Below are 53486 nucleotides of genomic sequence, written 5' to 3'. Positions count from 1 at the left end.
CTGGCCGGCCAGGAACTCACGAACCTGGTCGGAGGAGATCCCGGAAGCATCGGCTTGCGACTCGACGAAGATCGTCTCGAACGCCTGGAAGTTCGCCTCGGCGGCCTTACGGAAGAAGTCGGCGGCCTGCTCCGGGTCAACTTCCTTCTTCAACCGCGCGCCGCCCGGAGCCAGGTCGAGCAGCTGCTCCGCCGCGTCGACCTGCGTTCCGACGATCGAATAGAAGAGCGCGCCGGTGAGCGCGGGCTCGAGCGCCTCGTCGATCGTGGGGGCTGCATCAGCTTGCGCAAAGAGGTCCTGTGCGAACAACGTGACGGCGAGCGCGTCGAACGCATTCCCGTAGCCGTCGATGAGCGCGCTCACCTGACCGAGCGTCTTCGGCTTCTGCGCCTTGAGCTGCTCGACCAGCGCGTCGACCTTGTCCTCCACCGCGGCCGTCGACACGATCTCGCTCTTGAACGCCTCCACGCCTGCGGTCAGCAGCGTCTGCACCGCATTTCCGGCCGTCACGGCCGCGCGGGCGAGGCCGGCGGCTTCGAGCGCGTCGACGTACGCGCCGGCCTGAAGCCCTTGCTGAGAGAGCGAGACGGCGCGCTGCTGCGCCGCGTTCGCATCGGCGACGATGGTGTCGAGGAACAGCTCCTGGATCGACGGGTCGAGGCTGTTGAACAGGCCCGCCTGCCCGTCAAACTCGGTAAGCCAGTCATTCACGAAGCCTTCGAGCGCGTCGTACGCGCGCGGGCTCAGCTCCACGTCACCACCCTGGGGCCGCGGGAGCTCGTTGCCGGTGAACTCCTCGTACGCCTCGTAGATGTCGGCGACCTCACTGACCTGGACGCCCTTCTCCAGGCCGAGGTCGACGACGTCAACCGGCGCGCCCGTGTCGTCGGGGCTGTTGCGCTGCCCGATCGGGATCAGCATGCGGGTCTTCTTCGCCTCGACGACGCCATCCACCTTGTAGGGAATCCCGCCGACAGGCCCGACCGTTCCATCCGGGTTGATCGTCCCGGTCATGGTGATGTTCTTCTTGATCTTGTCGCCGCGCAGCAGCGAGAGAACCCCGATGGTCATGAGCGCGCCGGCACTCGGGCCGTCGATGCGCCCGTTGAGGTCGAACGTGATCTCGTTCCCACCGAGTGGGGAGCCCGTCAGCAGCGTTGCGACCGTTGCCGCGTTCCATCCAGCGGCGCGCCACTGGTCGCCGGTGCCTGCGACCTCGTCCTCGGTGAAGCCGACGCGGAACGTGTCGCCACCACCCTCGCGCAGGTGGATCGTGACGGGATGCGCGCCACCGACGGATCCCTCACTCGTCTCGCGCACGGACACCGGGAACAGCGTCACGGACTTCTCGCCACCCCCCGCGCGCGCCGTCGCACCAGCTGGCGCCACGAGGCCGCTGATGACGAGCGCACACGACAGGGAGAAAGCGAGCAGCGAGACTCGTCGGCGTGACATCAAGGAATGTGCTCTCCTGAGAGGTGTTGGGAATAACTGACCCGTAGGGTAGGATTTCTGTCCGAAGATCCTACGATCCCCTCGTCTGGACGAACGAAAGGCCCGGTCGATGGCCGGCTTCCGAGAGCTTCTCGCAGCCACGAAGCAGCGAATTCGCGAGGTCGACCCCGTCGACGCGGAGTCGACGCTCGGCGACGCGACCTTCATCGACATCCGAGAGCTCGACGAGTACGAGCAAGGCACGATCCCGGGCTCGGTCTTCCTCCCGCGCGGCCACCTCGAGAGCAAGATCGAGAACACGGTCACCGACAAGGACGAGCCGATCGTGCTGTTCTGCGCGAGCGGCATCCGCACGGCCTTCGGTGCCGACACGCTCCAGGAGCTCGGGTACACCAACGTGGTCTCCATGGCCGGTGGCTTCGGTCGCTGGAAGAACGAGGGTCGCCCGTGGATCACGCCTGCGGTCCTGAACCCCGAGCAGCGCAACCGCTACGCCCGTCACCTCCTCCTTCCTGAGGTCGGCGAGGCCGGTCAGCAGAAGCTGCTCGAATCGCGCGTGCTGCTCCTCGGCGCAGGGGGGCTCGGCTCTCCCGCCGCGCTGTACCTCGCGGCTGCGGGTGTCGGCACGCTCGGCATCGTCGACATGGACGTCGTCGACGAATCGAACCTCCAGCGCCAGATCCTCCACAACATGGATCGCATCGGTGAGCGCAAGGTCGACTCCGCGAAAAAGACGCTCACGCAGCTCAACCCCGACGTCGACGTCGTCACGTACGACGTGCGGTTCGGCGCCGACAACGTGCTCGAGATCATCAGCGGCTACGACGTGATCGTCGACGGCACCGACAACTTCCCGACGCGCTACTTGCTCAACGACGCGTCGCTCATCGAGCGGATCCCGGTCGTGCACGGCTCGATCTTCCGCTTCGAGGGTCAGGTCACGGTGTTCAAGCCGTACGAGGGACCGTGCTACCGCTGCATGCTCCCCGAGCCACCGCCGGCCGAGCTCGCGCCGAGCTGCGCCGAAGCCGGTGTGCTCGGCGTGCTGCCCGGCATCGTCGGGTCACTCCAGGCGCTCGAGGCGATCAAGCTGCTCCTCGATCTCGGCGACCCGCTCATCGGCCGGCTGCTCGCGTACGACGCGCTCGAGACGAGCTTCCGCACGTTCAAGGTGCGCCGCGACCCGGCCTGCCCCACCTGCGGCGAGAACGCCGACCCCATCACCATCGCCGAGTACGACGACCTCTGCCAGCCGCACACCTAGTGGTTGTTTGCATGCGCCGCCGGAGGCGGCGCTCAAACAACCTGTTCGAGAGGGTCAAGACCTAGCGGCTCGTCCTTGACTTCGCGGTTTTCTTTGGGCGCGTTCGTTTCGATGCTGTCTTTTTCTTCGTCGCTGCCTTCTTCGTCGCCTTTTTCTTGGGCTTTGGGGTAGGAAGCTCGAAGGTGCGAGCTACCTCTACGAGGGTTCTGACTGCGAAGCCGGTGCCACCCTTGGTGAGCTCGCCGTCGTCACTGGCTGCTCGGGCGGGGCCGGCGATGTCGAGGTGGACCCAGGGCACGTCATCGACGAACGCTTCGAGGAAGAGACCTGCGGTGAGCGCGCCGCCCATGCCGCTCGTACCGATGTTGCGCAGGTCGGCAACCTCGGATTCGAGCAGCTTGCGATATTCGTCGGGGAGCGGCAATGGCCACATCGCCTCACCGGCGCGCTCGGACGCGGCGCGCACCTGGTCCGCCCACTCGTCGTGGTTCCCCATCAACCCGGCAACCTTCTCCCCGAGCGCCACGACGCACGCGCCGGTGAGGGTGGCCACGTCGACCATCGCGTCGACCTTGTCGGACGCGGCGAGTGCGAGCGCGTCGGCCAGGATGAGCCGGCCCTCGGCGTCGGTGTTGAGCACCTCGACGGTCTTGCCGTTGCGGATCTTGAGCACGTCGCCCGGTCGGATGGCATTGCCACTCGGCATGTTCTCGACCATCGGCGCATAGGCGATGACCCGGTTGCGCACGCCGAGCGCTCGCAGGGTCGACATCGCGGCGAGCACGGCAGCTGCCCCGGACATGTCGGTCTTCATGGTTTCCATGCCGCCTGACGTCTTGATCGAGAGGCCCCCGGAGTCGAAGGTGACGCCCTTGCCGACCAGCGCCAACGTGCCTCGCGCCTTCGCGCCCGTGGGTTCGTAGACGACCTTCACGAAGCGAGGCGGTCGTTCCGAGCCCTGTCCGACGCCGAGTACGCCGCCCATCCGCTGCGCACGCATCTGCGCCTCGGTGAGCACGGTGACGCGCACGCCCTTCCCGGTGAGCAGCCGGCGCGCCGCCGCAGCGAAGTCGGTGGGTGACTTCGCGCCGGCAGGCTCGTTGATCATGTCGCGAGCCCAGCTCACTGCGTCGGTGATCACCCGCGCTTGCTTCAACGCGGTGTCCACCTTCGCTCCCCCCACACCCACGAGCACCACGCGGCGCAGCCGCGACGCTTCGCCGTCGGACTTGTACTCGAGGAAGCGGTACGAGCCCAACGACACGCCTTCGGCAACGGCACCCGCGGCGACCTCGGGCTCGAGGTCGCCGGCCGCGGCAGCGAGCGTGGTCGCGACCGAGGTGGCCTTGGAGGCGCGGCGAGCGAGCGCAGCGCCGGCCCGGCGCAGCACCGCCGGGGTGATCTCGGTGCGCGGCCCGAGGCCGACGAGCACCGCGGCCTTCGCGCTCGAGCGAGCCGACAGCGGGACGGTCAGGGTTTCGCCGACCTTGCCGCTGTAGCCGGCGTCTTCGAGGAACGCATCCAACGCGCCTCCGAGGGCCGCGTCGACGACGTCGGCTCCAGGACCGGCCTCGCGCTCAGCGAAGAACGGGACAACGAGGAGATCGGCTCGTACCCGCGCCGCGGTCTGATTCGTCGTGCTGAAGGTGATCATCGCTGCGGAGTCTACGAACAATCGACCACAGAGAACGCGTCCACCCTCCAGTACCATTGCTCCGATATGCCCGACTTCCTTGAGCACCTGCGTGAGCGCGTGCTCGTGTTCGACGGTGCATTCGGCACCTGGATGCAGGGTCACGAGCTCGACGCAGCCGACTTCGGCGGACCGTCGCTCGAAGGATGCAACGAGCACCTCGTGCTCACTCGGCCCGATCTGGTCCGTGAGATGCACGCCTCGTTCTTCGAGGTCGGTGTGGACGCCGTGGAGACCGCGACCTTCGGCGCGTTCCCCGTCGTCCTCGACGAGTACCAGATCTCCGACAAGACCCACGAGATCAACGTCGTGGCGGCACAGCTCGCCAAGGAAGTCGCCGCCGACTTCGCGACCCCCGACCGGCCGCGGTGGGTGGTGGGATCGGTCGGGCCAGGCACAAAGCTCCCGTCACTCGGGCACGTCACGTTCCCCGAGCTGCGCGACGCGTACCTGCCGCAGATGGCCGCGCTCATCGAAGGCGGCGTCGACGTTCTCATCATCGAGACGGTGCAGGACCTGCTGCAGGGCAAGGCGGCGATCGTCGCGGCCCGGCGAGCGATGGCCGCGGCCGGACGCCAGGTGCCGGTCATCGTGCAGGTCACGGTCGAGACGACCGGCCGGCTCCTCATCGGCTCCGAGATCGGTGCCGCGCTCACGGCGCTCGACGCACTGCGGCCCGACGTGATCGGTCTCAACTGCGCCACCGGTCCCGGCGAGATGGTCGAGCACATGCGCTATCTCTCGCAGCACGCGCGCCCATTCCTCTCGTGCCTGCCCAACGCCGGACTCCCGTCGATCGTCGACGGTCGCACGCACTACGACCTCACGCCGGAAGAGCTCGCTGACGCGCACGACCGCTTCACGAGCGAGCTCGGCGTGAACATCGTCGGCGGATGTTGCGGCACGACGCCCGAGCACCTACGTCAGGTGGTCGACCGCGTCGGGGGACGAACTCCGACCGAGCGACACCCCGACCACGAGCCGGGCGCGTCGTCGGTGTACACGCATGTCCCGTTCGCACAGGACACCTCGATCCTGATCGTGGGTGAGCGAACGAACGCCAACGGCTCGAAGAAGTTCCGCGACGCGATGCTCGAGGCCGACTGGGACACCTGTGTGCAGATGGCGCGTGATCAGGTCAAGGAGGGGGCGCACATCCTCGACGTATGCGTCGACTACGTCGCGCGCGACGGCGTGGCCGACATGCACGAGCTCGCGTCCCGCTTTGCCACACAGGCTTCGCTGCCACTCGTGTTCGACTCGACCGAGGCACCCGTCATGGAGGCGGGCCTCCAGCACTCCGGCGGCAAGGCTCTGCTCAACTCCGCGAACCTCGAAGACGGCGAGGGCCCCGGCTCGCGCCTCGACAAGGTGTTCAACCTCGCGCGCGAGTACGGCGCGGCCGTGATCTGCCTCGCGATCGACGAGGAGGGCCAAGCGCGGACGGTGGACTGGAAGCTGCGGGTCTGCAAGCGCATCCACGACCTTGCCGTCGACGAGTACGGACTCGACGCAACGGACCTCATCTTCGACTGCCTGACGTTCCCGCTCGGTTCCGGTCAAGAGGACCTTCGGCGCGACGCCATGGAGACCATCGAAGCGATCCGCCGCATCAAGACCGAGCTCCCCGGCGTCTCCACGATCCTCGGGGTGTCGAACGTGAGCTTCGGTCTGAAGCCCGCGCTTCGTCACGTGATCAACAGCGTGTTCCTCCACGAATGCGTCGAAGCCGGGCTCGACTCCGCGATCGTCCACGCGGCGCGCATCATGCCGATGCACAAGATCCCCGATGGCGTGCGTGAGATGACACTCGACCTCGTGTACGACCGCCGACGACCCGACTACGACCCGCTCCACCAGCTCATGGCCGCGTTCGCCGACGTGACGGCCGACGCCGTCGAACGCGAGGACCGGTCGGGATGGCCGGTGGGTGAGCGCCTCAAGCACCGCATCATCGACGGCGAGCGCGATGGGCTCGAGATCGACCTCGACGAGCAGCTCACTTCCCTCCCCGCGCTCGCGATCGTGAACGACGTGCTGCTCGACGGCATGAAGGTCGTCGGCGAGCTCTTCGCGTCCGGCGAGATGCAGCTTCCGTTCGTGCTCCAGAGCGCGGAGACCATGAAGGCCGCGGTCGCACATCTCGAGCCGCACATGGAGAAGGCGGACGCGGGCGGCAAAGGCACGCTGGTGATCGGCACCGTGAAGGGCGACGTGCACGACATCGGCAAGAACCTCGTCGACATCATCCTCACCAACAACGGCTACGACGTGCACAACATCGGCATCAAGGCGCCGCTCCAGGCGTTCGTCGACAAGGCCAAGGAGGTCGAGGCCGACGCGGTCGGGATGAGCGGGCTCCTCGTGAAGAGCACGCTGATCATGCGCGAGAGCCTCGAGGAGATGAACTCACTCGGTCTGAGCGAGACACCCGTGATGCTCGGCGGAGCGGCGCTCACGCGCAGCTATGTCGAGCGCGACCTGCGAGAGATCTACGAGGGCCGGCTGTTCTACGGCAAGGACGCGTTCGAAGGGCTGCGGACCATGGACGCGCTGATGGAGGGCAAGCGCAGCGGCGGGCTCGACCCCGCGTTCGGACGCGAGCCGATCGGACGAGACACTCCCTCTCGACGCCAACTCGGCGAGGAGGACGACACCGACGTTGTCGTCGGCCGCTCCGACGTGGCCACCGACGTGCCGGTGTTCGCGCCTCCGTTCATCGGCGCTCGGATCGCCAAGGGGATCGCGCTCGAGGAGATCGCCGCGTACATCAACGAGACCGCGCTCTTCCGCAACCAGTGGCAGTTCCGCCCAGACAAGAAGCTCTCCGAGAACGACGACGATTTCAAGGCGCGCCTCCGGCCACGCTTGCGCGAAGAGCTGGCCAAGGCACAGGCAGAGGGCACCCTCGTGCCCGCGGTCGTCTGGGGCTACTTCCCGGTGAACTCCGACGGCAACGACCTCGTGGTGTGGACCGACACCGACCGGCGCACGGAGCGGCTCCGTTTCGCGTTCCCGCGCCAGCGCAAGGACCGGCACCTGTGCATCGCCGACTTCTTCCGTCCGGTCGAATCGGGGGACCCCGACTTCGCCGCGTTCCACGTGGTCACGATGGGATCGGCTGCCACCGAGCGCGAGCGCGAGCTCTTCGCCGCCGATCGCTACCAGGAATACCTGTTCATGCACGGCCTGTCGGTCGAGATGACCGAGGCGCTCGCCGAGTACTGGCACTGGCGCATCCGTGACGAGTGGGGCTTCGCCGACGAGGACGGACCCACGATTGCCGGGCTGTTCCGCCAGCAGTATCGGGGCTCGCGGTACTCCTGGGGCTACCCGGCGTGCCCGGACCTGGAGGACCAGACCAAGCTCGACGAGTTGCTCGACCTGTCACGCATCGGCGTGGAGCTCACCGAAGAGTTCCAGCTCGAACCCGAGCAGACGACCTCGGCCATCATCGTCCCCCACCCAGAAGCGAAATACTTCTTGCCGTGAAGGGACTGATCCTCTGCGGGGGCGCCGGGACACGGCTGCGCCCGATCACGCACACCAGCGCGAAGCAGCTCGTGCCGGTGGCGAACAAGCCGATCCTCTTCTACGGCATCGAGGACATGACCGCGGCCGGCATCACGGACCTCGGCATCATCGTGGGCGACACCGCCGACGAGATCGTCGAGGCTGTCGGCGACGGATCCCGGTGGGGAGCCAAGGTCACGTACATCCCCCAGGACGAGCCGCGTGGTCTCGCCGACTGCGTGCTCATCGCCCGAGACTTCCTCGGTGACGACGACTTCGTGATGTACCTCGGCGACAACCTGCTTCAGCAAGGGCTCAGTCAGTTCGTCGAGCGCTTCGAGACTGCGCGCACCGAGGCGTCGAGCGCCGTGCCCGTCGCGCAGATCTTGCTGGCGCACGTGGACGACCCGCGGCAGTTCGGCGTCGCCGAGGTGAACGGCTCCGGCGAAGTCGTCCGGCTCGTGGAGAAGCCCGCCGATCCACCGTCGGACCTCGCGCTCGTCGGCGTGTACCTCTTCGACACGCACGTGCACGAGGCTGTGCGCGCGATCAAGCCGTCGGGGCGCGGCGAGCTGGAGATCACCGACGCGATCCAGTGGCTCCTCGACGCCGGCCATCGCGTCGTGCACGAGGTACTCGAAGGGTGGTGGATCGACACCGGTAAGAAGGACCCGCTGCTCGAGAGCAACCGCTACCTGCTCGAACGCCTCGAGCCGGCGAACCACGGAACGGTGGACGCCGAGTCGAGCATCGAAGGCCGGGTCGTGATCAGCACCGGCGCGCGAGTCACTGGCTCGCGCATCCAAGGTCCGGCGATCATCGGGGAGCGGACACAGATCGTGAACAGCTATGTCGGACCGTTCACCTCGATCGGAGCCGACTGCGAGATCCGCGACTCTGAGGTCGACCACTCCGTCGTGCTCGAAGGGAGCCAGATCCTCGGCGTTCCCGGCATCGCCGACTCACTCGTCGGCCGCCACGTCGAGGTCACGCGCTCGGGCCAGGTGCCGCACGCACTGCGACTCATGCTCGGCGACCACTCCAAGGTCGACCTCGAGTAGCGACCTCTACACGCGGCGACGGAGTCGGCGCCGCACGCGACCAGCAGCGCTGCGAAGGCGACGGTAGGCGCGCCGCGTGGGCGACCGGCGTGATGTCAGCTCCGCCTCGGCGCGAGCGCGCGCCGTCGCCGCCATCTCTACATCGCCGGCGCCGCGCGTGACACCCTCGTCGAGGTCTTCGAGCACCGCCGCGACGTGTTCGGGCGCGATCCGTGCGAGCGCAAGTGCGAAGTGACCCCGGGCCAACGCTTCGAATGCAGGTGTCTCTGGATCTTGGTACTGCCCGTAGAGATCCCATTGCGCGCGACCGGCCCAGGCCGCGGCCTCGAAGGAGTCGGCCGCTCTCCGAGGTGAGTGCTCGTGCCACAGCTGAATCAGTCCGAGGTTGTAGAAGATAACGGTCAACACCGCCGGGAGCGCGGCTCGACCTACGAGCACCTTCGGATCGTCGAGATCGATCGCGTACCGGTCGAACAGCGCCCGCCGGAGCTCGGGAAGATGCGCGCTCGCCCGTTCGAAGTCGTGGGCGCTCACCATCCACTTGAGCTGGCGCGTCGCCATTCCCAATGCGAGCGCCGAACCCGGCTCGGCGGCTGCACAGCGCATCTCGCAGTAGCTGGCGAGGTCGCCGAGCGCCACGCGGGTCTCCTGCCTGACCGCGGCGAGCTCCTTGGACGCGATCGACGCGACTGCTCGCAGGCTGAATCCGACGTGCCAGACCCTCGCGTGGAAGCCGGCGTCACGCAGCATGCGCTCGAGCCCGGGTGCGTCGACGAGGAACTCGTGCAGACCGACCGACAAGACCGGGTACAGCGTGGTCCACGGCGTCTCGGGCGTGACCGCGGTTGCGTCGGGCGTCGTGAGCACGAGGATGCCGTTCGGTGCAAGCCGACGGCGTACCGCAGCGAGGAAGTCGCGGGGATCGGCGATGTGCTCGATGACCTCCGACGAGAAGATCACATCGAAGCGCTCGTCGGGTTCGAAGGCATCGTCGAGCGTCCCGGGCCGGATGTCGAGATCGAGGTCGCGGCGTCCACGCGCTGCGGCGATCGACGGGTCGAGCCCCACGCCCTCCCATTCGAACAGGAAGCGGCCGAGGTCGAGCGCGAAGCCGTATCCGCATCCCACATCGAGCATCCGCACACCGCGGCGCATCCCGGTCTGCCCGAGCGTGTCGGCGATTGCCTCGATACCCGCGATCTGCTCGACGTACCAGTCCCAGTCGGCGTCGGTGTACATCGACGGGGGCAACATCGCCCCCAACACCACCGCGCCACACTCGCTGCACCTTGCGATGTCAACCGGTTCGTCACGCCACGGAACGTCGACACGCGCGAGCAGATCCTGATCTTCGGTATGGGCACACACCGGACATCGGAGATCGACGGACCCGCCGACCCATTCGAGCTCCATGCGCGCATCTTGGCACGACCGTATGTGCGGCGAATGCACGGGTCGGTCGCGGTTCGACGACCGATTTCGGCTAGACAAGAGACGGTGATGGCCACCGTCGTTGAGTCCGAGAGCGTTGCGGGTGTGTACGTCGTCGACCCGAAGCTTCATGGTGACGAGCGCGGCGTGTTCGTCGAGACCTACCGACGCGAGTGGTTTCCGCAAGGCCGCGAGATGGTGCAAGCGAACCGGGCCGACCGCCAGCTCGGCTCGGTCGTCGGCCTGCACTACCACCTCCACCAAGCCGACTACTGGTATGTGCCATTCGGTCGCGCTCGGGTCGTGCTCCACGACCTGCGAGTCGGCTCCCCGACCGACGGTGCCACGCTCGTCATCGACCTCGGCGCCCGCGATGACGGATCCCACGATCACCGCGGCGTGTTCATCCCACCGGGTGTCGCACACGGGTTCGCCGCGCTGAGCGACATGACGATCACCTATCTGGTCGACGGCTACTACAACCCCGACGACGAGCTTGGTGTCGCCTGGGACGACCCGGCCGTCGATGCCGACTGGGGGGTGAAAGACCCGGTGCTGTCCGACCGCGACCAGCAGAATCCTCGGCGCGCCGACCTCGAAGCGCGGCTCCGGCCTCACTGGGGTCTACGCCCATGAGGCGAACGCCCGCGCCGCAGGTACCCTGCGGCCCCAAGCCGTTCGCCGAGTTGGAGTGGAGCGGCCCGGCGCGAAGCGCCAGGAGCGGGCAATGAAGCTCTTCGTGACGGGCGGCGCCGGTTTCATCGGCTCGAACTACGTCCGATTCGTGTTGGGGTCGTCCGACGATTCGGTGACCGTCTTCGACGCGCTCACGTACGCCGGGAACCTCGACAACCTGCGTGGCCTCGACGACGATCCGCGATTCGCTTTCGTGAAAGGCGACATCACCGATCGCGATGCCGTCCGCAGCGCGATAGACGGGCACGACGCGGTCCTGCACTTCGCTGCAGAGAGCCACGTCGACCGCTCGATCGTGTCGCCCGACGAGTTCGTGCACACGAACTGCGATGGTACGAACGTGATGTGCGATATCGCCCGCCGCGTCGGCGTCGGTCGTTTCCTGCACGTGTCGACCGACGAGGTCTACGGCTCCATCGAGGAAGGATCGTTCTCCGAGACCGACACCCTGGGCCCACGTTCTCCGTATTCGGCATCGAAGGCAGCCTCTGACGTCATCGCGCTCTCGTACCACTCGACCTACGGCCTGCCCGTTGTGGTCACGCGATCGTCGAACAACTTCGGTCCGTACCAATTCCCGGAGAAGGTGATCCCGCTGTTCGTCACGAACCTCCTCGAAGGTGAGCGGGTGCCGTTGTACGGAGACGGATTGAACGTTCGCGACTGGTGCTACGTCGAGGACAACTGCGCGGGTATCGACCGGGTGCTCCGCGCCGGATCCGAGGGCGAGATCTACAACATCGGTGCGGGCAACGAGGTGACCAACCGCGAGGTCACCGATGCAATCCTCGGAATCCTGGGCCATGACGACTCGATGATCGAGTACGTCGATGACCGCCTCGGGCACGATCGCCGCTACTCGATCGCGACCGACAAGGTCCGAGCGCTGGGATGGGATACCAAGCGGGAGTTCCGGGAGGCGCTCGAGGGAACGGTCACCTGGTACCGCGACAACCGGTGGTGGTGGGAGCCGCTGAAGCAACGGGACGCGTGACGGCATGCGCGTCCTGGTGACCGGCGCCGCCGGGCAGATCGGCTACGAGCTGGAGCAGGCGTTCGCGGATCACGAGGTGATCGCGGCTTCCCACGACCAGCTCGACGTGGCCGACCGCGAAGCCGTGCATGCAGCGATCGCAACCGCGCGACCCGAGGCTGTCCTGCACACCGCCGGGTGGACGGCCGTCGATGCGTGCGAGGGTGATCCCGACCGCGCGTTCGCCGTGAACGCGATGGGTACCCGCCACGTCGCCGAGGCATCGCAACGGGTCGGCGCGCACCTCTGCTACTTGTCCACGGACTACGTGTTCGACGGCACCAAGACAGAGCCGTACGCGGAATGGGACCAGACCAACCCGCTGTCCGTGTACGGGCAGTCGAAGCTCGCAGGCGAGCACGAGCTGAGCGCCCATGAGCACGCGCTCGTGGTCAGGCTGTCATGGGTCTGCGGACGCCGCGGGCAGAACATGGTGAAGACGATCCTGCGCCTCGCCGGCGAGCACGATCGCCTTCAGTTCGTCGACGACCAGCGCGGTCATCCGACGTTCGCCGGCGATGCGGCCACCATGGTGCGCAGACTCGTCGCGGAACGTCGCACCGGCGTGTTCCACGTGACGAACCAGGGCGCCGTGAGCTGGTTCGAATTCGCGCGTTCGGTGCTCGAATCGGCAGGCGAGGATCCCGGGCGAGTCGAACCGATCGCGACGGCCGACCTTCACCCGCCGCGCCCGGCGAAGCGCCCGGCGAACTCGGTCTTGGACAACGCCGCACTCCGCCTCGCCAACGTGCCCCTGCTGCCGCACTACCGCGAGTCTCTCGACCGTCTCGTCGCCGAGCTCACCTAGGCGCAGGAGACCTGGAGATGCCACCGGCGCCCCTCGTGCGCGCGGTCGTCGTCAACTACGAGGGGGGCGATCTCACGCTCGCGTGCCTCCGCGGCCTGCGCGCCACCGAGTGGCCGACCGATCGCCTCGATGTCGTGCTCGTCGACAACGCGTCACGTGACGGCGTGGCCGACGCGGTCGAACGCGAGCTCCCAGAGGTGCGGGTGATCCGCGGCACGAAGAATCTCGGCTTCGCCGGTGGGTGCAACCTCGGTCTCGCCGACCTCGGCGGGACCGCGTACGTGGCATTTGTGAACAACGACGCGACGGTGGATCCTGGTTGGCTTCGGCCACTCGTCGACGCGCTCGAGGCGGACCCATCGCTCGGTGCCGCGTGTCCGAAGATCCTGCTCGCGGGTCGCTTCCGCGACCTCTCCCTCCGGAGCCCGACGGTCCGGCACGACGGGCGCGACGTCGGCGTCATGGTCAGCGGGGTTCGAGTCGACGGAGTCGAAGTGTGGTCGCGGACCCAGCTCGTCGAGGGCTTCTGGGGTCTCGAGCCCGACGGATCCGGTCAGTGGACAACGGCGAGCGCGCGGCTCTGGCTCCCCGAAGGGAACGAGGCCGCTCTCCAGCTCAGTGCGGTGCGCCCCGTCAATGCGACCGCGTCCTGCGGTCCAGACCTCATCGAGCTCTCCATCGGGCGCACACCCATGTGGCACACGATCCCGCTCGCGGGTCCGGTCGTCGACGTGATCAACAACGTCGGATCGGTGCTCACCGACGACAAGCATGGTGCCGATCGCGGTTACCTCGAGCCCGACGACGGGCGCTTCGACACGCCCGAAGATGTGTTCGCGTGGTGCGGCGCCGCCGTGGTGTTGCGCCGCGACTACGTGGACGACGTCGGTCCAATGGACCAACGCCTGTTCGTGTATTACGAGGACCTCGAACACTCATGGCGCGGGCGCGCGCGCGGCTGGCGGTACCGATACGTGCCGGCATCGATCGTGCACCACGTGCACGCCGCGACGACGGTGGAAGGCTCACCGCTCAAGCTCCACTACGAAGAGCGCAACCGCTTGCTCGTGCTCACTCGTCACGCCGCGTCGCGCGACGCCTGGCGCGCGGTGCTTCGCCACCCTCTCATCACGGGCTCGTATGCGCGCCGTGACATCGTGCGCAGGATCATGCGCGCCCGGCGTCCGCGGGGTGCGCTCGTGGGGCGCCGCCTCCGCGCGTTCGGCGCCTTCCTCGTGCGCGCCCCCGCGATGCTCCGGAGTCGTCGCCGCGACCGCAAGCAACCGACGAGGTCGTAGCCCTCAGAAGGTGTCGGTGCGGCCGCCGGGACCGGAGCTGGTCGGGTGTCTCCACGTGCGGATCCGCATGCGGATCTTTCGCGTGAGATCGGAGAGCTCCAGCCGCCGCAGATGCTCGATGGCTACCCGGGCCGTGTGCCTCCATCCGCGGCGACCCCACATCGCCTGCGCCAGCGGATCCCCCACCATCACCCGTTGACGCGGGTCACTCAGGTCGGCGGCGCGGGCCGGATGGCGGCAGAACTCGAGCAACGGTTCGAGCGCCTTGCTCCAATACAGCTCGGGGACGAACTCCCGGATCGCTGACTGGCACGCGCTGCGTTGGGTGTCGTCGGCGAGGAGCGCATACAACGCTTCCTCGAGCGCATCGACGTCGTCGGGCGGGACCACGAGTCCGAGCCCGTGGAGGCGAATCACGTCACCGAAGCTGTCGCCGTCACTCGCGACCACCGGTAGGGCGGCCCAGAAGTAGTCGAGGAGGCGGGTCCGGAAGGAGAACGCCGTCTCGACATGGTCGAGGTGTGTGCTCACACCCACGTCGGCCTCGAGCAGGTAGTTGTGCCGATCGTCGTAGTCGACCCACCCGGCGTTGAAGAACACGTGCGTGCCGACGAGGTCGAGCTCATCGGCGAGCTCGCGCGCCCGAGAGGCCATCCGCATGGCCGGCACGTGCGGGTTCGGGTGGGCCATCCCCATGAAATAGAGGCGAACGTTCGGAAGGCGGTGCTTGAGCTTGTCGACGGCGCGCAGCAGCGTGAGCGGATCGAACCAGTTGTAGACGCCGCCGCCCCAGAGGATGACCTTGTCGTCCGCACCGATCCCCGGCACCACGTCGCGCAGCACCGGCTTGGTGTGGGTGGGCGGTTCCTCGTCAACACCGAACGGCGCGATCGCGATCAGCGATTCGAGGCCCTCATCCTGGTCATAGGTCGCGGGGTTGATGCGACCCACTGCCGCGAGCTGACCGAGCCAGAAGTCGCGTTGCTTCTCGCTCGCGCAGAGGAAGAAGTCGCCCCGGGTGAGCTGCTCGTTCAGCGTCTCGACCGTGAGACGCGTCGTGACCCGGCGATCGTTCGGCGCCAGGTCGCGAGCCTGCTCGAGCACTTCGAGGTGGAACGGGTCGTAGATGTCGGCGACCAGCACCTTGTCGGTCCGGCGGAGCCACGGACTGTGTTCGATGAGATGGCCCTGGATCACGACGACCTCGGCCCGGTTGACCGCGTCGCGCAGCTGGCGATCCGTCACGTGCGACGCGCGGAAAGACGGGTGCGAGAAGTCACAGCCGACCGTGCTCACGAGCTCCACGTCGTGTTCGGCCGAGAGCGCGAGCGCCATTCGATAGGCGCGGATGGCGGGCCCGGCCATCTTGGGCTGGAGCACGTCGGGCGTGGCCACGAGGATGCGGCGACGAGACGAGCTGGGCAACCGTGACAGCGGCAGCACCTCGAGATCGGGCACCCGTCGCGTGGCCTGCACCCTGGCGCGTTCGGCGACGAGCGACGGCGGCGGCTCGATCTCCTCGGCTCCGAGGGCGACGAGGTTGGCCTCGTCGAGGTTCTTGTAGAGCATCTCCGCCCCGCCCCGAGCCATGTCATCACTCTGTGCCGTTCGATTGCAACGGGTGAGGCGCACGACGGAGCGTCCGCAGTACCGCACGCCGAGGCCGGCCAACCACAGCCGCCAACCCAGATCGGCGTGCTCGACGCCGCGGCAGTGCTCGGGGTCGAAGCCGCGCACCCAGCGGAACGCCTTGGTCTCCAGCACCAGGGCCCACGGTGACGAGAACAGCACCGGCGCGGCCTCGTCGTAGACGCCGGTATCGGCCTCACCGGCATGCACGAGCACCGGCTCACCGGTCGGGCTCAGCGCCGCGTCGACGAAGGCGAGCGTGCCGTCGGCGTCGAGCACCTTGCTCGCAACCGCGGCCACGTTGGCGTCGGCCCGCATCGATCGCAACGCCGCGCGGAGCCACAACGGGTCGGGTGTCGCGTCGCGATCGAGGAATGCCAGCCATTCACCACGGGCGGTGCGCGCGCCGAGGTTCCGCGCCGCAGCGAGTGATACGTCGGTCGACACGTCGACGGCTCGAACGTCGAGCCCGCGTCTCTTTGCTTCGGATGCGATGTCGCGACTCGGACCGGTGATCACGACGTCGAGCAGATCGCGTGGCCAATCCAGCGTCGTCACGCGACCAACTGCATCGAGCGCGGCGTCGACATCGTTACCGCCGACGATCACGACCGAGACGACACCCCCCCGTATCGGGCGAGTGTCGACCTTGCTCGCACTGCTCACGAAGGTTGCTCGTTGTCGGCGATCTCCCATGAGCCGCGGAACGAGATCAATCCGAGTCGTTCACCCGGCGTGCCTCCCGGCTCGACATCGAAGCGCAGCGCACCAACGCGACCGTCGTACTGGCTCGTGAGGTCGATGGTATTGATGGACGCGTTCACGTCATACGTCCCCGGCAACAGCGGGAGGCTCGGGACGTGGTAGTCGACGTGCCCATGCCCCTCGACCTTGTCGGGGATCATGTCGTAGTCCTGAGTGTTGGGACCCGTGACACCTACCCCGTCGATCCGCGCGATGCCGAACCCGAAGACGGGACGCTCGATCGGCTGACTCGCGGAGAACATGAGGCGGAGGGTCACTGCTTCCCCTGTGCGGGTCCGGGTGGTCCGTCTCTCATCGGCGTCGAGGAGCACCACGCGCTCGATCTGGATCTCACCGGTCCCCCGCCGTGCATCCTCGGCGCTGCGGCTCTTGAGGTGCACGCCCTTCAGGTAGTCGTTGATGACTCCACTCGACGGACCGATCGATCGGATCTTCCCGTGGTCGAGCAGCGCCGCGTGGTCGCAGAACTCGCGGATCGACTCGATCGCGTGCGACACGATCACGATCGTCTTCCCCGAGGCACGCAACTCGGCGAACTTCTTCGAACACTTGGCTTGGAACTCGGCGTCGCCAACCGCAAGGATCTCGTCGATGAGAAGGATGTCAGGGTCGACATTGATTGCGACTGAGAAGCCGAGGCGAACGTACATCCCCGACGAGTAGTTCTTCACCGGGCTGTCGACGAATTGCTCGAGCCCGGCAAAGTCGACGATCTCGTCGAAGCGAGCAGTGATCTGCTTCTTCGACAGCCCGAGGATCGCGCCGTTCAGGAAGATGTTCTCGCGACCGCTGAGCTCGGGATGGAAGCCTGCACCGAGCTCGAGCAGCGCCGACAGCTTGCCTTCCACCGCGATGGATCCGCCGTCGGGACGCAGGATGTTAGCGATGCACTTCAGCAGCGTGCTCTTGCCCGAACCGTTCTCACCGATGAGACCGAACGTGCTCCCCTTTTCGATCTCGAACGACACTTCGCGCAACGCCCAGAACTCTTCGTAACGAGCGCGACGGCGCCGGAGGATCGCCGCCTTCAGCGCCTGGTTGCGTTCGTGATACAGGCGGTACTTCTTCGAGACATCGTCGATGACGATCGCCGCGCTCACACTTCCTCCGCCAACCTTCGATCGAGGCGACCGAACACCCAATGACCGAAGATGATCAACCCGACTGCCCATCCGGTGAGGTAGAGGAGGTCACCCGTCTCGGGGAACTTCAGGTCGTAGAGCACGGCACGGAAGCAGTCGATCATCGCCACCAGCGGGTTCAACTCATAGACATCACGCAAGGCAATGTCGACTCCGAGGATGTCGGCGTGCTTTGGCACGAGCGTGATCGGATACACGATCGGTGCCGAGTAGAACAGCAGCTGGAGTGCGATGCCGATGAAGTGCTTCACATCGCGGAGATACACGTTGAGCGGCGCGAGGACCAAGGCGATGCCGAGTGCCAGGCATGTCTCGATGACCACGAGCACCAACAGCATCGGGATCCATGGAAGCACCATGTTCCCGAACGCGACCAGCACGATGCAGAACACACCGAGCTCGATCAGGAAGGTGACGACGAGCGAACCGATCGTGGCCACGACAAGGAGCTCGCGCGGGAAGTACACCTTCTTGACGAGGTTCGCATTGGCGATGAGCGACTCGACCGAGCTACCCATCGAGTCGGCAAGGAAGCGGTACGGCAGCAGCCCGCACACCAGGAACAGCACGAAGCTCTTCAATCCGCTGGGATCACCGGTCGGGGGCTGCACCTTCAGGAACGACGAGAACACCACCCAGAAGATGAGGATGGTCGCCAGCGGGTTGATGAGGGACCACGACCAACCCAGCAAGGATCGCTTGAAGCGCCCGCGCAGCTCCCGCAGCACGAGATTGATCAGGAGCTCGTGCGTGCCCCGATACTCAGCGAGCCGCGTCATGTTGTGAGCGCGCGGTCAATTCCCTCGGCGGAGCCGGCGCGGGCTGCGAGTGGGCGCGCCGCGGCCCGCACGCCGTTCTCCTGCATTCCGAGAGCGTACCCCGGACCCCTTTCGGGCCCCTGAACTCGCCCGCGGCGACTCGTCGTACACAGGAACCCGGCCGAGGCCGACCGCCACGATCGCGGCGATGCCCACCACGAGACCGGCAAGGACGTACGCGGACGTGCGATCGATCCTGCTCACGACCAGGGCGACGATCCCGACGCTCGCCGCCGCGACATAGATGGTTCCAACCGCGCCGCGCACCGGTAGGCCGAGCTTCACGAGCCGGTGACTGAGGTGGTCCTTCCCGCCGCGCAGCGGGCTTCGGCGGTGCAACAGGCGCGAGACCGTGACCAGCGTGGTGTCGAGGATCGGAACGCCCAGCACGAGGATCGGCACAAGGAACGTGATGTCTTCCGGCGCGTCGAAGCGGAGCTTGATCGCGAGGTACGCGAGCAAGAAACCGAGGTAGAGGCTGCCGGCGTCGCCCATGTAGATGCGAGCGGGCGGAAAGTTGTGGCGCAGGAAGCCGAGCGCACACCCGGCGGTTGCCGCGCTGAGGCCGCCGATCAGGAACTGCCCGTTAGCAACGGCGATGATGAAGCACGAGCCTGCGCCGAGCGCGGCGACGCCAGCCGACAAGCCATCCATGTTGTCGAGGAGGTTGAAGGCATTCGTGATGCCGACGACCCAGACCACCGTGAGGATCAGGTCGCCCGCGTCGCTTCTGGTGAGCTCGACGCCGGCGTTGACCGCCCACACGGCGACACCGGCCGCGACTTCGATGACGATGCGCGGCGCGAAGCCCAGGCCGCGCAGGTCATCAGCGAGACCGACCAGGCTGAGCAGGAGCGCGATGCCGACGATCGCCGCCAGCTCGCCGGCCCCACTCTCCGGCGGTCGCAAGACCGCGGCCACGACGACCGCGATCGAGAGACCGGTCACCATCGCGACGCCGCCGAGGTAGGGCACGGCGGAGTCGTGACTCTTGTGCTCGCCAGGCTGATCGAGCACGCCCCAGCGCATTGCGAGACGCAGCATCAGCGGCGTGAGGACCAGCGAGATGGCAAGCGCGGCGACGAAGACAGCCGCGTACTCCCAAGCTTCGCCGCTCATCGTCCTCCACCCGCTGCGGGGATCGATCGTAGACCGACACCTCGGCTATGGCTGATACGCCGGCAGAACCTCCTCGAGCTTGTCGAGGAACGCATCCGTCCACAGCACGCCGCGGCGGAGGTCACGTTCGATGGAGATCAGGATCACGACCTTCGCCTCGGAGATCTTCTCCACGGTCGTCAACGGCGCATCGGAGACCGTGACGCTGTGGATCCACCGCAGCGTCGGGAAGAACGGATCGAGCTGGAGCAATGATGATCCTGCGAACGAGTCGCCGATCACCACGGCGCTCCCGTCGTACAGCGGCGCGCTCGTCGTGGTCGCGGTGTGGAGCTCGAGCGTTGCGCCATCGGCGAGCGCATTGTCGCGGTTGGCGGTCACGGTGACGCCGGGGCGAACAACCTCGGTGATCAGGCCCTTGTCCACCGTCGGCGTTCCGAGAAACGTCGTGAGGTCCCCTTCGTAGTCCTGCACGCCTTCCTTGATCGTCGTGGTCTCGAGGAGCGTCGGGTCGATGGCTTTGACCATGGTCTCCGCCAGCGCAGCCGTGGCGAGCCCGTTCCAATGGGTGTCCTTCCGGAAGTAGTACGCACGATCCTCGGCCTTCTCGCGCTGCTCGATGATCCGACGCATGTCGATGTATCCCGGGATCGCAGCATCACGGAGCGCGGTGAACGTGGCGCGCTTCGATGCCGTGCTGCATTCCGCGAATGGATTGTCGGTCGGCAGGTGCTCCGGTTCGGAGGTCGACTTGTCCGGCGCGATCGTGAACAACATCTGGCGTCCCGACGTGGCCAGGATTTGTTGCAGCCGTCCGTAGCCCGCGATCACGGCCTGCCGCTGCTCGTCGGTGACCTCGCATTCCGAGAGGAACTCGCGGTTGAGGTAGAGCCACCCGTCGGTGCCGACCATCACATCGGCGCTGCCCGCGATCTCTGGTTCGGGTGGGACCTCGGGGAGATCTACGAACTCGCGGTTGGCCCGCGTCGGAGGTTTTCGCGTCGGCACGTCGTCACGGATCGCACCCTGACCTGGCGGCGCCTCACCGAACACGCCTTGGCTGATGTCGGCACGGAGGCGGATCGCTGTGCCCCGGAAGGGCACGTGGTCGTTGACATAGGCCGCCGTCTCGTCCATCACGTCCCACGAGGTCAGGCTGCTCGGGAACGGCGCCAAGGCCCGCTTGTCGCCGGTGTTCGAATGGACGCCCACCGCCCACAGCGCGATGGGCACTCCGAAGAAGACGATGGCCAAGAGCCGGAAGACGCCGGCGTGCTGTCGGGCTCGCCTTTGGTCGCGTCGCGTCGGGGGCATGTCAGAACTGGTAGTAGAGGAAGGGGCTGAACGTGCCAGCCGCGACGAGCACGGCGGCGTACGGTGCGCCCGCGATCGTGACTGCCAGGCGCGCCGACCGTGCGAACGTGTCTCGCCCGGTGTCGAGCACGCGCCCCATCACGAAGTCGCGCGGGAGCAGCACGACGAGCGACGCCAGAACGATGACCACCACGCGCTCCTTTGTGAGCGCAACGTCGGTGGTGAGCTCCAGGCCGAACCCGCTCGGGACGAACATCGCCTTGAGCACGCCGAACGCGCCGGCGAGATCGGGCGCACGGAAGAGCACCCATCCGATCATCACCAACGCGAGCGCGCGGGCACGCATCCACAGGTGCGCCACGGGAGACGCGGGCGGCGGGAGCCCGTGGGCATCGCGGAATCGTGGGCTCCGCCGCTCGATCACGAGCAGCGTGCCGTGGTACAGGCCCCAGAGTACGAACGGCCAGGCGGCGCCGTGCCAGAGACCCGTCAGGAAGAACACGATGTAGAGATTGCGGTAGGTGCGTGCCGATCCGTCTCGGTTCCCCCCGAGGGCGATGTACACGTAGTCGCGGAACCACCGGGACAACGACATGTGCCAACGCCGCCAGAAGTCCGTGATGGACAACGATGAGTACGGGCGCGCGAAGTTCTCCGGAAAACGGAAGCCGAACATGCGGGCGAGGCCGATCGCCATGTCGGTGTAGCCAGAGAAATCGAAGTAGATCTGGAGCGTGTACGCGACCGTCCCCAGCCAGGCGGTGGTCGTGGTCAGATCACCCGTCTTCAGACCGAACACAACATCGGCAACCGGCGCGATCGTGTCGGCGATCACGACCTTCTTGAACAGACCGAGCGCAAAGCGCGGGAAGCCAGCCGCGAGATCGTCCATGCGGTTGGTTCGGATCTCCTCCAGCTGGTCGCTGATCTCGTGGTAGCGGACGATGGGGCCCGCGATGAGCTGCGGAAACATCGCGATGTACGTCGCGAAGTCGAGCGGTCGATGCAATGGTGCACTGCGGCCGCGCCACACATCGATCACATAGCTCAACATGTGGAAGGTGAAGAACGAGATCCCGATCGGGAGCGCGATCCTCAGGATCGGGAGGCTGTCGTCGCCGAGGAGCTCGCCGAGACTCGCAACTTGCCTTGACACGAAGCCGGCGTACTTCCAGTACGCCAGGAGCGCGACGTCGGCGATGACGATGCCGGCCAGGATCCGGTTGCGGGTCTGATCCGAGTCAGCCCGGCCGATCGCAACGCCGGCGCCGTAGTTCAGTGCCATGCCGACGAGCAGCAGGATCACGTCGCCCTTGGCGCCGTACATGTAGAAGGCGAGGCTCGCGACCGCGAGCACGGCGTTGCGCCGCCGAGGCGGGAGAACCCAGTACGCGCCGAGCACGGCCGGCATGAAGACCCAGAGGAACACCGGCGTGGCGAAGGACAAACGCGCTCCTAGTGAACGCCGACGTCGTCGAGGAGAGCCCGAATACGGTGCGCGTGCGTGTGGCTCTGGAGCGCCCACTCCCGCGTCTCGTGAGCGAGTCTCGTCCGGTGTGCGTCGTCACGGAAGCGAGCGAGCACGTCGTCGATGTTCGAAAAGTCGGTTTCGAGGCGAAGGTAATGACGGTCCGCCACCAACAGATCGTTGTACCGGCCAGGGAAGAGGATCTGGCAGGTCTCCGTGCCGATCGCGTCGAAGTGTCGCGACGACACACATTTACCGGAGTGCCCCGTACCGATGAGCACCGGCGACGGGGCTGAAGGTGCCGGCGGCTGCCCACGACCCGAGGCCCGCTCGGCGATGCGCCGCACGAAGTTCTTTGCCCCGCGCGGCAGGTAGCGGTGTACGGGTCGCAGGCGCGCCCGGAGCTCGAGGTCGCCCGAGCGCACACCGAGCTGCTCCTCCGCCTGCCGGAGGATCGCGTCGTCCGGGCGAACATCGACGGCGCCGGCCTCCGCCCCCACGATGCCTTTGCACCGGTTGAGGAATCGCGCCCAGCCGCGGCGGTCGTACGACACGTTGGTGCGCACATCCGTCACGAGTGGCGGGTCGAAAGACTGCATCGCGAAGTAGTCGATGATCCGATTGCGCTCCTCGTCGCCCACGTGTGGGAGATAGCGCGCGCCCCGAAAACCGACGTCGATGGGTCGCTGCTTGCTCGCCATCTCCGACTGGTACGCCTTCGGATTCAAGGCGTGCGGCGCCGCCAGCACCTTCGCGCCCGTCGCGGCGTACAGGTGCTGGCTCGTCTCGACCAGGAGCTGTGTTGCCACGAACTGCGCTTCGAGTTCGTGCAAGAGCTCGACTTTCTCGGCGAGCGGCTGCCCGGGGAGGCTCACCTCGTTGGCGACGAACGCAAGCAGCGGGGCGCGCCGAGAGAGCAGCGGTCCGAGGCAGCGTCGCACCGGTCCGAGCGAGTTTCCAAGCACTGTGTGCAGCAGCACGACGAGATCGGCCGATTCAACGCTGCGGCGAAGCCGGCGCCGACCGAGTGGCGTGGCCAGGTTCGCGACGACGACGTCGAGGGACGGCGCGCTCCTGAATGCGTCGAGCCAGTCCCTGGTGTAGGAGAGCGTCTCGGGGTAGTGGACGTACGCGACGAGAGCCCGCGAGCGCGAATCGCTCACCGTGTACCGAGCGTGTCTGCCAGTGCGTCGACGATCGCTTGCCCCGCGTGGCCGTCTCCGTAGTCAGAGATCTCGCGTCGTGGCTCGTACTCGGCCACGGTCCAGAGCCGGTTCCAGCCGGCCGCGACGGTCTCGACCCACTCGGTCTCGTTGCGCAAGGTCACGCACGGAACTCGAGCGAAGTACGCCTCCTTCTGGAGGCCGCCGGAGTCGGTGTACACCACGGTCGCGGTCGTCAGCAGCCGCGCCATCTCGAGGTAGCTCACTGGCTCACGCACGTCGAGCCCTTCGGTCGAAAGCCGGCCAGCGTCGATCGCCTTGCGCGTTCTCGGGTGCAACGGCAGCACGACCGGGTGCTCCGCGGCGACGCCGCGCAGGTATCCAAGCACTTTGTCGAGCATCGCCGAGTCATCGGTGTTTTCGGCCCGATGGACCGTCGCGACGGCGTGCGCTCCCGGCGCGTCACCACCGTTCGCCACCTGCTCGTGAGCGGCGATCGCCGCGTCGTACATCACGTCGCCGACATGGTGGAGGCCCTGCTCGACACCTTCGCGAGCCAAATTCTCCATCGCCGTGGGCGTCGGGCAGAGGAGGAGCTGCGAGAGGTGGTCGACGAGCACGCGATTGCGCTCCTCGCGCATGGATCGGTTGTAAGAGCGCAACCCGGCCTCTACGTGGCCAAGCGGCACGTCGAGCGTGGACGCTGCGAGCGCGCCGGCCAGCGTCGAGTTGGTGTCGCCGTAGACGAGCACCGCGTCTGGGTTCTCCTCGGTGAGCGCATCCCCGACCGAGCCGATCATGCGCCCCAGCACCTCGTGCTCGGCACCGCCGTGGATGTCGAGGTTGCGGGCGCGCTGTACGTCGGGCAAATCATCGAGCAGGAACGCCGACATCTCGGCGTCGTAGTGCTGGCCGGTGTCGATCGTCACCTCGTCGAAGCGGCCATCGTTTCGCAGCGCGCGCGTGACGACCGCGGCCTTCACGTACTGCGGGCGCGTCCCGATGACGCTGACGATCTTCAAGGGCTCGCGACCGGCTTGCGGGCCTTCCCGTAGAGGTTCCATCCCCACCGCGACGCGAACGGTCGCAGGATGGCCCGCGGCGGGAAATGCCGACCCCCTATGGGCAGACCCCGAAGATACGCAACGGAGCATCGGACGTCTTCGAGCCCGTCGAGCAGTGTGCGCAGCTCGGCGCGGGTGTACACGTCACCCTTCGGGTTGCCGACGCCATCCACTTCGTTCACGAGGTCCTCGACCGCGCGTCCACCGCGACGACTTCTCAGTCGCAGCCGCCAATACACAGCCGAGTGCCGGTGGTACAGCATGACGATGAGAAGTCCGCCCGGTCGGAGCACGCGCCGGAGCTCACCGAACGCGCGCTCGGTGTTGGGTGTGTGGTGCAGCACACCCATTGAGCACACGCAATCAAAGGCGTCGGTCGGGAACGGGAGCTCCTCGGCCGACCCAACCAGGAATCGACCGGCCAACCGATCGAGCGCGAATCGCCGCCGCGAGAGATCGACAGCCGTGCTGGTGACGTCGATACCCACGACTTCGGCGCCGGCGCGGGCGTAGCGGGAGAGTACGTAGCCGTTGCCACATCCCACATCGAGCACACGACGCGCGCCGAACTCGTCGTATTCGTGCAGCCGTCGTGACAGACGCGCCGGTTCGTGCTCCTCGCGCAGCCGGTCGAAATACTCGAAGAAGGCAGGCGATCCGGGCTCGTACGGGACAGCCGCGGCCGCGACGGGATTGCCTTCCCAGAACGCACGAACATCTCGCACCGAAGGACCGGACACCTCGCAATCCTAGGAGCGGTAGCCTGACAACCTCATGTGCGGGATCGCTGGCATCGTCGCGCTCGACGGGCGGCCGATCCCCGGGATCGGGCACCTGCTCCAGGTGATGAACGAGCTGCTGGCGCACCGCGGACCCGACGACGAGGGAACGTGGACGACCGACGACGCGTCGGTGGGGCTCGCCCATCGACGTCTCAGCATCATCGACGTGTCACCGGAAGGCCATCAGCCCTTTGTCGGCAACGACGGCACCGTCATCACGTACAACGGCGAGATCTACAACTACCTCGAGCTGCGAGCCGAGCTCGAAGGCGATTGGAAGTTCCGCAGCACGTCAGACACCGAGGTGATCCTGGCGGCATACCGTCGCTGGGGACTCGAGTGCATCGACCACTTCCGCGGGATGTTCGCGTTCGCGCTGTGGGACGGCGAGCGCATGTTCTGCGCGCGTGACCGCCTGGGCATCAAGCCCTTCTACTTCGCGACGCCCGGGCAGGACTTCGTGTTCGCGTCCGAGGTGAAGGCCCTGTTGCCCTTCCTGCCGGATGTGGTCACCGATCCGGATGCCCTCACCGAATATCTCGTGTTCCAGTACCCGATCAGCAACCGCACGCTTTTTCGGGACGTCACGCAGCTGCTCCCGGGTCACGCGCTCCTCGTGGAGCGGGGCACCGTGCGCACCTGGCGCTACTGGGACGTGCAGTACGAGGCCGACTTCTCGCTCACGCCGCAGGCATGTGAGGAACGTCTCCGCGAGCTCGTGGCCGACTCGGTGAACCTGCACCTGCGCAGCGACGTGCCGGTCGGCGCGTACGTGAGCGGCGGCATCGACTCGAGCCTTGTCGCGATCCTGGCGGAGCGAACGGGGGCGGCCAGCGGCGACCTGTTCCATGGCAAGTTCTCGGCGTACCCGTCGTGCGACGAGAGCGAGCACGCCGCAACCGTTGCCCGCCAGATGGGCGCCACGCTGCACCAGGTCGACATCGACGCGGACGACTTCGCGGGCACGATCGAGCGGGTCATCTACCACCTCGATTACCCAGTCGCCGGTCCTGGCTCGTTCCCGCAGTACATGGTCTCGGAGCTCGCGGCCAAGAGCGTGAAGGTGGTGCTCGGCGGCCAAGGTGGTGACGAGATCTTCGGCGGGTACGCGCGCTACCTCATCGCGTACTTCGAGCAGTGCATCCGAGCCGCCATCGACGGTACGTATCGCGACGGCGAGTTCGTGGTGACCGCGGAGTCCATCATCCCGAACCTCGGGGTGTTGCGCGAGTACAAGCCGTTGATCGAGCAGTTCTGGTCAAAGGGGCTCTTCGGGCCTCTCGACGAGCGCTACTTCCGTCTCGTGGACCGGTCGTCGGAGCTCGCGGACGAGATCGACTGGACCGATCTCGATCGGGGGCGCGTGTTCGACGAGTTCCGGACGATCTTCAACAACCCCGACAACGTCCGCAAGACGGCGTACTTCGACAAGATGACGCACTTCGACTTCAAGTGCCTGCTCCCCGGGCTGCTCCAGGTCGAAGACCGCATGAGCATGGCGCACGGCCTCGAGTCACGCGTGCCGTTCCTCGACCATCCCCTGATCGAGTTCATGGCCACCGTGCCGGCCGACGTGAAGTTCCGCGACGGCCACATGAAGCACTTCCTCAAGGAGACGTTCCGGTCCGATCTACCGGCGTCGCTCCTCGACCGGCGCGACAAGATGGGATTCCCAGTGCCGTTGCACCAGTGGACGCACGGTCCGGATGCACCGCTCGGCGACTTCGTGAACGACGTGTTCCGCTCGAGCGAGGCGCAGTCGCGGCCCTACGTGGATGCCTCGAAGGTGATCGCGCACCTCGACGAGGAGCGTCCGTTCGGTCGGAAGCTGTGGGGACTGCTCGGCCTCGAGCTATGGCAACGCCAGTTTCACGACCAGGCGCACCACTACCGCAAGCGCCTCGAGGAGCAGCCCGCGCGCGCCGCGCGCTGAGGCAACACCTCGACCGCTACAAGCCCAGCGCTTTGGGCCGCTTCTGCCGCCCCGAGGGCGTCGCGCTGTCGACGAGGGCTTGAGCATCGTCGAAGAACGACGCGTTGCGCTGGTGGGCCGCGTCGATCGCTTCGGCGGAGATCTCGCCGTTGGCCTCCGCCGCGGCTCGACTCTGCATGAGCTCGAGGACGCGGCGGCTTCGCTCGTGCGCCTTCTGTTGCTCTTCCGTAGCCATCGGTCAGCTCCCTCAGGCCGTCAGCGTGTAGAAGCCGAGTGCGTCGATGACGAAGTGGGTCCCCGCGGAGTTGCTGCCGCAGCGGATCTTGAAGTCGCCGTTGACGTCGGTGGCGGTCACCACGGTGTTGGCGATGATCTGGTTCGTTCCGAACCAGTTGATGTTCGAATGGCCGGGATAGACCACATCGGCTGCGAACGCGGCGAGGAAGCCCGACGTACCCGTGGTCGAGATCACTGCGAGGTTGAACAGCACGGCAAACGCGGTCGGTGGGATATGGCCGCCGGTCAGCGAGCTGATCGTGCGCTCCTGACCGTTCGTGATCTTCGTGAACGGCGAGGTCGTCGACGACAGGTAGATCCGCTGCGGCGCGGCGAGCGGGATGAACGCCGGGATCAGCGAGAGCGGGTACCAGGAGCTGTCGGATCCCGCGCCGCCCTCCCAGCAGTACCAGATGTCGCCATCGCCGTCGACGCGCATCGACCCCTGCTCCCACGTGTTCGTGGTGGGGGGCATCGCGATCGACCCGCCGTCGGAGACGAGCCTCAAGGGCGCGCCGGTGTTGGAGGTGGCCTCGACAGCGATCGCGCTCCCTAAGGTGTGCGACGCAGTGATGCTGCGACTCGCGTTACCGTTCACCGCGTTGAACTGCGAGCCGCTGAGCGTCGTGGTGGTCGCGATGCCAGTGTTGGTTACGCCAACGTGCATGATGTTCGTCGCGTCGTGAGCAGCATTCGCGCCCTCGGCGAGCAATCCGGTCGCTACGGTGGCCCCGGCCGCCGCAACCGCGCCCCGACCCATGAGCTGGCGGAGGAACCGGCGTCGATCGGTGCGAACTTCCTCGGTGCGTGCTTCCTCAGTCATCGGAACCCTCATGTTCGTGCCCGCTGACTCTGGCGCCGGAGAGGGTAGCCCCTCGCCGGAGAGCGTCGTCTACGCTCGTTGCCCCGACCGCCTGTCTGGTAGAGGAACTCCACCCACATGAAGGTCTTCATCACCGGCGGTTCCGGGTTCGTCGGGTCGCACCTCGCCGATCGCCTGCTCACCCGCGGCGACCAGGTGCTCGTCATCGACAACTTCGAGACCGGTCGGCGCGACAACCTGCGCGCGCGTGACGGCCTCGAGGTGGTCGAGGGCTCGATCACCGACGGCCCGCTCGTGCACACGCTCACGGGCGACTTCGAGCCCGACCTCGTCGTGCACGCCGCCGCTTCCTACAAGGATCCCGACGACTGGGAGTCCGACGTCGCCACGAACGCGCTCGGCACCGCGCTCATCGCCCAGGCCGCGAAGGCATCAGGATGCGAGCGCGTCATCTACTTCCAGACGGCACTCTGCTACGGCACGAATCCGACCGAGCAGCCGGTCACGTTGGGCCATCAGCTCGATCCCGACTCGAGCTATGCGATCTCCAAGACCGCCGGCGAGCTCTATCTCCGACTCTCAGGCCTGGATTGGGTCTCGTTCCGCCTGGCGAACGCATACGGCCCCCGCAACATCAGCGGCCCCCTACCCACGTTCTTCAGCCGGCTCACCGACGACCAGCCCTGCTTCGTGATGGACACACGGCGTGACTTCGTGTTCATCAGCGACATGATCGATGCGGTCGAGATGGCGATCGACGGCAAGGGCCACGGCACGTACCACCTGTCGTCGGGTGGAGATGTCTCCATCAAGGAGCTGTTCGACGCAACCGTGAGCGCGATGGGTGTGCACATGGACGGCCCCGTCGAAGTTCGCCCGCGGGGCAAGGACGACGCGTTCACGATCTTGCTCGACCCGAGCCGAACGCGCGACGACTTCGATGGGTGGACACCGGATACGCCCCTGGCGGCGGGTGTGGCCGCGGCGGTCGCGTACTACCGCGAGTTCGGGATCGACCAGACCTACACACACCTGCACCTTCCCGATGAGGAAGAGCACTGAGCTCCGACGCCGTGGAGCTCGTCGACCACTTCCAGGATCGGCGCGTCGCCGTCGTGGGTGGTGCGGGGTTCGTCGGCTCCAACCTCGTCGCTCGTTTGGTCGAGCTCGGCGCGGCAAACGTCACGGTGATCGACAATCTCCTTTCTTCCGAACACGCCAATGTGCCCGAGCACGATGCGGTGGACTTCGTCGAGGGATCGATCACCGACGATGCGGTGCTCGCCAAGCTCCCCACCGACGCCGCGACGGTGTTCCATCTCGCAACGTTCCACGGCAACCAGAACTCGATGGCGGACCCGATCGCCGATCACGACAACAACACGTTCACCACGCTGAAGCTGCTCGACCACCTGCGGTCAATGCCAACGCCGCCGCGAGTCGTGTACTCGTCTGCGGGTTGCACCGTGGCGCAGAAGACCTTCGATACCGCGGCCGCCACCACCGAGGACGACCCGGTGTCACTGCACCTCGACAGCCCGTACCAGGTGTCGAAGATCATCGGCGAGCTGTACGGCAACTGGTACTTCTCCCGCCACGGGATCGAGTTCGTGAAGGCTCGCTTCCAGAACGTGTACGGCCCCGGCGAGGTGCTCGGTGCCGGCGAGTGGCGTGGCACGCCGGCCACCGTCTGGCGCAACGTCACCCCAACGTTCGTGTACCGGGCGATGAAGGGCGAGCCGCTGCCGGTGGAGAACGGCGGCATCGCGACGCGCGACTTCATCTACGTGGACGACATCGTCGACGGGTTGCTGCGCTGCGCTGCGGTGGGCGAACCGAACGGCGTGTACAACCTGGCCGCGGGGGTGGAGACGCCCATCCTCGAGCTCGCCGAGACCATCAACGACCTCACCGGCAACGCGGCCGGCATCCAGCTCGAGCCGGCGCGCGATTGGGACCACTCCGGCAAGCGCTTCGGCAGCATCGAGAAGGCCGAGCGCGAGATCGGCTTCAGAACGACGGTGGCGCTGCGCGATGGACTCGAGCGCACGGTGGCCTGGACGCGCGCCAACCTGGATCGCATCGAGGCCTGCATCGCCCGGCATCGAAGTCGCCTGAACCCGTAAGCCGGTGGCGCGAGGAGACCGTCCGTCATGACCCGGCGAGTGCTCGTCACGGGCGGCGGTGGGTTCGTGGGCGCTCCCGCCGTCACCGAGCTCGGGCAGCGAGGGTTCGAGGTGCACGTCGCTGCACGACATCAGGGGGCAAACCCCACCGCACGCGAATGGCACGTGCTCGATCTTCTCGACGGTGCTTCCCTTGACGCGCTCATCAAGTCGGTCGCGCCGACGCATCTCTTGCATCTGGCCTGGTGCACCGAGCACGGCGCCTTCTGGGACGACCCGGCCAACGATGCGTGGGTGGAAGCGACCGCTCGGCTCGCAGGCGCGTTCCGGGAGGCAGGAGGTCAACGGATCGTTGTGGCGGGGAGCTGCGCGCAGTACGGCTGGGACGGTGACTCCCTCGGCCCCGATGGCTTCGCCAGCGAACGCGACACACCGCGCCGGCCGGCAACGCGCTACGGCGTGGCAAAAGAGACGGTCGCGCGGGGCCTCGACCGCTCAGCCGCGATGGGTCTGGTGTTCTTTCCCTACGGCCCGAACGAACAGCCTGGTCGTCTGGTCCCCACCGTCACCCGCTCCCTCTTGGAGGGCACACCCGCGCCGATCAGCTCGGGTATGCAGGTTCGCGACTTCCTCCATGTCGCAGACTGTGGCGCGGCGTTCGCGGCGCTCCTCGACAGCGACGTGACCGGACCGGTGAACGTCGGCTCGGGTACGGGAACGTCCGTCCTGGAAGTCGTGCAAGCGATCGCCCGCAGCTTGGACCGAGAGGACCTCCTGCGAGTTGGTGCACTCCCTGACCGACCGGCCGATCCTCCTCGATTGGTGGCCGACGTGACCCGCTTGCACGAAGAGGTTGGGTTCGAGCCCCGGTTCACCCTCGAGTCAGGGCTGACCGCCGCCGTTGACTGGTGGCGTCAGCGAATCCGCCGCAGGTAGCCGCCGAGCGACGCGCTCACGAGCAGCTTCGCATCGACGAACGGATCCGGCTCGAAAAGCAACGTGTCGGACGACTCGGTCTGCCACGCGCGCAAGGCCGACGCGGGGCTGTTGCCCTTCCCCCACGGGCGCGCTCGATGCTCCGGCGTCGGCATCTCCTCCACCATGGTGTCGGCGACCACCAGGAACTGGTCCACGGTGACGAGCGGCGCGTAGGCGCGAAGCTCGGCCACCACATGGTCGTGGGAGTGGTCGGAGTCGAGCACGACCATGACCCGCTCAGCGGCTGCCGCGCGCTCGCTCACGATTCGTACGACCTCGGGATCGACCGACGAGCCCTCGAGGAGGGTGATGCGCCCGGCCAGCGGGTGCGCCTCGATCGCGGCCCGGTTGTGCGCTCTGATGTCGATGTCGATGCCGAGCACCTCTCCCTCACCGATCAGCTCGAGGATCGACGCGTACAACGCGAGCGAGCCACCACGCGCGACCCCCGTCTCGATCACCAGCTGCGGCCGGGTCGCCCACACGATCTCTTGGACCGCCACGATGTCGGCCGGCATCTGGATGACCGGCAGGCCGAGCCAGTCCCACTGGTACGGCCAATTGTGCGCGTCGGCACCGCGATACAGATCGCGCGCCGCGGCCTCGGTCACGCCGTCGGCCTGCATCTCCATCGCCCAACGCCGACGGTCGGCATCGAAGCGCTCGCGGTCGTCGCTCGTCATCGACTGCGCAGCGCGTCGAGATCGACCGATGCATATGAGCGGTCGCGTTCGTTGATGACGGCCGGGGCGAACGGCCACTCGATGCCGAAGGCCGGGTCGTCGAACCTCACCCCGAAGGCCGAATCCGGCGCATGTGGTACCGAGATGACGTATTCGACCTCGCTCTCGTCGGCGAGCGTCAGGAAGCCATGCGCACAGCCCTCTGGAACGTAGACCGCGTGGCCATTCGTCCGACTGAGCTCGGCGGCCGTCCACCGGCCGAAGGTGTTCGAGCTGCCGCGCAGGTCGACCAGGACATCGAAGACCTCACCGCTCGTGCAGCGGACGACCTTGGTCTCCTCGTGCGGAGCGAGCTGCATGTGCATCCCGCGCAGCGTGCCACGGCTCGTGTTGTGCGACGCGCTGATCTGTGCGACTCGAGTCACGAGATGCCGCGCCGCGAGCTCTTCGGCACCGAACGTCCTCGCGAACCATCCACGCTCGTCGGAATGGCGCTCGGGCTCGAGGATGAACGCGCCCTCGACCTCCATCTCGTGAAAGATCACGCCAGCACCTCGACCTCTGGGATTGCGACGACGAAACGGCAACCCCATTCATGAACGTCTGCCATCTGCTCGGTGATCTCTTCGCGCAGGTTCCACGGAAGGATCAAGAGGTAGTCGGGCCGGTCCCGCCGCACGTGATCGGGCTCGAGGATCGGAAGATGCGACCCAGGGAGATACTGACCCTGCTTGTGCGGGTTCCGGTCGACCACGTACGCGACGTCTGACGTCGTCACGTGGCACGAGTTCAACAGGGTGTTCCCCTTGGCGGCGGCTCCGTACGCGGCGACTCGCTTGCCAGCTTCGCGGGCGTCCACCAGGAACCCGCGCAACGATGCCCGCGCGTGCTCGACCCGGCCCGCGAACGCTGCGTACGCGTTCGCCTGGTCGAGGCCGGCCGTGCGCTCGGCTTCGATGATGGAATCGACCGCTTCGGTCTTCTCGAACGGGCAGGTCGCGTCGAGTCCGATCCAGAGACGCATGCTGCCGCCGTGCGTAGACAACTCCTCCACGTCGAAGACCCGAAGACCACGGGTCTTCAAGGCGTGGCACGCGGCGAGCAACGAGAAGTAGGAGAAGTGCTCGTGGTAGATGGTGTCGAACTCGACTCGCTCCAACATCCGCAACAGGTGCGGGACCTCGATCGTGAGCGCGCCACCGGGCTTCATCGCGCCAGCGAGCCCACGAATGAAGTCGTCGAGGTCGGGCACGTGCGCGAGCACGTTGTTGGCCACCACGAGGTCGGCGGTCTGCCCTCGATCCACGAGATCGGCTGCACACTCCCACCCGAAGAACCGAACCTCGGTGGGCACGCCCGCGGCTCGCGCGACTTCGGCGACGTTCGCCGCCGGCTCCACGCCCAGGACCGGTACTCCTTCGTCCACGAAGTGGCGGAGCAGGTAGCCGTCATTGCTCGCCACTTCGATCACCAAGCTCTGGTGGTCGAGTCCGAGCCGGTCGATCACTTGCTTGCAGTACCGCCTCGAGTGTTCGACCCATGAATCGGAGTACGACGAGAAGTAGGCGTACTCGGTGAAGATGGCTTCGGGCGGCACAACGTCGTCGACTTGCACGAGCCAGCAGGTGTCGCACACGCGCGCATGCAATGGATACGAAGGTTCTCGACCGGCGCTCAGCTGCGCGTCGGTGAGGTACGCGTTCGCAAGCGGTTGTTCACCGAGGTCGACGAGCGTGCGGGTCAGCGCAGCACCGCACGATCGACACCGCGGATCCGAGCGGCTCATGGCCCGAGCCGCTCGAAGGTTGCGATCTGCGCCCCGCAGATGCCATGCACGTCGTCGCCGCGCTCGTGCGCCAGATGCCACTCAGCGGTCCAACTGATTGCGTCGTCGACTTCGAGTCGGGGCGTCCATCCGAGCGTCTTGGTCGCGAGCTGCGACGACAGGCGCAGGTCCGCCGTTTCGTGCAGCTCCGGTGTGGGGCCGGCGCGCCATTCGGGCTCACCACCGAACGCCGCGCGGAGCCGTTCGACCAGCTCGGACACCGCGCATCCCGAGGCTGCCGCCGGTCCGAAGTTCAGCGCTTCGGGTGCACCCGCGGGATCGTCGACCAATCGCTCCGCGAGCAACAGATAGCCGTGGAGCGGGTCGAGCACGTGTTGCCAGGGTCGGACCGCTTCGGGATACCGAAGCTCGAGCGGCGCGTGCTGCTCACGCGCGCGGAGCAGATCGGGCACGATGCGGTTCTCGGCCCAATCGCCGCCGCCGATCACGTTGCCGGCGCGCGCGGTGGCGACTGCAACGCCGTTGCCAGCGAGGTACGCGCGCCGGTAGGCCACGGCCACCATCTCGGCCGCGGCCTTCGACGAGCTGTACGGGTCGGCACCGCCGAGCGGTGACTGCTCGTCGAAGGGCGGGGTGGACGCAGACGGGTCGTAAACCTTGTCGCTGGTGACCACGACGACCGCGCGTGGTGCGTCTGGCCCCCGCGCTGCTTCGAGGACGTGCGCAGTGCCGACCACGTTCGTCCGGTATGTCCCGACCGGATCGGAGTACGCGGACAGCACGAGGGACTGCGCGGCGAGGTGGAACACGACGTCGGGCGTCGACCGGGCGAACGCGACGCGCACGGTGTCGAGGTCTCGGATGTCACCAAGCGCTTGGTCGCCGTCATTCGGGAGATCGAGCAGTCGAGCCAAGCTGGGATCGCCCGCCTCGAGTGCGAGCCCGTGCACCTCGGCGCCGAGCAGCTGCAACCACGCGGTGAGCCAGGCGCCCTTGAATCCCGTGTGCCCGGTGACGAGGACACGCCGCCCACCCCAGAAGCCCTGGCTCACCCTTTCCCGCTCTCGGCCCTGCGGGCCGGGCCGCGCAACTCCGCGTCGGCGAACGGCTCGCTGCGAGCGGCGCAGGGTACCTGCGCCGCGGGCGCTCGCCTCACCACACCTTCCACGGCGCATCGCCAGCGCGCCATTGCTCCTCGAGCTGCTCCCGCTCCCACATGGTGTCCATCGGTTGCCAGTAACCGTCGTGCTGGAACGCGGACAGTTGGCCATCGGCCGCCAGCTTCCCGAGCACGTCGGTCTCCCACACCGAGTCGTCACCGTCGATGTGGTCGAGGACCGCGGGCTCCACCACGAAGAAACCCCCGTTCACCGGGTGCGCGCCGACCGGGTGCTTCTCGAGCATCTCGGTGACCTGCCCACCGTCGATGGCCACCGTGCCGAACCGCGCCGACGGACGCACCGCCGTCATCGTCACGAGTCGTCGCTCGCTCCGATGGAACTCGATGCTCGCGGTCACGTCGACGTCGGCCACGCCGTCGCCATACGTGAGGCAGAACGGTTCGTCGGTTCGAAGGTACTCACGCACGCGCCGGACGCGGCCGCCCGTCATCGTGTCGGGACCGGTGTCGGCCACCGTCACGCGCCACGGCGCACTCGGCGGCTGGTGGTACTCCACGCCGCCGGTGCCCAGATCGAACGTCACGTCGGAGTCGTGCAGCGCGAGGTTCGCGAAGTACTCCTTGAGCTGGTAGCCCTTGTAGCCCGCGCACACCACGAAGTCGACGATCCCGTGGTGGGCATAGATGTGCATGATGTGCCAGATGATCGGCCGGCCGCCGATCTCGACCAGGGGCTTCGGGCGCACCACGGTCTCCTCGAGGAGCCGGGACCCGCGGCCACCCGCGAGGATCACCGCCTGCATCGAGCCAGTGTACGACGGGTCCCCGCGCCGACCCCTCAATCGATGCCGCTCACGCCGGGTCGGGAGGAACCTCCCATGCGGCCTGGGTGAAGTGCGTCTGCACCGGGCACCGCTCGTACAGCAAGCGGCGCCATCGAGATGGGATTGGGTAGTCCGCGAACTCGGCTCGTACGCCGTCGACCGGGTTGTCCCAGCGCGTCCACTGCTTCAGGTACACCACTCCGCCCGCACCGACTCGATCGAAGAGCGACAGGTAGCCGTCGATCTGATCGAGGCGCATCTCGTGCAGGCTCGAGATCGAGACCGCGAGGTCGAACGCGCCGTCGTCGAGCTCGAGTGCCTGCTCGGGCGAGATCACGACCACACGCCCTGGGGCAAGCTCGTTCATATACCAACGCGAGATGGACGCGGCCGGCTCGATGTCGACGATCGTGTAGCGAGCATCGGGGAACGCGTGGAGCAGCCCGTACGCGCTGCGTCCGTAGCCACCCCCAACCTCGACAATGTGTCCCGGTTGACGATCGCCGAGCGCGCGTTTCATCGCCGCCACCTCGAGCGCGGCGTTCGCAAGATCTTGGGAGATCAACCGACCATCGAGATGTACGGGCAGGGGTGCACCGAGCTCGGGTTCGGCGAGCGATATCACCGCGGGATCACCGTGGCGCGTCGCGTAGCGCCACAGCAGACGAACCGCCACGATGTATGCGCGGCGCTCGCCCATCGACCACTCCACGCCATCCCACGCAGAGTCAGAAGCACCGAGGGGACGACGGAGAACCGCGCGAAGGTCCCTGGGTCGCGCGTGGCGGAGCAGGAAGCTGAATTGCTCGCTCCCCGCGAGGCGCCCGGGGCGCCAGCGCCAGTTGAAGTAGCGCAAGCCCTGCACGCGCTTGACGTTCGCGAAGCCATGACGATCGAGCTCGGCCGCGTGTTCGGAGCCGAGGCGTTCCCAGAACTGGGACGGCTTCGAGAGATCCACGATGCTGGATCCTAGGGTTCGACTTCTGATCCCGAGGGTCCTGGTTGATCCGACGCGCTCACGAAGTTCGCGGGAATGCCCTTCGGCCAGCGGACGAAGGATTCATAGATCGTGTCGAATGCATCGAAGTGCGGTGACGTTGGGTCACGAAGGCTCGAGAGCGACCACTCGCCCTGTTGCGTTTCCTGGCGCTCGACCCAGCATGTCTCGAGAAAGCGACGCGGCGACGTCAGCGCCTCGCGGAGTCCCCCACCGAACAGCACCTTTCGGAGTGCACGCGGGATCACCGCGATCGCGGGTACGAGACGGCTAGCGGAATCGGATCGCCGACGCTGCAACGGCTTCACGAAGCGTCGAAACGCGGCGCGAACGATCTGCTCGCGCTCGTCGAGTGATCCCGTTTCCGGACCAAGCTCTTCGGCGAGGCGTCGGCAGACATCCGTGGTCTGGGTCTGGAAGGTCGGCGAACGAACCATCTCGTGCCACAGCGGCATGTGCAGCTCGTCATGCCGCACGTGCCGAATGAGATAGAGCGTGTCGAGATTGTGGTACTTGCCCCCGATGATCGTGAGTCCGCTCTGCGTGAGCTCGCCGAACAGCGAGTTCGCACCGTGCTCACCCGCGAGGCTCAAGGTGCGAGCCATCCCCTCGCGTCGCTGGACGCAGTAGAAGGTCGGCCAGTAGTGGGACCAGTGCCACTGGAGTCGAACCGCTGGGCTGTCCGAGTCGATCGACACTTGCCGATGGATCACGGCCCGGGGTTGCTGATCCCGTTTCGCATCGGCGGCGGTCCTGAGCTTGATCTCGCGGCCGTCGACCGCGGCGACGTCCGGGTGGTCTTCGAGGTACGCCACGCAGTGCGCGACCCCGTTCGTGACCAGGAAGTCGTCGTCACCGCACACGACCGCACAGGGGGTGTCGATCGCTTCGAGCGCGTCGGCGAGCTTCCCGAAAATGTCCTGCTCTTGGGGGTACCGACGGTGGTCAAGGGCGAGCGATTGCCGGAGCCCGGCGACGAGGCGCTCATTCGCGGCTTGGGCGTCCGGTTCGCCCGAGTCGGCGATCAGGATCGGGAACGGAAACCCGATCGTCGAGTAGTACGTCAACGTTCGAGCGAGCCACGAAGTGCGTTGTCGGAAGGTCGGGATCACGACCGTGACCATCGACGCGTCCCACCCTCGTGTCACGCTCGTTCCCGGCACAGCGCCGTCATGTCCCTCTGTCCCCACTCGAGTGCTGCGACGTGCCCTGCATCGCGAGCATGCGCTTGAAAGCACCACCGTCCCGGGCGGCGAGCTCGGACCAAGTGCCCGATTCGGCAACTCGGCCGTCCGCGAGCACGACGATGCGGTCGGCCATCTCAACCGTCTTCAAGCGGTGCGCCACCAAGAGGATCGAGCACGAACCTTTCAGCGCTCGTAGCGCGCGTTGGATTGCCTGCTCGGATTCACTGTCGAGCGCGCTCGTCGCCTCGTCCAGCACGAGCAGCCACGGATCCCGGTACAGCGCCCGGGCGAGCGCAAGCCGTTGACGCTGCCCGCCGGAGAGGAGGCTCCCCTTGTGGCCAACGGCAGTGTCGAGCCCTTCGGGTAGCTCGGCCAGGATGTCCGAGAAGTTGGCTTGCTCCACGCACTGTGCCGCGCGCTCGGCATCGGGTTCATCGAAGCCCCACGCGATGTTGTCGAGCACCGTTCCGAAGAACACCGGCGCGTCCTGCATGACCACGCCGACGCGGTGCTGCCAGGCGTCGACGTTGACCTCGCGCAGGTCGACATCGTCGAGCCGGACGGTCCCGGTGTCGGGTGTCAACAACCCGGAGACGAGATCGAGCATCGTGGTCTTGCCACTCCCGGAATCGCCGACGATGGCGAGGCACTCCCCCTGTGGCAGGGTCCACGACACGTCGGACACCGCCGGCGTGTCGCGCCCCGGGTACGAGTACGACACTCCATGCGATTCGACGGTCGGACTCCCCGACAGCGTGACCGATCCGAGCGGTGCTTCCGCTGCGGCGATCGCCGCGTCGTAGCGCTCCTTCCACATCGTCCACCACACCGACTGGGCCCGGGCGATCAACAGTCCTTGCTGCGCGAGCTGGAGCCGCGGCGCAAGCCGGTAGAAGAGCGCAAGGAAGACGAAGGCCTCTGCCGCGGAGTTGCCCACCACGAGCACCGCGATGGCGAGCACCGCGGTGATGAACGCGAGCCCGGCAACGTCGAAGCCCAGGCGGGTCGCGGGTTGGTAGCCCCAAACTTTCACGAAGTCGTGGCCCCACTCCCGGTAGACCTTGTCGGCCCGATCGAGTGCGCGGCGGCGCAGCCCTGACGAGCGGTAGAACTTGAAGTTGTTGAAGAGCTCTTCGATCAGGTCGGTGACGACGGTCGCCTGCTGCGAGAGCTTGCTGCTGCGATCTTGCGCCCGGCGTCCGGCCACCCGGTAACCCAGCACGACGAGCACACCGAAGACGAGCGTGGCCGCAGTCATCTCGATGGAGATCGCGGCCGCGATCACCACGAACACTGCCGCAATCGTCACGTACCCGAGCCCGCTCACGAGGCCACTCACGCCGGTACCGATCGCCTGACCGTCCGTCATCAGCGACTTCACGGTGTCACCGAACGACCGCGTCGCGAATGCGCTCCAGCGCATGTCGAACAGCGCCCTGCTCATCCGTGAGCGCAAGGAAGCCTCGAGGCCGGCCTGGATCCGGTACACGAGGATGTCTGCGGTGTACTTGAGCGACGCGCCCACTACCCCGAGCACGATCAGCGCGCCGAGCGCCACGGCGGCGAGGTCGTCGCCGCGGAGCCCGAAGTACTCGTGCCGCTCACCGGTCGCGAGGCTTCCTTGGAGGAACGGGAGCAACGACGCGATCCCCAGGCTCTCGGCGAAGCCGGAGAGGGCGAAGAGCAGCACCGCGACCGCGCTCTTGCGCCGGAAGCCGCGCAACGCTTGTTGATAGAGGCGCAACATCAGCGAACCCTCGCCACGGCCTGTCGCGCGCGCCGGTATGCGGCCGCGATGAAGCGCCGGCCTGGGAATGGTCTCGTGCGGAGGTATCGGCGTCGGGCGACGAGGCGACTCAATGCATGACGCCGTCGCAACCGAACAGCGATCTCGTCGCGTGCCGCGTCATCGATCTGACCGGGCTGGAGCCCGTGCGCGGCCAAGTGTTCGTCGATGCCATCCACGAACGACGCATACGAGTAGCGCCCCGATGCGATGAGGTCGTCGTACGCGCGATCGGTGATCTCGCGCCGCACGTCAGGATCCTGGAACCGGGCCATGACGTCGTCGAAGTTCGAAGAGTCCTTGGCGAGCGCGAGGTAGTGCACGTCGGGCTCCAGCACGCCCGAATAGTGCCCCTCGTACAGGATCTGCACCACGCGGAACGCCGCCGCCTCGAAATGTCGGGGGCTCACGACGCGGTACGGAATATTGCCTTCGTACTCACCCAGCACCCGTTCCTCGACTTCTGCATATGAAAGGCGCGGCTCTCGGGCGAGGAGCTCGTCGGTCCGACGCCGCGCGCTGTCGTCGAAGTCGAAGATCGACACACCGGCCTCCACCCCCAGCATGCCGCGGCAGCTCGCGACGAACTCGTACCAGGACCGGCCGTAGATGCGGCTGTGCTCGCCGGTCGCGATGTCGAGGCGCAAGCCACGCCCGTGCGAATGCTCGAGGAATCGTTCGGCGATCTCCGACTTCTCCTGGCCGGCACGGCCGAGGGAGTAGTGCAGGCGGCGAGCCCGATAGCCAACGTCGATCGTGCGTTGATCGTCGGGCAGGGTCAGGCGCTCCGACGCTTCGATCAGATCGTCGCTGACGTATCCGGTCAAGGTGGTCTGCACGTCCTGAGCGTTCGTGCGGCGCCCGTAGACCTCCTTGGTGTACGGGTCGGGCAGCGGGGTGCACACGGTGTCGATCTCGTACTCGTCGATGAACGCAAACCGCTGGGCGCAGTGGCGGTAGTCGTCTTGGAAGAACGCCACCTTGTGCGAGTCGGTCGATCGTCGGAGGAAGCCGAGGAACCGAGGGTCGAGGAAGTACCGCGGCCCGGGGAACAACGAGTAGTGGAGCACGATCGCCTTGAACGACAGGTCGTCGAGCGCGACCGGGTATCCGTCGTTGGTGTTCACCGACACGACCGGGAAGCGAGAATGGCGCTCGAACGACCCCGCGTGGTCGAGGATCGTCGGGGCATTGGGCGCCCGATAGTGGTGGTACAGCACCAAGACGGCGTCGAGCGCGTTGCTCACGCCACCGCCCGGATGTAGAGGTCGAGACCGAGCAGCCAGTCCAGCCGGAGCCGCAGCGCGGTCAGCCGCAAGGCTGGGAAGTGCGGCACCTGGAGGTTGCGCCGATCCACGCACACATCGCGGAACCCGGCGGCGGCAAAGATCCGGTTGGCCTGGCGGGTCGACACGAAGTCGGTGTGGGGAGCGACACGCCCCCGACTGTCGGTGTCGTAGCGTGCTCGCAGACGCTCGTTGTCGCGACTCCGCAGCCGGACCAACGCGTCGTACGGCGCCCGCAGGAGTCGGCGGACCGACCAACGGTTGTACAGCATCACGACTGCCTCACCGCCGGGCCGGAGCACGCGCCGCAACTGGCCGACTGCCCGCGGGATGTCGCCGGTGTGGTGCAGACATCCAATGCTGTACACGCGGTCGAACGAGGCATCCTCGAACGGGAGATCGAGCACCGACGCCTGTCGCGCGCCGCACGAATCACCGCGCTTCGTCTGACCGATGCGGTATTGCATCATCTCGACCGGGCCGATTGCGAGATCGACACCGGTGTAGGCAGCACCGCGCCCGATGAGCAGCCCACCCAGCGTTCCGTAGCCGAGGCCGACCTCGAGCACGCGCACTCCGTCGAGCGGCGTGCGCGGGAGATAGCGGTCGAGGTACGGGTACATCCTGAGAAACGCTGCGTCGAACTTGGCAACCTGCTGCGGCGTGCGTGCTGAGACTCCGATCGATCGTGCGAGCGTGGTTCCGCACAGCTCGTTCCAGAAGTCGGCGTTGCGTTCGTCGAGGGTCTCCGGCATCCGCGTTCCCGTCAGTCGTTCACGTTCGGGGCGTGGTGGTAGATCAAGAGCGCGCCGTCGATGGTCTCGGGCGTCGTCACCGTTGAGCGGCCTGCAGGGCATTGATCACGCGGTCTTGCACGGACTCCGACAGATACGGGTGCATCGGGAGGCTGAGCACGCGGCTCGCGAGCCGCTCGCTGATCGGCAGCCCGTCGGATGCGATGGGAAACGCGTCGTACGCAGGCTGCCGGTGCAGCGGGACCGGGTAGTAGACGGCGGTCGGCACGCCGGCGTCGGCAAGCGCGCGGGCGATGCCGTCACGCGCGTCTACGCCGACGGTGAACTGCGCCCAGGCACTCGTGGCCTCGGAACGGAGCTCGAGCACATCCACGACCTCAGCCAGCGCATCGGTGTAACGGCGAGCGATCCGGTCGCGGGCCGCGAGCTCGTCGTCGAAGATCTCCAGCTTCTCGAGCAGCACCGCGGCTTGGATCGTGTCGAGACGTCCGTTCAACCCGATGCGAACGTTGTCGTACTTGTTGGCACCCTGGCCGTGGACCCGCAGTGACCGCAGGATCGACGCCAGGTCGGGGTCGTCGGTGAACACCGCGCCCCCATCGCCGTAGCAACCGAGTGGCTTCGCCGGGAAGAAGCTGGTGCACGCGACATCGCCGATCGCACCGGCGCGCTTGCCTCGCCACGTCCCCCCGAAGCTCTGCGCTGCGTCGGCGACCAGAAAGAGGTCGTGCTCGGCGCAGAACGCCTCGATCTCGTCGTAGTCGGCGGGTTGACCGAACAGGTCGACCGCGATGACCGCACGCGGCGACGCGCCCGTGCCACGAGCCGCATGAAAGGCGGCTTCGAGCCCTGCTGGGTCGAGGTTCCCCGTCTCTGGCAGCGAGTCGACAAACACCGGCGTCGCACCCACCAACGCGACGACCTCGGCCGTCGCCGCGAACGTGAAGGTGGGCACGATGACCGCGTCGCCAGGCCCGATCCCTCTCGCGAGAAGCACCATGAGCAGCGCGTCGGTACCGCTAGCGCACGTGACCGCGTGCGCGACGCCGCAGTAGTCAGCGAGACGGGTCTCGAGCTCCGCGACCTCGGGCCCCATGATGAATTGTCCGTGGTCGAGCACGCGCGCGATGGCTGCGTCGATCTGGTTGCCGATCCTGGCCCGTTGCGCCGCGAGATCGATGAAGGCGATCGGAGCCGTTGCGGTGGTCGCCATCAGGCGAGCTCTTCGAGGCGGTCGGGACCGACCTCGCGGTAGCGCCGACCCGAGCGCGGGCACACCAGGTCATCGCCGAGTCGCTCGCCCTCGTGGCTCATCCATCCGATGCGGCGGGCCGGCACACCCGCCACGAGGGCGAACGCGGACACGTCGTCCGTGACGACGGCACCGGCCGCGATGAAGGCGTACTCACCGATGTCGTGCCCGCACACGATTGTGGCATTGGCCCCGATCGTTGCGCCGCGAGCGACCCGCGTGGCCCGGAATTCCTCCTTGCGCGAGACCTCGGCTCGAGGGTTCACAACGTTCGTGAACACGCACGAAGGCCCACAGAACACGTCGGCTTCGAGCGTGACGCCCTCGTACACGCTCACGTTGTTCTGGATGCGACACCGATCGCCGATGTCGACGTTGGGTCCGATCACCACGTTCTGACCGATCGTGCAGTCGCGCCCGATCCGACTGTCCGCGAGCACATGGCTGAAGTGCCAGATACGGGTGCCGGCGCCGATCTCGCTCGGCTCGTCCACGTAGGCGCTCTCGTGCACGGAAACCCCCTCGACGGCTGCGTGCGAGCGGCTCGCGGCCGCGGCGCCGCGCTGCGCGTCAAGCGACGCTTCAGCGGCGGCGAGCACACGCAGGACCCGAAGCCCTTCTCGGCCGTCGGTGCGCGGCATCGTGCCGTCGGCGATGGACTCGATGAAGTGACGGCACTCGTTTTCGAGCGGCTCGGCTGCCTTCACCGGCACCGCTTGCGCATCACCTTGCACCGGTTCGGGGAGCCCTTCACGCCAGTCGACACGGTGCGGGTAGACGAGGAGCTTGGACTCCCACGGCTCGCGGTCGTCGAAGACCGCCATGCCGCCCTCGCCCACCGCGACGAGCTTCTGCTCCTTGAACGGGTGCAGCCACGACACGAACACGTGTGCACGCTCGCCGCCGGGGAACCCCAGGTGCGTGGTGGTCACGTCGGCGATGCTGCGGTGCAACGGCCAGCCCCCGACCGCGTGCACGTGATCGGGCTCGGCACCGATGAGCGACAAGATCATGGACAGATCGTGGGGCGCGAAGCTCCAGAGGATGTTCTCCTCGCGGCGGAACCGCCCGAGGTTGAGTCGGTTCGAGTACACGTACTCCAAATGGCCGAGGGTTCCCTCGCGCACCAGCTCCGCAAGGCGGAGGTAGGCTGGGTGGTACTGGAGCAAGTGACCAACCATGAGCACGCGTCCCGCGGACTCGCTCGCCGTGCACACCCGTTCGGCGTCGGCGACGTCGAGCGCGAGGGGCTTCTCTACGAAGACGTGCTTCCCTGCATCGATGGCCGCGAGCGCGAGCTCCGCGTGGCGCGCTGCAGGCGCGGCGATCGCGACCGCATCGACCGATTCGTCAGCGAAGAGCTCATCGCGCGCGCGCGCCGCGACACCATGACGCTCTGACATGGCGTTCGCCGCGGTCGGGTCGGGATCGTGCACTGCCATAAGCGCACCGAGCTGATCGAACACTCGAACGAGGTTGCGTCCCCAGTAGCCGCATCCGAGGACGGCGACCCGGGGGGCGCCAGACGATTCAGAGGCGCTCACGGTGCTGGCCTCCTCCACCACCCGCGTTCACCGCGTCAGACATGCGTCTTCTCCCACCATTCGATCGTGCGCGCGAGACCCTCTTCGAGCTCGACGCGGGGCTCCCAGTCGAGCAGCTCGCGTGCGCGGGAGATGTCGGGAACGCGGCGCCGCGTGTCCTCGAACCCGGGGCCGTAGTACGTCTCGTACGCGGTGGGACTGATGGTCGAGCTCGACCCGACCGCCGCCTTGATCATCTCGGCGAGCTCGACAATCGTCGTCTCGCGGGTGGCCCCGAGGTTCAAGATCTGGCCTTCGGCCTCCGGCGTGAACCCGGCGAGGATCGTCCCCCGCACCGTGTCGTCGATGTACGTGAAGCACCTGCTCTGTTGGCCGTCGCCGTGCACGGTGATCGGCTGATCCGCGAGCGCCTGGCGCAGAAAGTTAGCGACCACGGAGCCGTAACCCCGCTCGTCGAGGCGCGGGCCAAATGAATTGAAGTAGCGAACGATCACCACCGGCAGCCGATTTGCTGCGTACGCAAACGCGAGGTGCTCGTCGATGGCCTTGGCAGTGGAGTACGACCAGCGGTGCACGGTGGTGGGCCCGAGCACGCGGTCGTCGTCCTCCTGCATGGGCACCTTCGAGGTCTTGCCGTAGACCTCAGACGTTGAGGCAACCACGACCTTGCGCCGATAGCGGAAGCAGGCGGTGAGCACGTTCTCGGTACCGCTCGTGTTGGTGAGGAGCGACGCGAGGGGGTCATCCACGATGTGACGCACGCCCACCGCGGCGGCAAGGTGGAACACGAGCTGGGCCCATTCCACCTCGCGATCGACCAGCTCGGCATCGAGGATCGAGCCGTTCACGAGGTGCACCTCGTCGAGACGATGCGCCAGGTTTTCAGCCTTGCCGGTCGAGAGGTTGTCGAGAACGTGGACCTCATGCCCGGTGTCGCAGAGAGCGTCGACGAGGTGCGATCCGATGTAGCCGGCTCCGCCGGTCACCAGCACGCGCACCGATGCAATGGTAGCGGACGCCGCCTTTGACGCTCGGAGCGGCGAAGCGTGCGACGCTTAGCATCGCCGGCTGTGGGCATGATCCGAGTGCTGCGTGTGATCGCGCGGATGAACGTGGGCGGGCCCGCACTCCAGGTGACTGCGCTCGCCGATGGGTTGGACCCCCAGCGGTTCGAGCAGCGCCTACTGGTCGGCGAGGTGGACCGGGGAGAGGCCGACTACCTGGCTCTGCGCGCGCCGCACGTCGCGACCGAGCGCGTGCACGGCCTGGGCCGCACACCCAGCCCGGTCGGGGATCTGCGCGCGCTGGTGTCGATCCGGCGGGTGATTCGCGAGTTCCGGCCGCACATCGTCCACACGCACACGGCCAAGGCCGGCGTGCTCGGGCGCAGCGCGGCGATGCTCGCCCGTGCACCGGTCCGCGTGCACACTTTCCATGGTCACCTGCTGCACGGATACTTCTCACCACTCGTCACGCGCGGCGTGATCACGGTGGAACGCTCGTTCGCCCGGCGCACGACCCGCCTTGTTGCCGTTGGAAAAAGGGTGCGTGACGAGCTCCTCGCGGCCGGGATCGGCCGGCCCGACCAGTACACGGTGGTGCCACCGGGGATCCAGCTGCCGTCCCCGCCGACACGTGATGCCGCCCGCGCTGAGCTCACGGTTCCCGCTGACGTACCGGTCGTCGCGTTCGTCGCGCGCCTGACCCACGTCAAGCGCCCCGACCGCTTCGCCGACGTGGCGCTGCGCATCGCGGCGGACCGGCCGGACACGGTCTTCCTCATCGCGGGCGAGGGTGACCTGCTCGCCGATCTGCAAGACCGCCTCGCCGGCCTCGGCGCGAACGCACACTTCCTCGGGTGGCGCAGCGACGTGGAGACGATCTACGCCGCATCCGACGTGGTCGTGCTCACCTCGGACAACGAGGGGATGCCGGTCTCGCTCATCGAGGCGGCGGCGATCGGCTGTCCTGCGGTGACGACCCGAGTCGGATCGGCACCCGAGGTGGTCCTCGACGGTCAGACTGGTCTCGTGGTCGACGTGGATGTCGAGGCGATATCGCGCGCAACGCTGCGTGTTCTCGAGGATCGCGCCTTGCGAGACCGCTTTGGTGGCGCAGCGCTCACGCACGCCCGCAACCACTTCTCGAGCGCGCGGCTGGTCACCGACACCGCGGAGATCTACGAAGAGCTTGCCAGCGCTGGGAGTGCACCGTGAAGACAGCCGACACGGGCGGTGCCGGTTTCATCGGCGGCGTGTGCGAGGCCGCTCAGGCGGGCAGTGGGGAGTGGAACACCACGTAGATCGCCGACACGTAGAGCAACGCGACGAGAACGGTCATGCCGCGCACCGCGAAGCGGCTGCGGGGCGCGCACGCAAGGACAATGGCCAACGCAGGCAACGCCGAGAGGCCGAAGCGCCAGACCGGTTGGTCGTACGTGCCGCCCTCGAGCTGGTTGCGGATCACCGTGAGCGTGGGGCTCGCGAGCAGCGTCCCCAGGGTTGCGAACCCGAGCACCGACAGCTTCGTCGAGAGCTTGTCGCGCAGCGCGACGGCGAACATCGCGCCGATCGCCACGAACTCTGCCGTCTTGGCGAGCACGAGATAGAGCGGATGGGTGCGCTCGATCGGGGGGGCCACGTCTTGGAACGGCGGGAACATCATGAACACCGTCGTCGGTCCGAACAGGTGCCACAACCCGATGTCCCTGTTGCCATAGGAGGCCGCGATCGGGTTGCCCGAGATGTCGGCCAACGGCGGCGGCGTGAACAAGCCGTCACCGATGAACGCGTACAGGTGGTCCCAACCCTTGTTGGCCAGGAACAACGCCACCACGAGCACTCCGGCGGTCTTGACATAGTCCTGCCACGGCCGAGGGTCGTCGTCGTCATCGGCGATCCCGAGATGGCCAGCGAGGGCGCGCAGGGCGAAGTAGCCCAGGACGAGGAGCACTCCGATCCCGTTCTTCTCGTTGAACGCAGACACCACGAGCGTGACCAGCGCGAGCATCCAGAGCGGAGTTCCCCGGCGTTCCCATGACAACGCTGCGAGCAGCAGCGCACCACCGGCAACGAGCGCAGTCGCGTCGGGCGTGACGATCGTGTTGGCGTGCAGGAGCGCGGGCGTCGCCACGATGAAGACGGACGCGAGCACGAGCATCCGACGGCGAACGCGGAGGATCTCGCCGGCACGGATCAGGCAGTAGATGCCGGCCAGGGCCCATGCCGAGCCCAGCAAGCGAGCCCACGTGACCAGGCTGTCGTTGGGTGGCAGGTCGAGAGGCGTCGCACGCAAGGCGCGCGCGATCGGCCCCGTCGTGAAGAAGTAGAAGGGCTCGGCGCCGGTGATGTTCACGCCATGCCAATAGCCGTAGAGCGCCGGCTTCAGGTGCCCGGGTTTGCACGGCCGCAGGAACTCCTCCTCCTTCCCGCGTTCGCACTTCTCGCGCACCGTCTCCTGGAGGATCGGTACGCCACCGCGATCGATCGAGAAGTCGGCACCGTGGAGGAGGTGATCGATCCAGTACTGCTCGTCGATACGCGAGACCTTGTCGACGCGCAACACGGTGGTCACATTGAGCACCAGCACGAGGCCCGCCAGCAGCAGCATGATCCGGCCGCGCGGGAAGCGGCGATCGAACCCCGCCAGCCGCGCCCGCCAGCCATCGGCGGCAGTCTGCGCCTCGCCGTTTGTGGGCGCGTCAGTGGTCGGCGCCTCGCGGGTCGGCACGGCTGCGAACTGTAGTGGCGACCGGTGCGAACGCAGGGACGACTACGGCGCGAGCACAGCCCGCGCCAGCACGTCCGTGCCGAACGCAGTGAGGATCGCGAGATACAAGAGACCCGTCGTCGCCATGACAGCCGAGTAGTACGGCTCGCGGAGCGCGCGCCGGGCAACGAACGCCAACCCGACCGTCGTGAGCGCGCTGACGACCCAGGTCCATCCGAGGAGCCCGTCGTAGCCGTCGTCGATGCTCCCGCCGATGACGTCGCCCATCCCGGTGGGGATGAGCCACACCGCGACCTCGAACGGCCACACGAGCGTCACCAGCCGCACGAGCTCTTTGATCGGCTCGCGGCTGAGGCCGGGCTGCACAAGGTACCAGTGACCGAGGAGCATCGCGTCCGTCACGAGCCCCAGGAACACGGCGCCGACAACGACGCGCGCGGCCCCGAGTGCGTACGGGCCGCCCGCAGCATCAGCCGCGCCGAGGAGCGCGACGACACCCGCGATCGGTGGGAGCAGGTCGAGCACCGGGGGGAAGCCGAGCGAGCGATCGCCGACCGGGGACCGTCGGCGCACCACCGACACCACGAGCGCGACCGCGACGAGCACCGCCATCGCGAACCCTGCCGCGTCGCGGACCGTTGCCCCCGTTCCTCCGCCATCGTTGGCGAGGCCGGCCGCGACTCCACCGAGTGCAAGCGCCAGGAACGCGCCGCGCACGAGCCATCCGTAGCCGGTCCCGACGACCCGATGGCGCGTGGTGACCCATCCCGCGAGCAACCCTCCGGTCGCCCATTGGAGAAGCACGGTCCCGACGTCGAGCTCGGCCCTCATTCCCGCTCTCGGCGCATGGCTCAGCCGACGACGGCGAGGTCGCGAGGCGCGCGATTCAGTCGCCGAGGACCAGTCTCCGTCGCCACCACGATGTCCTCGAGTCGCAGGCCGAACCGGCCCGCGAAGTACACCCCCGGCTCGACGCTGAACGCGTGCCCGGCAACGAGCTCGGTGGGATTCCCGGCGACGACGTATGGATCCTCGTGCGCTTCCATGCCAATGCCGTGACCGGTGCGGTGCACGAACGCGTCGGCGAACCCAGCGTCGGCAAGGACGCGGCGCGGCGCCGCATCCACGGCTTCGCACGTTGTCCCGACCCGAGCAGCCTGCACGCCGGCTTCTTGCGCCTCGACGAGCGTGGCGTAGGCGTCGCGAACCTCGCTCGCGGGTTCTCCGACGGTGAACATGCGGGTGATGTCTGAGCAGTAGCCGCGCATCGTTCCACCGAAATCGCAGAGCACGACGTCGCCCTCGGCGATGACCCGGTCGCCGGGTTCGTGATGCGGGCTCGCAGCGTTCGGCCCGCTCCCCACGATCGCGAAGTTGGCCCGTTCGTGACCGGCATCGAGCATGCGCTCCACGAGCTCGCGGTGCACATCTCGCTCGGTGCGACCGGCAAACGGGCGCGCCCGCATCGCAACCGCGATCTCGTCGACCGCGCCCGCCGCCGCTTGGAGAGCGTCCACCTCGGCCTCATCCTTGACGGCGCGCATCGGTCCCGTGATCTGGCTCGCAGGAGAGAACTCCACACCAGGCAACGCGCGCTGGAGGGCGAGCACGAAGCGGGCCCATGTGTGGTCCCCGATGGCAACCGACCGCGCCGCCGCAGTGTGATGTGCCACGCGAGCGATCGGGTCGTCGGTCTCGTTCCAGGCATCGATGCGGAAGGCATCCGGCTGATCGTGCACGCGCGGCGCCTCGAGCCGTGGCACGACGAGCACCGCGTCGTCCTCCCGAGCGACCACGAGCATCGTCAGCCGCTCGAGGGGCATCGCCTCGTAGCCGGTGAAGTACGGCAGGTCGGGACCCACCGAGAGGAGCAGCGCGTCCACACCGAGTTCCCCCATCCGGGCGCGTGCCCGGGCGAGCCGGTCGACGTGCTCGCTAGCGCCGGGCACGCGTCAGGCGCTGACGGCCGCGCCGGTGGGCGTCGGTGCCGTGGCGTCGGCCGCGCGCTTCGCGTGGTAGCTGGAGCGCACGAGCGGCCCGGCCTCGACGTGTACGAAGCCGAGCGCAGTGGCGGCGTCGTGCAGGGCCGCGAACTCTTCGGGATGCCACCAACGCACCACGGGGAGATGTTGTGCGGATGGTCGGAGGTACTGACCCATCGTGACGATGTCGACGCCGACCGAGCGCAGGTCGGCAAGTGCGCCGCGCACTTCGTGTTCCTCCTCTCCCATGCCGAGGATGAGTCCGGACTTCGTGACCAGCCCGGCGTCCTTGGCCCGCGCGAGCAGCGCCAACGATCGGGCGTAGCCGGCCGACGGGCGCGCTGCCCGTTGGAGGCGCGCCACGGTCTCGAGGTTGTGGTTCAGCACGTCAGGACGAGCCGCGAAGATCGCGTCGAGGGCGGCGGGATCGCCCTTGCAGTCGGGGACGAGCACCTCGATGGTCGTGTCCGGGGTACGGGCGCGGACCGCGCGGATCGTGGCCGCGAATCCCCCGGCGCCACCGTCGGGCAGGTCGTCGCGGGCAACGCTGGTGACGACCGCGTGGCGGAGGCCCAACGTGGCAACCGCGTCGGCGACCCGTGACGGCTCGGCATCGTCGAACGGCAGCGGCTTGCGCGTGTCGACGAGGCAGAAGCCGCACGCACGCGTGCAGCGCTCGCCGAGGATCATGAACGTCGCAGTCCGCTCAGCCCAGCACTCGTAGATGTTCGGACAGCCCGCCTCCTCGCACACCGTGCGAAGATCGAGCGAGCGCATGATGCGCTTCGTCTGTCGGTATCCCGGCCCGAGGTCCGCCCGCACGCGCATCCACTCCGGTCGCCGAAACGCCGGATCCGGGTCGGGTACCTCCACCCCCGCGTCCGCCAACCGCCCCAACAACCGAATGCCCGGGCTTTTTTTGGCGTCGCTGAGTGTCGCTCTGCGACAGCTATCGACGCCAAAACCATGGGAGACGTCCTGCCGGTCCACCTCGGGGTACCCGAACACCTCGGCGAAGCGCTCGGCGACGACGTCGACGACCGCGGCCATCATCGGCGCGTCGGCGCCGAGCAGGCGACGGAGCGACGTGACGCCCTTGTCGCGGATGCCGCACGGCACGATGTGGTCGAACATCGCGAGGTCGGGATCGACGTTGAGGGCGAACCCGTGGCGCGTGCGCCCGCGCGCGACCTTGACCCCGATGGCGGCGATCTTCTCGTCACCCACCCAGACCCCGGTGAGTCGCTCGCGACGTTCCGCCGCAACGCCGATGTCCGCCAGCGCGGCGATCAACAGGTCCTCCAGGCGCCGTACGTAGGCGACCACGTCTCGCAAGCCGTCGCGCCACTCCGGAAGTGTGACGATCGGATAGCCGACGAGCTGTCCCGGGCCGTGGTACGTGACGTCCCCACCGCGATCAGTGCGCACGAGGTCGGCACCGACGCTCGCCGGCGGTGTGAGCACGTGCTCGACGTGAGATGTGGTGCCCAGCGTGTACACGTGCGGGTGCTCGAGCAACAAGAGGTGATCGTCGTTCCCATGCTCGTGCAGCCCACGCTGGAGCGCGTCGGCGTCGGCGTACGAGACCCGCCCAAGCCACCGCACCCGCAGCGTCGATGTCATCGCGATCTCAGCCTAGTAACACGTTCAATCGAGCTCGGCGTTCCAATCCCGGGTCTCGAGGCGCTCTTTCAGGCTGCGCAGAAATGCGGCGGCGTACGCGCCATCGAAGGCGCGGTGGTCCCAGGCGAGGGAGAGCATCCCGAGATGACGGACCGCGATGACGTCTTCACCGTCGGGGGCGTTGACCACGCCGGCCCGCTTCTCGACCGCGTCGGTGGACAGGATCGCGACCTGCGGCTGGTTGATGATCGGCATGGTGAGGAACGTGCCGAACGGTCCGGGGTTCGTGATCGTGAACGTGCCGCCGATCACCTCGTCGGGGAGGAGCTGCTTGGTCCGGGCGCGCTCGGCGAGGTCGCGGATCTCACGCGCGATGAAGGGCAAGCGCTTCCCGTCGGCGTTGTGGATGACCGGTGCCACGAGGCCTTCGAAGTCGAGGTCCACGGCGATCGCGATGTGCACGTCGCGGTGCACGACGAGCGAGTCGCCCACGACACTCGCGTTCACGTGCGGATACTCGCCGATCGCGTCAGCGACGGCCCGCGAGATGAACGGGAGGAACGTGAGGGAGAAGCCTTCCTTGTGCTTCCATTCCGCCTGACGCGCCTCGCGCACGCGGGAGATCCGCTCGAAGTCCACCTGGATCGAGGTGTAGACGTGCGCGCTCGTGGCTTTCGAGCGGATCACGTGCTCCGCGGTTCGGCGACGGATGTTCGTGAAGCCAACGGTCTCGTCGCCGCGCGAACCGGCCGGCATCGTGCCCCAAGCCGGCGGTGACGGCGGTTGCGGCGGGGGCGGCGGCTCGGGCGTGGCGATCGGTGCCGGCGCGGGTGGAGGCGGCGGCGGCGCCGGGGGCGGGGGCGGCGCAGGAGGTTCAACGGGCGACGGCGTGACGGGCGTCGGCGCGACGGGCACCACCGGGACGATCGGCACGACCGGTGTGACCGGCGCGACGGATGGCGGCTCCGGCGCTTCGGCCGCGACCTCGCTCGGAGGCGCCGGCGCGGGTGCTGGCGGTGGGGACGCAGCCGACGGCGAGCCCGGCGCAGCTGCAGCCGCGACCACGTCGCGGCGGGTGATGCGGCCGCCTTCGCCCGACCCCTGGATCGACGCCGGGTCGAGGCCGTGCTGGGCGATGAGCCTCCGCACCACCGGCGAGGTGAGCGGAGGCCCGCCCGCAACCGGTGCAGTCGCCGGCGGAACCGCGGGTTCCGGCGCGGCCGTGGCCGCGGGGGCCACCGGTTCGGGCGCGATCGGCTCCGGCGCGATCGGCTCCGGCG

45 protein-coding genes are annotated in these 53486 nt (G+C 67.4%); 13 read left to right on the top strand and 32 right to left on the bottom strand.

Annotated elements, in window-relative coordinates; all coding sequences use genetic code 11:
• On the bottom strand, positions 1–1455 hold a 1455-nt coding region (locus WEE69_14175; protein ID MEX1146443.1), incomplete at its 3' end, for a S16 family serine protease.
• A gap of 109 nt (positions 1456–1564) precedes the next feature.
• On the opposite strand from WEE69_14175, the gene moeB reads away from it, so the two are divergent.
• Complete coding sequence (moeB, locus tag WEE69_14170) at positions 1565–2719, top strand: molybdopterin-synthase adenylyltransferase MoeB (protein MEX1146442.1); 1155 nt, start codon at positions 1565–1567, stop codon at positions 2717–2719.
• A 61-nt stretch (positions 2720–2780) separates the two neighbouring features.
• On the opposite strand, the gene WEE69_14165 is transcribed toward moeB, so the two are convergent.
• Entirely contained in the window at positions 2781–4373 is a 1593-nt protein-coding gene (locus tag WEE69_14165) for a leucyl aminopeptidase (protein ID MEX1146441.1), read from the bottom strand.
• A gap of 66 nt (positions 4374–4439) precedes the next feature.
• On the opposite strand from WEE69_14165, the gene metH reads away from it, so the two are divergent.
• Both metH and WEE69_14155 read left to right on the top strand, forming a co-directional pair.
• Complete coding sequence (gene metH / locus WEE69_14160; protein MEX1146440.1) at positions 4440–7904, top strand: methionine synthase; 3465 nt, start codon at positions 4440–4442, stop codon at positions 7902–7904.
• On the top strand, positions 7901–8986 hold the full coding sequence (locus WEE69_14155) for a glucose-1-phosphate thymidylyltransferase (protein ID MEX1146439.1): 1086 nt from the start codon (positions 7901–7903) through the stop codon (positions 8984–8986). Before metH ends, WEE69_14155 begins: the two co-directional genes overlap by 4 nt.
• A gap of 6 nt (positions 8987–8992) precedes the next feature.
• Here the strand turns inward: WEE69_14155 and WEE69_14150 are convergent, their stop codons facing one another.
• Positions 8993–10399, bottom strand: coding sequence for a class I SAM-dependent methyltransferase (locus WEE69_14150; protein MEX1146438.1), 1407 nt, complete (start codon positions 10397–10399; stop codon positions 8993–8995).
• An 87-nt stretch (positions 10400–10486) separates the two neighbouring features.
• Between WEE69_14150 and WEE69_14145 the strand changes: the two genes are divergently transcribed.
• The 4 genes from WEE69_14145 to WEE69_14130 all read left to right on the top strand — a co-directional run bounded on the left by WEE69_14145 (position 10487) and on the right by WEE69_14130 (position 14252).
• Positions 10487–11053, top strand: coding sequence for a dTDP-4-dehydrorhamnose 3,5-epimerase family protein (locus WEE69_14145; GenBank protein ID MEX1146437.1), 567 nt, complete (start codon positions 10487–10489; stop codon positions 11051–11053).
• A gap of 91 nt (positions 11054–11144) precedes the next feature.
• Positions 11145–12107 (top strand): dTDP-glucose 4,6-dehydratase, encoded by a 963-nt coding sequence (gene rfbB, locus WEE69_14140; GenBank protein MEX1146436.1) that lies wholly within the window; start codon positions 11145–11147, stop codon positions 12105–12107.
• A 4-nt stretch (positions 12108–12111) separates the two neighbouring features.
• Positions 12112–12954: a dTDP-4-dehydrorhamnose reductase gene (rfbD, locus tag WEE69_14135; GenBank protein MEX1146435.1), complete on the top strand. Its 843-nt coding sequence runs from the start codon at positions 12112–12114 to the stop codon at positions 12952–12954.
• A gap of 17 nt (positions 12955–12971) precedes the next feature.
• Positions 12972–14252 carry a glycosyltransferase gene (locus WEE69_14130; GenBank protein MEX1146434.1) on the top strand — a complete coding sequence of 427 codons (1281 nt, stop codon included), beginning with the start codon at positions 12972–12974 and terminating at the stop codon, positions 14250–14252.
• A 3-nt stretch (positions 14253–14255) separates the two neighbouring features.
• Here WEE69_14130 and WEE69_14125 read toward each other — a convergent pair whose 3' ends face one another.
• The 9 genes from WEE69_14125 to WEE69_14085 are packed head-to-tail and all read right to left on the bottom strand — an operon-like array spanning position 14256 to position 25474.
• Positions 14256–16547 carry a glycosyltransferase gene (locus tag WEE69_14125; GenBank protein ID MEX1146433.1) on the bottom strand — a complete coding sequence of 764 codons (2292 nt, stop codon included), beginning with the start codon at positions 16545–16547 and terminating at the stop codon, positions 14256–14258.
• Positions 16544–17746 carry an ABC transporter ATP-binding protein gene (locus tag WEE69_14120; protein MEX1146432.1) on the bottom strand — a complete coding sequence of 401 codons (1203 nt, stop codon included), beginning with the start codon at positions 17744–17746 and terminating at the stop codon, positions 16544–16546. Before WEE69_14120 ends, WEE69_14125 begins: the two co-directional genes overlap by 4 nt.
• Positions 17743–18567 carry an ABC transporter permease gene (locus WEE69_14115; protein ID MEX1146431.1) on the bottom strand — a complete coding sequence of 275 codons (825 nt, stop codon included), beginning with the start codon at positions 18565–18567 and terminating at the stop codon, positions 17743–17745. The genes WEE69_14120 and WEE69_14115 overlap by 4 nt, the downstream gene beginning before the upstream one ends.
• A gap of 15 nt (positions 18568–18582) precedes the next feature.
• On the bottom strand, positions 18583–19725 hold the full coding sequence (locus tag WEE69_14110) for an MraY family glycosyltransferase (protein MEX1146430.1): 1143 nt from the start codon (positions 19723–19725) through the stop codon (positions 18583–18585).
• A gap of 45 nt (positions 19726–19770) precedes the next feature.
• Positions 19771–21039, bottom strand: coding sequence for a hypothetical protein (locus WEE69_14105; GenBank protein ID MEX1146429.1), 1269 nt, complete (start codon positions 21037–21039; stop codon positions 19771–19773).
• Position 21040: 1 nt separating this feature from the next.
• Positions 21041–22486 carry an MBOAT family protein gene (locus tag WEE69_14100; GenBank protein MEX1146428.1) on the bottom strand — a complete coding sequence of 482 codons (1446 nt, stop codon included), beginning with the start codon at positions 22484–22486 and terminating at the stop codon, positions 21041–21043.
• Between the two features lie 8 nt (positions 22487–22494).
• Complete coding sequence (locus tag WEE69_14095; GenBank protein ID MEX1146427.1) at positions 22495–23670, bottom strand: glycosyltransferase; 1176 nt, start codon at positions 23668–23670, stop codon at positions 22495–22497.
• Positions 23667–24692, bottom strand: coding sequence for a UDP-N-acetylglucosamine 2-epimerase (non-hydrolyzing) (wecB, locus tag WEE69_14090; protein ID MEX1146426.1), 1026 nt, complete (start codon positions 24690–24692; stop codon positions 23667–23669). The genes WEE69_14095 and wecB overlap by 4 nt, the downstream gene beginning before the upstream one ends.
• On the bottom strand, positions 24689–25474 hold the full coding sequence (locus WEE69_14085; protein MEX1146425.1) for a class I SAM-dependent methyltransferase: 786 nt from the start codon (positions 25472–25474) through the stop codon (positions 24689–24691). Before WEE69_14085 ends, wecB begins: the two co-directional genes overlap by 4 nt.
• Before the next feature lie 34 nt (positions 25475–25508).
• On the opposite strand from WEE69_14085, the gene asnB reads away from it, so the two are divergent.
• On the top strand, positions 25509–27449 hold the full coding sequence (gene asnB / locus WEE69_14080) for an asparagine synthase (glutamine-hydrolyzing) (protein MEX1146424.1): 1941 nt from the start codon (positions 25509–25511) through the stop codon (positions 27447–27449).
• A gap of 16 nt (positions 27450–27465) precedes the next feature.
• On the opposite strand, the gene WEE69_14075 is transcribed toward asnB, so the two are convergent.
• Both WEE69_14075 and WEE69_14070 read right to left on the bottom strand, forming a co-directional pair.
• Positions 27466–27684 carry a hypothetical protein gene (locus tag WEE69_14075; protein ID MEX1146423.1) on the bottom strand — a complete coding sequence of 73 codons (219 nt, stop codon included), beginning with the start codon at positions 27682–27684 and terminating at the stop codon, positions 27466–27468.
• 12 nt (positions 27685–27696) lie between these two features.
• Positions 27697–28548: a hypothetical protein gene (locus tag WEE69_14070; GenBank protein MEX1146422.1), complete on the bottom strand. Its 852-nt coding sequence runs from the start codon at positions 28546–28548 to the stop codon at positions 27697–27699.
• A 117-nt stretch (positions 28549–28665) separates the two neighbouring features.
• Here WEE69_14070 and WEE69_14065 point away from each other — a divergent pair, with 117 nt between their 5' ends.
• The 3 genes from WEE69_14065 to WEE69_14055 are packed head-to-tail and all read left to right on the top strand — an operon-like array spanning position 28666 to position 31610.
• Positions 28666–29610 (top strand): NAD-dependent epimerase/dehydratase family protein, encoded by a 945-nt coding sequence (locus WEE69_14065; protein MEX1146421.1) that lies wholly within the window; start codon positions 28666–28668, stop codon positions 29608–29610.
• Positions 29611–29621: 11 nt separating this feature from the next.
• A complete protein-coding gene (locus WEE69_14060) occupies positions 29622–30674 on the top strand; it encodes an NAD-dependent epimerase/dehydratase family protein (protein MEX1146420.1) in 1053 nt (350 codons plus the stop codon).
• A 27-nt stretch (positions 30675–30701) separates the two neighbouring features.
• On the top strand, positions 30702–31610 hold the full coding sequence (locus WEE69_14055) for an NAD(P)-dependent oxidoreductase (GenBank protein ID MEX1146419.1): 909 nt from the start codon (positions 30702–30704) through the stop codon (positions 31608–31610).
• Here the strand turns inward: WEE69_14055 and WEE69_14050 are convergent.
• The 13 genes from WEE69_14050 to WEE69_13990 all read right to left on the bottom strand — a co-directional run bounded on the left by WEE69_14050 (position 31589) and on the right by WEE69_13990 (position 45870).
• Positions 31589–32335 (bottom strand): CmcI family methyltransferase, encoded by a 747-nt coding sequence (locus WEE69_14050; GenBank protein ID MEX1146418.1) that lies wholly within the window; start codon positions 32333–32335, stop codon positions 31589–31591. The genes WEE69_14055 and WEE69_14050 overlap by 22 nt on opposite strands.
• A complete protein-coding gene (locus WEE69_14045; GenBank protein MEX1146417.1) occupies positions 32332–32880 on the bottom strand; it encodes a dTDP-4-dehydrorhamnose 3,5-epimerase family protein in 549 nt (182 codons plus the stop codon). Before WEE69_14045 ends, WEE69_14050 begins: the two co-directional genes overlap by 4 nt.
• Positions 32877–34121, bottom strand: a complete 1245-nt coding sequence (locus WEE69_14040) for a class I SAM-dependent methyltransferase (GenBank protein MEX1146416.1) — start codon at positions 34119–34121, stop codon at positions 32877–32879. Before WEE69_14040 ends, WEE69_14045 begins: the two co-directional genes overlap by 4 nt.
• Positions 34118–35173, bottom strand: coding sequence for a CDP-glucose 4,6-dehydratase (gene rfbG / locus WEE69_14035; protein ID MEX1146415.1), 1056 nt, complete (start codon positions 35171–35173; stop codon positions 34118–34120). Before rfbG ends, WEE69_14040 begins: the two co-directional genes overlap by 4 nt.
• A 100-nt stretch (positions 35174–35273) precedes the next feature.
• Positions 35274–36044 carry a glucose-1-phosphate cytidylyltransferase gene (rfbF, locus tag WEE69_14030; protein MEX1146414.1) on the bottom strand — a complete coding sequence of 257 codons (771 nt, stop codon included), beginning with the start codon at positions 36042–36044 and terminating at the stop codon, positions 35274–35276.
• Between the two features lie 49 nt (positions 36045–36093).
• Positions 36094–37023, bottom strand: coding sequence for a putative sugar O-methyltransferase (locus tag WEE69_14025; GenBank protein ID MEX1146413.1), 930 nt, complete (start codon positions 37021–37023; stop codon positions 36094–36096).
• An 11-nt stretch (positions 37024–37034) separates the two neighbouring features.
• Positions 37035–38186 (bottom strand): TIGR00180 family glycosyltransferase, encoded by a 1152-nt coding sequence (locus tag WEE69_14020; GenBank protein ID MEX1146412.1) that lies wholly within the window; start codon positions 38184–38186, stop codon positions 37035–37037.
• 46 nt (positions 38187–38232) lie between these two features.
• Positions 38233–39996: an ABC transporter ATP-binding protein gene (locus tag WEE69_14015; protein ID MEX1146411.1), complete on the bottom strand. Its 1764-nt coding sequence runs from the start codon at positions 39994–39996 to the stop codon at positions 38233–38235.
• Entirely contained in the window at positions 39996–41282 is a 1287-nt protein-coding gene (locus WEE69_14010; protein ID MEX1146410.1) for a hypothetical protein, read from the bottom strand. Before WEE69_14010 ends, WEE69_14015 begins: the two co-directional genes overlap by 1 nt.
• Complete coding sequence (locus tag WEE69_14005) at positions 41279–42076, bottom strand: methyltransferase domain-containing protein (GenBank protein ID MEX1146409.1); 798 nt, start codon at positions 42074–42076, stop codon at positions 41279–41281. Before WEE69_14005 ends, WEE69_14010 begins: the two co-directional genes overlap by 4 nt.
• Before the next feature lie 76 nt (positions 42077–42152).
• On the bottom strand, positions 42153–43289 hold the full coding sequence (locus WEE69_14000; GenBank protein MEX1146408.1) for a DegT/DnrJ/EryC1/StrS family aminotransferase: 1137 nt from the start codon (positions 43287–43289) through the stop codon (positions 42153–42155).
• Entirely contained in the window at positions 43289–44872 is a 1584-nt protein-coding gene (locus WEE69_13995; protein ID MEX1146407.1) for a Gfo/Idh/MocA family oxidoreductase, read from the bottom strand. Before WEE69_13995 ends, WEE69_14000 begins: the two co-directional genes overlap by 1 nt.
• Positions 44873–44907: 35 nt before the next feature.
• Complete coding sequence (locus WEE69_13990; GenBank protein MEX1146406.1) at positions 44908–45870, bottom strand: NAD-dependent epimerase/dehydratase family protein; 963 nt, start codon at positions 45868–45870, stop codon at positions 44908–44910.
• 78 nt (positions 45871–45948) lie between these two features.
• On the opposite strand from WEE69_13990, the gene WEE69_13985 reads away from it, so the two are divergent.
• On the top strand, positions 45949–47088 hold the full coding sequence (locus tag WEE69_13985; GenBank protein MEX1146405.1) for a glycosyltransferase family 4 protein: 1140 nt from the start codon (positions 45949–45951) through the stop codon (positions 47086–47088).
• A 52-nt stretch (positions 47089–47140) separates the two neighbouring features.
• Here the strand turns inward: WEE69_13985 and WEE69_13980 are convergent, their stop codons facing one another.
• The 5 genes from WEE69_13980 to WEE69_13960 are packed head-to-tail and all read right to left on the bottom strand — an operon-like array spanning position 47141 to position 52962.
• Positions 47141–48601: a hypothetical protein gene (locus tag WEE69_13980; GenBank protein ID MEX1146404.1), complete on the bottom strand. Its 1461-nt coding sequence runs from the start codon at positions 48599–48601 to the stop codon at positions 47141–47143.
• Positions 48602–48643: 42 nt separating this feature from the next.
• A complete protein-coding gene (locus WEE69_13975) occupies positions 48644–49432 on the bottom strand; it encodes a hypothetical protein (protein MEX1146403.1) in 789 nt (262 codons plus the stop codon).
• 20 nt (positions 49433–49452) lie between these two features.
• Positions 49453–50550 (bottom strand): Xaa-Pro peptidase family protein, encoded by a 1098-nt coding sequence (locus WEE69_13970; GenBank protein MEX1146402.1) that lies wholly within the window; start codon positions 50548–50550, stop codon positions 49453–49455.
• Positions 50551–50553: 3 nt separating this feature from the next.
• Complete coding sequence (gene lipA / locus WEE69_13965; protein MEX1146401.1) at positions 50554–52206, bottom strand: lipoyl synthase; 1653 nt, start codon at positions 52204–52206, stop codon at positions 50554–50556.
• A 24-nt stretch (positions 52207–52230) separates the two neighbouring features.
• A complete protein-coding gene (locus WEE69_13960) occupies positions 52231–52962 on the bottom strand; it encodes a 2-oxo acid dehydrogenase subunit E2 (GenBank protein ID MEX1146400.1) in 732 nt (243 codons plus the stop codon).
• 1 nt (position 52963) lies between these two features.
• Here WEE69_13960 and WEE69_13955 point away from each other — a divergent pair.
• Positions 52964–53486 (top strand): hypothetical protein (locus tag WEE69_13955; protein ID MEX1146399.1); only part of this gene is annotated, 523 nt, incomplete at its 3' end.

The organism is Acidimicrobiia bacterium (assembly GCA_040881685.1).
Classification (GTDB): domain Bacteria; phylum Actinomycetota; class Acidimicrobiia; order IMCC26256; family PALSA-555; genus SHVJ01.
The sequence above is the reverse complement of the archived record's forward strand: the minus strand, read 5'-3'. Positions and strand labels throughout refer to the sequence as shown.

Bases quoted from the DNA above. Each gene is read 5' to 3' on its own strand.
- moeB (MEX1146442.1), top strand. From the start codon at position 1,565: ATGGCCGGCTTCCGAGAGCTTCTCGCAGCCACGAAGCAGCGAATTCGC.
- WEE69_14165 (MEX1146441.1), bottom strand. From the start codon at position 4,373: ATGATCACCTTCAGCACGACGAATCAGACCGCGGCGCGGGTACGAGCC.
- metH (MEX1146440.1), top strand. From the start codon at position 4,440: ATGCCCGACTTCCTTGAGCACCTGCGTGAGCGCGTGCTCGTGTTCGAC.
- WEE69_14150 (MEX1146438.1), bottom strand. From the start codon at position 10,399: ATGGAGCTCGAATGGGTCGGCGGGTCCGTCGATCTCCGATGTCCGGTG.
- WEE69_14145 (MEX1146437.1), top strand. From the start codon at position 10,487: ATGGCCACCGTCGTTGAGTCCGAGAGCGTTGCGGGTGTGTACGTCGTC.
- rfbB (MEX1146436.1), top strand. From the start codon at position 11,145: ATGAAGCTCTTCGTGACGGGCGGCGCCGGTTTCATCGGCTCGAACTAC.
- rfbD (MEX1146435.1), top strand. From the start codon at position 12,112: ATGCGCGTCCTGGTGACCGGCGCCGCCGGGCAGATCGGCTACGAGCTG.
- WEE69_14130 (MEX1146434.1), top strand. From the start codon at position 12,972: ATGCCACCGGCGCCCCTCGTGCGCGCGGTCGTCGTCAACTACGAGGGG.
- WEE69_14115 (MEX1146431.1), bottom strand. From the start codon at position 18,567: ATGACGCGGCTCGCTGAGTATCGGGGCACGCACGAGCTCCTGATCAAT.
- WEE69_14110 (MEX1146430.1), bottom strand. From the start codon at position 19,725: ATGAGCGGCGAAGCTTGGGAGTACGCGGCTGTCTTCGTCGCCGCGCTT.
- WEE69_14105 (MEX1146429.1), bottom strand. From the start codon at position 21,039: ATGCCCCCGACGCGACGCGACCAAAGGCGAGCCCGACAGCACGCCGGC.
- asnB (MEX1146424.1), top strand. From the start codon at position 25,509: ATGTGCGGGATCGCTGGCATCGTCGCGCTCGACGGGCGGCCGATCCCC.
- WEE69_14075 (MEX1146423.1), bottom strand. From the start codon at position 27,684: ATGGCTACGGAAGAGCAACAGAAGGCGCACGAGCGAAGCCGCCGCGTC.
- WEE69_14070 (MEX1146422.1), bottom strand. From the start codon at position 28,548: ATGACTGAGGAAGCACGCACCGAGGAAGTTCGCACCGATCGACGCCGG.
- WEE69_14065 (MEX1146421.1), top strand. From the start codon at position 28,666: ATGAAGGTCTTCATCACCGGCGGTTCCGGGTTCGTCGGGTCGCACCTC.
- WEE69_14055 (MEX1146419.1), top strand. From the start codon at position 30,702: ATGACCCGGCGAGTGCTCGTCACGGGCGGCGGTGGGTTCGTGGGCGCT.
- WEE69_14050 (MEX1146418.1), bottom strand. From the start codon at position 32,335: ATGACGAGCGACGACCGCGAGCGCTTCGATGCCGACCGTCGGCGTTGG.
- WEE69_14040 (MEX1146416.1), bottom strand. From the start codon at position 34,121: ATGAGCCGCTCGGATCCGCGGTGTCGATCGTGCGGTGCTGCGCTGACC.
- rfbF (MEX1146414.1), bottom strand. From the start codon at position 36,044: ATGCAGGCGGTGATCCTCGCGGGTGGCCGCGGGTCCCGGCTCCTCGAG.
- WEE69_14020 (MEX1146412.1), bottom strand. From the start codon at position 38,186: ATGGTCACGGTCGTGATCCCGACCTTCCGACAACGCACTTCGTGGCTC.
- WEE69_14015 (MEX1146411.1), bottom strand. From the start codon at position 39,996: ATGTTGCGCCTCTATCAACAAGCGTTGCGCGGCTTCCGGCGCAAGAGC.
- WEE69_14005 (MEX1146409.1), bottom strand. From the start codon at position 42,076: ATGCCGGAGACCCTCGACGAACGCAACGCCGACTTCTGGAACGAGCTG.
- WEE69_14000 (MEX1146408.1), bottom strand. From the start codon at position 43,289: ATGGCGACCACCGCAACGGCTCCGATCGCCTTCATCGATCTCGCGGCG.
- WEE69_13985 (MEX1146405.1), top strand. From the start codon at position 45,949: ATGATCCGAGTGCTGCGTGTGATCGCGCGGATGAACGTGGGCGGGCCC.
- WEE69_13975 (MEX1146403.1), bottom strand. From the start codon at position 49,432: ATGAGGGCCGAGCTCGACGTCGGGACCGTGCTTCTCCAATGGGCGACC.
- lipA (MEX1146401.1), bottom strand. From the start codon at position 52,206: ATGACATCGACGCTGCGGGTGCGGTGGCTTGGGCGGGTCTCGTACGCC.
- WEE69_13960 (MEX1146400.1), bottom strand. From the start codon at position 52,962: ATGCCGGCCGGTTCGCGCGGCGACGAGACCGTTGGCTTCACGAACATC.